This window comes from Streptomyces sp. NPDC008086 (genome assembly GCF_042957325.1).
Classification (GTDB): domain Bacteria; phylum Actinomycetota; class Actinomycetes; order Streptomycetales; family Streptomycetaceae; genus Streptomyces.
This window is the reverse complement of the sequence record NZ_JBIBIA010000006.1, coordinates 109,245-163,747: the sequence shown is the minus strand read 5'-3', so window position 1 is coordinate 163,747 and position 54,503 is coordinate 109,245. Positions and strand designations below refer to the sequence as shown.

The window sequence follows — 54,503 nt, the reverse complement described above, 5'->3', positions numbered from 1 at the left end:
CCTCCACGGCAACCCGACCGGCGCCGGCGACGCGGCGGTCGCGGGCCTGCTGTCGGGCCTGGTCGAAAACCTGCCATGGCCGGACCGGCTGGCCCGGGCAGCGGCGCTGAGCGCGGCGAGCGTGGTGGCACCAGTGGCGGGGGAGTTCGAGCGGAGGGCTTACGAGGAGTTGCTGGGGCGGGTGACGGTGACCGGGGAGGTCACCGCCGCCTGACGGCTACGACTTGACCCACCCCTTGACCAGCCACATCTGGTCGATCAGGGCATCGCACTGGTTGCCCTGCTCGCACGACACCTTGATCGTGTTCGTGCCCTTGTTGAGCTGGATCCAGTTGTACGTTTTCGTCCAGCCCTTCTCGTAGTCGCCCTCAGGACCCTTGGCGTAGTTCTTGAGGTTGACCGGCGAGGTGGACGGCGTGCCGTTGACCGTCAGGGTGGCGTTGCCGTCCTTGCCGGGAACACTGAAGCCGACGTAGACCGTGTACTTGCCGCTCTTCGGAATCCCGTTCACGGACCAGGTGACCGACGAGCCGACCTGGTTGAAGCCGGTGACATAGATTCCGCCGTCCGCCTGGGCGCCCTTGACGTCGGACGCGGTGGTGGCGCCGCCGGCGAGGGCGAGGGCCTTGGCGTCGATCGTCGGGAGGTCGTCCTCGGCCGCCTGGCTGTTGCTGTTGGACGGGCTGGGCGCGCTGCTCTGCTGGGACTGCGACGGCGTGGCCTGCGGGTCGTTGCCCGCGTTCTCCTTGTCGTCGCCGCCCAGCATGGCCACGCTGATGCCGATGACGACAGCCGCGACCACGGCGATGGCGCCGATCAGCAGGCCCTTGGTGTTGGGACCCCCGCCCCGGCCGCCGGAACCGCTGCCGCCGCTGTACGCCGGCTGCTGCTGGACCGTCTGCGCCCCGCCGGGATGCGTCTCCGGCGCCGCGTAGTGCGCGTTGGGCTGGCCGTAGGCGCCCTGCTGCTGCGGTATCTGGCCGTAGGCCGCCGTCGGCTGCTGCTGGCCGTACTGGCGCTGGCCGACCGCGCGCACCCGGTTGACCGAACCGGGGTAGCCGTAGCCACCGCCACCGGAGGGCGGCTGGGCGCCGTTGGCCTGCCCGTCGGCGTAGAGGTAGCCGAACGGGTCGTCGTCCTCGGGCGTAGTCGCGCCGTTGTTGCCGGACGTCATCCCTTGGGTACTCCTCACCAGGTGCGGGCGGATGCGATACGTGGGGTCAGACTGGCGAGCCTACCCGCTCCTGATGGCCCAAACGGGTGACTCGGATCGCATCAGCTCGCTGACCTGGCGGTTACCCGGCGCGTCTGTGCTGTTTGGGACGAGATCGTTTCTCTACGTACATCCGCTCGTCAGCGGACTTCAACACTTCGTCCGCTGTCATCCCGCAGTGTGCCCACCCGATGCCGAAGCTGGCGCCGACCCGGACGGCCCGCCCTTCGGCGCGGATCGGCTGGATGATCTCGTTGCGCAGCCGTACGGCGAGGTCCTGGGCGTCGGCGCGGCCGAGGCCGTCGGCGAGGATCACGAACTCGTCGCCGCCGAGCCGGGCGACGGTGTCGCCGTCGCGGACGCCGCGGGAGAGCCGGCGGGCGACCTCGATGAGGACCGCGTCACCCGCGTTGTGCCCGAAGCGGTCGTTGATCGACTTGAAGCCGTCGAGGTCGCAGAAGAGCACCGCGAGCCCCTTGGCGCCGTCGTCCCGCTCGCCCTCGACCGGGGCCACGGTGTGGACGTGGTGGTCGAAGGCGTCGAACGCCGCCGCACCGGGCCGGAAGTCGAAGCCGTGGCCGTTGGCGTCGTAGGCGGGGTGGCCGTAGGCGGCGTCGACCGGCTCCAGGGCGCCGAGCTGCGTCGCGCCGCGGGCGGAGTCGAGCGCCTGGGGGATGGTGGAGCGCTGGCAGAGCCGGGAGGACAGGCGGGCGCGCAGCTCGGCGGAGTTCGGCAGGCCGGTGAGCGAGTCGTGGGAGGCGCGGTGGGCGAGCTGGAGCTCGCGGCGCTTGCGCTCCTCGATGTCCTCGACGTGGGTGAGCAGGAAGCGGGGGCCGTCGGCTGCGTCGGCGACCACGCTGTTGCGCAGACTGACCCAGACGTACGTGCCGTCCCGGCGGCCGAGCCGAAGCTCCGCGCGGCCCCCTTCGGCGGACGTGCGCAGCAGGGTGCCGATGTCCTCGGGGTGGACGAGGTCGGAGAAGGCGTAGCGGCGCATCGCGGAGGCGGGGCGGCCCAGCAGGCGGCACAGGGCGTCGTTGGTGCGCAGGATCCGGCCGTGCTGGTCGCCGCCCATCTCGGCGATGGCCATGCCGGAGGGGGCGTACTCGAAGGCCTGCCTGAAGCTTTCCTCACTGGCGCGCAGGGCCTGCTGCTCGCGTTCGAGCCGGACCAGTGCCCGCTGCATATTCGCGCGTAGACGTGCGTTGCTGATGGCGATGGCGGCCTGGAACGCGTACATCTGGAGCGCCTCGCGCCCCCATGCGCCCGGCAGCCGGCCGTTGCGCGGCCGGTCCACGGAGAGGACCCCGATCAGCTCGCCGCACGCGCCGCCCTGCACGCCGGGCGTGTACATCGGCGCGAAGAGCCGGTCGCTCGGGTGCCACTCGTCCTCGAAGCGGGGGGCGGGGCCGTCGGTGTACCACTGCGGGACGTCGTCGTCGTCGAGGACCCAGCCCTCGGTGTGCGGGATGAAGACCAGGTCGCCCCAGTGCCGGCCCATGCTCAGCCGGCGCTCCCACGAGTCGCGCGAGCCGACGCGGCCGGTGATGAGGGCCTCCGCGGCGGGGTTGCCGGCGAAGGCGGCGACGACCAGATCGCCGTCGGGGCGTACGAGGTTCACGCAGGCGAGCTCATAGCCGAGGCCGGTGACGACGCCGTCGGCGACCGTCTGCAGCGTGTCCGCCAGGCTGCGGGCCGTGTTCATGTCAGCCATGACCTGGTGCAGTTGCCGCAGGGTCGCAAGACGGACATACGGCTCCGACTCGGTCTCCATGCTCGCCCTCCCCCCGAGACCTCGCAGCGAATCAAGGGTGCTCTTCGGCGTATCTTCCTTGCTCGGTTCACCGCCACTGAATCACAGCGCGCTGCCCACTCGGTACACAGGGTCAACAATTAATGGCCCTTGTGACTCAAGTCACAGGTAAACGTGAACAATTGAGCGGCGTTTCTGCGTTTTTCCTGTGCGTTTACTGAACGCAAACTCTGTGTGCGTGTGGAGATGGCACGAAACGGTTCTGAACGGCACCCGGGCCGCTGTCCGTCCGTAGTCCTAGGACCCTTCTCGGGCGAAGGCCCGATGTCGGGTGCGGGGGACCGACATTAGCGTTTTCGGCGTGCCGAACACTTCCCCGCTCCCGTCGCCCGCGCCGCCCGTGGCCCCCCTCCTCCCCGCCGCCCGCGGCGCCGCCCGGCATGCTGAGGGAGTGAGCAACGACGAGTTCCGTGCCGCCATGTCGCGGTTGGCCGCAGGTGTGGTCCTGGTGACCGCGCTGGAGCCACCGCTGGACCCGGACGACCCGCACGCCCCGGCCGGCGAGGACGTCGGCATGACCGCCACCGCGTTCATGTCGGTGTCCTTGGACCCGCCATTGGTGCTGGTCAGCCTGCGTGAGGGGTCCCGGATGGACGACCTGCTCGCCGAGCAGCCGCTGTGGGCGGTGTCGGTCCTCACCGAGAGCCAGCGCCATATCGCGGGCCGCTTCGCCATGAAGGGCCGCGTCAGCGACCGCCTGCTGTTCGCCGACATCCCGTACGTCCGCGGCCTGGAGACCGGTGCCCCGCTGGTCGGCGGCGCGCTGGCCACCCTGGAGTGCCGCACCGAACAACGCGTCACCGCCGGCGACCACACCCTGGTGATCGGCCGCGTCCTGTCGGCCTCGCTGCCGAGCGCGGACGGGGGGCCGTTGACGTATTTCCGTGGACGGTACCGGCAGTTGGGCTGAAGATCGCGGATCAGGCGCGGCGTAACGCGCGGACGAAAATCCGTGGCCGCCGATGATCACCCGTCATAGGTTCCCCGGATGACATCCACTCCGACGCCCCGGACGCCTCCCGCCCCGCGCCTCGAAAAGATCACACCCGGAAACTTCGAAGCGGCGACCGGCATACGCGTCCGCCCCGAGCAGGAATTCGCGGTCTCCCCCGTGATGCAGTCCCTCGCCGAGGCGTACGTCCATCCCGACGGCGTCGCCTGGCCCCGTCTGATCGTCGACGGCGACCGCCCCGTCGGGTTCCTGATGGCCTTCTTCGACATCGACTGGCGCGGCGACGGCACCCTGTTCCGCTCGGGCCTGTGGCGCCTGAACATCGCCGCCGGGGAACAGGGCCGCGGCTACGGCCGATTCGCGGTCGAGTCCGTGGCCACCGAGATCCGTCGCCGTGGCGGCCGCGAACTCCACGTCACCTGGCACCCCGGCCCGAACGGCCCCGAGGCCTTCTACCAGCGCCTCGGCTTCCTCCCCAACGGGGAGACGAGCGGCGGCGAGACGGTGGGGGTGCTGGAGCTGGCCGGGCCTACTCCGGCCTGACGTCGAGCCGGGACAGCCGGGCGGGGTCCGTCACGATGTCGATCACGGTGATCCGATCCCGTACGAACGCAAACTTCAGGGCCCGTTCCGGCCTGCCCCCGACCAGCACCAGGACGCCCGTGGCCCCGTCGACGAGCGCGGGGCGGGCGACTTCGGCGAGCGGTCCGAAGCTCGCCGCGCCCCGGGCCACCGCCGCCGCGCCCGTGGCCACCCCGGCCTCGCTGCGGGCGATGACGTCCGGGTCCAGGACGTCGAGGAGCCCGTCGAAGTCGCCGTCCCGGGCGGCCGCGAGAAACGCGTCGACCACCTGCCGCTGCCTGCGCTGCCGTGCCGGGCCGCTCTCCGGCACGTCGGCGCTCCGCACCCGGCGCCGGGCCCGGCTGGCGAGCTGCCGCGCGGCGGCCGGGGTGCGGTCCACGACGGCGCCGACCTCCTCGTACGGCACCCCGAACAGATCGTGCAGCACGAAGGCCAGCCGCTCGGCGGGGGTCAGGGTGTCCAGTACGACGAGCAGGGCGACGCCCACGGAGTCGGCGAGGAGGGCGTCCTGCTCGGGGTCGAAGGGAGCGGCGGTCGCGGGGGTGGGGGTGCCGGCGGCGACGGCTGTGGCGGTGGTGGTGGCCGTGGTGTCCAGGGGCTGCTCCGCGCGGGACTTGCGCGAACGGAGCATGTCCAGGCAGACCCGCCCGACCACGGTCGTCAGCCAGCCGCCGAGATTGTCGACCCGGGCGGTGTCGGCCCGGCTCACCCGGAACCAGGCCTCCTGCACCGCGTCCTCCGCCTCACCGCTCGACCCGAGCATGCGATGGGCCACGGCACGCAGACGGGCCCGGTGCGTCTCGAAGCGCTGGGCGAGGAAATCCGCCTCCGCGTCCCGGAAGCCACTGTCGTCGGCAGTCATCTGTCCCACCCTCTGTCCCACGCTCTGGTCGAGCTCCGCGATCCGTCGTCAGTGGCTTGACGGATGGGGCGACCAAGATGTGACAGCGGGAACGCGGACAGCGGCGGTCCCTACGTCCAGCCCTGCCCGGACCGGCCCCGCTTGGTGTCCGAACGCTGTTTCTTCTCCCTCAGGCGGCGCTCATTGATCCCGCGGGGGATACGGGTCGGCTTGCGCGGCTTCGGCGGCGGGGCGGTCGCCTCGGCGAGCAGCGCGGCGAGGCGTACGGCGGCGGTCTCGCGGTTGCGCCACTGGGAGCGGTGCTCGGAGGCGCGCACGGAGACGACGCCGTCGACCAGGCGGGACGCCAGCCGCTGCAGCGCCCGCTGCTTCCACACCTCGGGCAGCGCCTCCGTGGCCGCGAGGTCGAAACGCAGCTCGACCTGGGAGTCACTGGTGTTGACGTGCTGGCCGCCCGGGCCGCTCGACCGCGAGAAACGCCACATGAGCTCGGCCTCCGGGAGGGAGACGGAGCCACGGATGACGTAGGGACCAGACATGCCGTACATGTTCCCGCTTCTGTCCGGTCCACGTCACGCGAATATCCTCCCGGGGCCCCCTGAGAGTGCTCTTTGGCAAAGAAAGTAAAGACACCTGGAACTTGGGGTACCCCTCCTCGCGTTCATAGGGGTAGCTGTAGCTTCTAGCCGTACCGCAACGAGGGAAGGGACTCCCAACAATGGCTGTAAGCCTGTCCAAGGGTGGCAACGTCTCGCTCACCAAGGAGGCTCCGGGCCTGACCGCCGTCACCGTGGGCCTCGGCTGGGACGTCCGCACCACCACCGGCACGGACTTCGACCTCGACGCCTCCGCCATCGCGGTCAACCCCACGGGCAAGGTCTACTCGGACGCCCACTTCGTCTTCTTCAACAACAAGCAGACCCCGGACAGCACCATCGTCCACACCGGTGACAACCGCACCGGCGAGGGCGCAGGCGACGACGAGGCGATCAACGTCAACCTGGCCGGTCTCCCGGCCGACGTCGACAAGATCGTCTTCCCGGTCTCGATCTACGACGCGGAGAACCGCTCGCAGAACTTCGGCCAGGTGCGCAACGCCTACATCCGCATCGTCAACCAGGCCGGTGGCGCCGAGATCGCCCGCTACGACCTCTCCGAGGACGCGGCCACCGAGACCGCCATGGTCTTCGGCGAGCTCTACCGCAACGGCGCCGAGTGGAAGTTCCGCGCCGTCGGCCAGGGCTACGCCTCGGGCCTCGTCGGCATCGCCCAGGACTTCGGCGTGAACGTCTGACGGACGCTCTGCTGAACCGGAGCCCCCTGCCGCGGTCGCCGTGGCGGGGGGTTCCGACGTTCCGGGGAGCCGGAGTGTGGGGATTGCGGAGGAGCTCCCGGCGTTCCGGGGCGCCGGAGTTCCAGGCCCCCAGGACCATCACCCAAGGGCTTCGATTAGGTTGCGTCTCATGATCCTCGATCCCCTCCCCCTCACCCCCGACCACGACATCCCGGCCCCCCTCCTCACCGAACTCACCGCCCTCTACGCCTCCAACCGCGACTTCCACGCGCTGAGCGGCGACTTCCCGGACCCGGACGACATCCGGCCGGAGCAGGTGGCGGCCGCGCTGGCCGAGGAGTTGCGGGTGCCCGGGGCGGAGGTGCTGCTCGCGCGCAGCTCCGGGCGGCTGGTCGGGGTCGTGGTCACGCTGGCCCGGCACCCGGACCCGTCCGACCCGGACCCCTGGATCGGCCTGCTGATGGTGGACGCGGACGCGCAACGCCAGGGGCATGGCAGCCGGTTGGCCGCCCTCGTCGAGGACCGCTTCCGCACCGCCGACCGCACGGCCGTCCGCCTTGCCGTACTCGACAACAACCCCGCGGCCCTCGCCTTCTGGACGGCCCTCGGCTACGAGACCATCGGCTACGGACGCGACCGCCAACTCGACCGCCCCTGCACGGTCCTGCGCAAAGAGCTCGCCCCCTCCGCCGACGCCCACGCCGGCGCCGACGCCGACGAGGCCTGACCCGGCATGGACTGGACGCCCCTGGCCGGCACCGCCCTGGGCGCGCTCGTCGGCGTCGGCTCGACCCTGCTCGCGGACCGGGCCCGCTGGCGCCGCGACAAGGCCGACCGCACCCGGCAGGAGCGCCGGGACATCTATGTGACGGTCGTGACGAAGTACCGGCTGGCCTACGAGGCCATGCACGCGGCCGCCGTCACCGGACGCGACCAGCCCGACGCGGTGCGGGACGCGGCCGTGCGGGAGGCGTTCCGGGCGTCGGGCTGCGACGAGGCGCGGGAGACCGCTCTGATCTGCGCCCCGCAGGAGATGTCCGACCTGTTGGAGGACGTCTACGCGACCCTGCGGGACCTCCAGGAGGTGTTCGCCGCCGGTGATCCCCCGCTGGACTCACCGGAGCTGCAGGAGCGGCGGCTCAAGCACGCCGAGGCGATATGGGCGGCGCGTGCGGCGATGCGACGGGATCTCGACCGGTCGGCCTGAACGGCGAACCGCCGTCACGGGTGCTCGGGTCTGCCGTCCCCGTACAGCCAGTCCTCCCAGACCGAGGTGAAGTCCTCGTCCGGGGCCTGCTCCGCCACGTACGCGGTGAAGTCGTCGGTGTCCGCGTTGCCGTGCCGGTGGTCGGCCGTCCAGCCCTGGACGATGTCGTAGAAGGCGTCGTCGCCGACGGTCTGGCGGATCTTGTGGATGACCATCGCGCCGCGCTGGTACACGGGGTCGTCGGAGATGTGCGCGGCGCTCGTGGGCCTGGCGGGCGGGAAGTCCCAGAGGTTCTCGTAGTCGTCCTCGCCGTGGTCGTACAGGGCGTCGAAGGTCTCCTGCGCGCTGTCGCCGCCGTCGTCCTCCTCCCACAACCACTCCGCGTACGTCGCGAAGCCCTCGTTCAGCCACATGTCCCGCCAGCTCTTCGGTGTGACCGAGTTGCCGAACCACTGGTGGGCGAGCTCGTGGACGAGCAGTTCGGTGCCGGGGGCGCCGGGGAAGACGGGCCGGTTCTGGGTCTCCAGGGCGTAACCGGCGTCGCCCTCGTCGGCGACGATCGCGCCGGTGGAGGCGAAGGGGTAGGGGCCGAAGTTGGTCTCGGCCCACTCGACGATCTCGGGCAGCCGGCCGAGCACCTCACGGCTGGCCTCGTCCTGGGCGGGGGTCACCGCGGTGTAGACGGGCAGCTCGCTGTCGCCGGCGGCGGAGACGGTGGAGCGGCGGATGTCGTAGTCGCCGATGGCGAGGGCCGCGACATGGCTCGCCATGGGTTCGGCGGCGCGCCAGTGGAACGTCGTCCGGCCGTCGCCGCTGGTCCGTTCGGCCAGCTCGCCGTTGGAGACGACCTGGAGGTCGTCCGGGACGGTGACCGAGATGTCGTACGACGCCTTGTCGGACGGGTGGTGGTTGCCGGGGAACCACGCCATGGAACCGGTCGGCTCCCCGAGGGCGAGCGCGCCGTCGGCGGTGGGCAGCCAGCCCTCCTCGGAGCCGTCGGGGTCGGTGACGGTCTGCGGGGTGCCGGAGTAGCGGACGGTGAGGCGGAAGGTCTCGCCCTTGTCGAGGTCGTCGTGCGGGCGGACGACGAGTTCCTGGCCGTTACGGCTCCAGCGGGCCCGCTCGCCCTCCACGGTGACCCGCTCGACGTCCATGCCCTTGAGGTCGAGGTCGAAGGCGGAGAGGTCCTTGCCGGCGCGTGCGGTGATCTCGGCGGTGCCGCTGAGGCGGCGGTCGTCGGGATCGTAGGCGAGGTCGAGGGCGTAGTGGGTGACGTCGTAGCCGCCGTTGCCGGACTTGGGGAAGTACGGGTCGCGCACGCCGGAACCGCCGGGGGTGCCCTGGACGCCGCCTCCGCACGCGGTGAGGACGAGGAGGGCGGAGGTGACAGTCAGGGCAACGGGCGCGAAACGGGACACCCGGTGATCCTATGAGGTCGGCCGTGACACCATCACCTGCGTGCTCGACATCGGCTACGCCCTCTCCAACCGCTTCCCGGACCCCCCGCAGACGGACTACCGCCGCGCGGACGTCCGCGCCCTGCGGCACGACCTGTTCTGCGGTGACGTCTACCTCGCCGACACCAAGGCGGACCGGGAGTTGTCCACAGCCTGGGGATGGGTGCCGGTGCTCGACTTCGCCTGGGCCCTGTGCGACATCGCCGAGCGGCTGGACCGGGACCCGGCCGGCTCCCGCGCCTCCCGCCCCCAGCACGCGGAACTGGACTTCACCGAGTCCACGGACCGCATGCTCTTCGAGCGCCGCTTCGGCTGGGTGGACATCGAGGCGGACTGGATGCCCGCGGAGGAGGCCCCGCTGACCTTCTCGCACTCCGAACTGCGCCGCGAGGCCCGCGACTTCCTGCACGACCTGCTCGCCGACCTGGTCGACCTGCACGAGGACCTGGGCGAGAACCCGGCGATCTGGACGCTCCAGGCCCGCTTCCCCCAGGTGTCCTAGACCGGGCTGGACCGGGGGGCGGCCCCGCCGCACACAGCGAAGGAGCCCCGTCCCGCGAACGCGGGACGGGGCTCCAGATCTGAGCGCCGGGCAGGCCTTGCACCTGCATTTCCCCGCAGGAAGCGGGGCGTCTTTCCTTGGACCACCAACGCAGCACCGACCACCGGGAGTTCCGGCGAGCAGCTCAAGATCAATCATACCGGATCCATGCCAGTGCCCGCACCCCCGGACCGCCGTCCTCGCGCTAGGGGGTGCTTCGAAGGTCCTGTGCGGTGCCCGCGGTGTCCGGTGCGTGCCCTCGGCGTGCCGGACGAAGGCCCTCGTAGCGGAGCTACTTGGGCCTTTGGCCGGTGCGGCGAGGGTGCGTGCCGGGCGCCGTGGGTGCTGTGCAGGACCTTCGAAGCACCCCCTAGGCGCCGGCCTCCACCCTGATCCCCAGCTGCGCCGCCAGCACCGGAGCCAGATCCAGCAGTTGCCCCGAACTGATCACCGCCCCCGAAAGCCGGTCCACCCCGCGCGCGATGTCCAGCTCGGCCGCCTGGCGCAGGTCCACCTCGGCCAGCGTCACCCCGGTGAGGTCGACCCCCTTCAGCGCGCAGTCCACGAACTCCACCCGCTCCAGCCGGGCGCCCCCGAAGTCCGGCTCGACCAGGACGCAGCCCTCGAAGACGACGTCCTTGAGCCGGGCCTTGCGCAGGTTCAGATAGTCGATCTTGCCGCCCCGGATCACGACCCGCTCCAGCGCGGCCCCGTGCAGCTGCACCCCGCCCAGCCGGGCGTCGACCAGCTCCACGTCCCGCAGGGTCGCCTCGGCGAGATCGGTGCCGACACCCCGTAGCCCGGTGAGGACCGAGTCGAGGATCCGGGCGTGGTGGAGTCTCGTCCCGTCCAGCGCGCAGCCGGTCAGCGCGCAGTCCATGAAACGGGCGCCCGCCCCGTCCTGCCCGGTGAGGTCCTGCTCCCGGAACTCCAGCCCGTCGTAGTCCCCGTCCGGCTCCAACTCCCCTTCCCCGAACGGCTCCAACGGCGGCAACCGCAGCTCGGGCCGCCGCGCCCCCTTCACGCCGCCCCTGCCCGCACCGCCCGCACCACCCGCACCCGTCGCTCTCCTCGCCATGCCCCCCATGCTGCACCCCGCCACTGACAATTCCCCTGACCTGCGACGACACGGCCCTGGCAGCCCCTGCGACGCCCCGAACCCGCCCTGGTCGCCCACCCGGCCGCCGCCCCGATGTCACATTCCGGGTGCCCCGCGTCGTCGTAGTCACAGAGAAGGCCAGAAAGGCGACCCCGAGTACGAGGGAGACCCCCAGCCATGCACCGCATCACCGTCGTCGGCGGCGGCTTCGCCGGACTCACCGCCGCCATCACCGCCGCCGAGGCGGGCGCCAAGGTCACCGTGTACGAGGCCCACCACACGCTCGGCGGGCGGGCGCGGACCGCCGAGGGGCCGTACCGGACGAACGACGGGCCGCACGCCCTGTACAGCGGCGGCCCGCACTGGGCCTGGCTCAGGCAGCGCGACCTCATCGGGCCACTCGCGCCGATCCCGCCCCTGGAGGCCGCCCTGCTGCGGCTGCGTCATCGGGGCGTCCTGCGCCGCACCCCACCGTTCGCCCTGCTGAAGCTGCTGCGGCGGGGCCTGCCGCAGGCGCCCGTGGACGTCGACTTCCTCACCTGGGCCACCGGCATCGCGGGCGAGGAGGGCGCCCGCGCCGCCGCGCACTACTCGGCCGTCGCCCTGTTCCACCACGACCCCGGCGCCGTCTCCGCCGCGTTCGTGCAGGAGCGGCTGCGGCGGGCCACCAAGCTCCCGCCGGAGGCGCACTACCCGCGGGGCGGCTGGGCGACCGTGATCGACCGGATGGCGGCGCGGGCCTGGAACCTCGGGGTCCGGATGGAGACCCTGTCCCGCGTCGACAGCCTCGACGACCTCGACAGCCGGGCGGCCGGGGCGCCCGTCGTCGTCGCCACCTCCCTCGACGCGGCCCGCCGTCTCCTCAAGGACGACTCGCTGACCTGGACCAGCGGCCGTACGGCGCTCCTCGACCTCGCGGTGCGGACCCGGCGCGGGGACGCCTTCGTCGTCTCCGACCTCGACGCGACCGGCTGGCTGGAGCGGTTCACCGCACAGGACCGGTCCCTCGCGCCGGCCGGCGAGCAGCTGATCCAGGGCCAGATCCCGATCGCCCCGCACGAGACCAGGGCCGACGGCGTCGCCCGTGCCGAACAGCTCCTCGACCTCGGCTTCCCCGGCTGGCGCGAACGCGTCACCTGGCGGCGCGAGTCCACCGCGAACGGCCGTACCGGCGCCGTGGACCTGCCCGGCACCAGCTGGCGGGACCGCCCGGCCGTCGACCGCGGCGCCGGGGTCTATCTGGCGGGCGACCAGGTCGCCGCCCCCGGCGTCCTGTCCGAGGTCTCCTTCAACAGTGCCCTCACGGCCGTGTCCCTCGCCCTGGGCCGGCACGCCCTTGACCTCAAGAGAGCTTGAGGTTGCAGCATCGATCAGCCGCCCCGTGACGGGGCGGGCGCCCTGACACACCGAGTTCCGACGATGGGGGACCCCGATGCACGCCATCCGCCTGCACGCCTTCGGCCCGGCAGAGAACCTCACCTACGAGGAGACCGACGACCCCACCCCCGGCCCCGGCCAGGTCCGTATCGCCGTGGCGGCCGCCGGGGTCCACCTCCTCGACACGGCCCTGCGCGAGGGCATCCAGGGCCCGGCGCCGCAGCCGCCCACCCTGCCCACGATCCCCGGCCGCGAGGTCGCCGGCGTCGTCGAGTCCCTCGGCGAGGGCGTCGCGGAGCTGTGGCTCGGCAAGCGCGTCGTCGCCCACCTCGGATTCGCGCCGGGCGGCTACGCCGAACTCGCCGTCGCCGACGTCGACCGCGTCCATGAGATCCCGGCCAACCTCGACCCGGCCGAGGCCGTCGCCATGATCGGCACGGGCCGTACGACGATGGGGATCCTCCAGTTCGCCGAGCTCGGCCCGGACGCGGTGGCCGTGATCCCGGCGGCCGCGGGCGGCATCGGCACCCTCCTCGTGCAGTACGCCAAGAACACCGGCGCCGTCGTCATCGGCCTCGCGGGCGGCCCCGAGAAGGTCGCGCGCGTGCAGGAGAACGGCGCCGACCTGGCCGTCGACTACAAGGACCCGGTGTGGCCGGAGAAGGTCCGCGCGTTCCTCGGCGGGCGGCCCGCGAGCGTCGTCTTCGACGGCGTCGGCGGCGACGTGGCCCGCGAGGCGGTCGCGCTGCTCGGCCCCGGCGGCCGGCACCTGGTCTTCGGCTGGTCCGGCGCGGGCCTGCACGACGGCACGCCCTACTTCGTCGAAGGCGTCTCCCAGCAGGTCCTCGGCCCGCCGATGATGCGGCGGGCCGGCGGCCCCAACCCCGTACAGACCCTCGAACTGCGCGCTCTCGCCGAGGCCGCCGAGGGCCGTCTCACCCCGGCCGTGCAGCGCTTCCCGCTGGCCGAGGCGGCGGCCGCCCATCGCGCCCTCGAAACGCGCGGAACCACCGGAAAGGTGGTACTGGAGCCATGACCGACCGCAAGCCCTCGCGGGACCGCGTACCGCCGCAGTCCCGCGACGGGGGAGCGCACTCCAAGCACTCCTGCCCAGATGCGACACGCCCCGAACCATGGTCTTCTGGCCAGGTGAATGTCACCCGAACGGGTGAACCCGCCCAGGCCGCCGACCCCGACCCCCGCCGCTGGTGGGGCCTGGTGATCATCGCGCTCGCGCAGCTCATGGTCGTCCTCGACGCGACCATCGTGAACATCGCGCTGCCCTCCGCCCAGAGCGATCTCGGCATGACCGACGGCAACCGGCTGGGGGTCCCCCCACGCCTTTAAGGCAGTGGGGGAGGGTGATCACCGCCTACACGCTGGCCTTCGGCGGACTGCTGCTGCTCGGCGGCCGCATAGCCGACCTGGTGGGCCGCAAGCGCACCTTCGTCCTCGGCCTGGTCGGCTTCGCCGCCGCCTCCGCGCTGGGCGGCGCGGCCACCTCGTCCGGCATGCTCTTCCTGCTGGCGACGGTCGGCATGGTGCTCCTGACCCGGCTGACCGTGCACTCGTCCTACGCGGGCGACATCCTGCCCGCCCTGATCCTCATGGGCCTCGGCATGGGCCTGATCTTCATGCCGGTGTTCGCCACGGCGACGGCGGGCGTGGCCCCGCAGGACTTCGGAGTGACCTCCGCGACCATCAACACCTCGCAGCAGGTGGGCGGTTCGATCGGTACGGCCCTGCTGAACACCATCGCCACCACCAGCAGCGCCGCCTACATCACCGCCCATCTCACCGACCCGGCCCAGCGGGCCCTGGTCACCAAGGAGGGCGTGGTCCACGGCTACACGGTCGCCATCTGGTGGGCCGCCGCCATCATGCTCCTGGCCGGCCTGGTCGCCGCCCTGATGGTCACGGCGAAGCCCCCGAAACACGGCGCCCCGCAGGACACGCGGGTCCCGGAGTCGGTGGCCTGAGCGGCCGCCCCGACGACAGGGGGAGGGACCCCACCGGACCGCGGAGCCCCTCCCCCACCCCTTCACAACACCGGCGCTCAGCCGACGACCGCCTTCGTCGCCTTGCTCAGCGCCGACCCGTCCTTGTGCCCGGTCCGGCGCGCGGTCACCTTCACGGTGATCTTCTTGCCCTTCTGCGCCGCCTTCAGCACCAGCGACGACTTGGTCGCCCCGCTGATCGCCTTGCCGCCCGCGTACCACTGGTACGCGTACGACGTCGCCGCCGGACTCCAGGTCCCCCTGGACGTCTTCAGCGTCCTGCCGACCTTCACCGTCCCGCTGATCACCGGCAGCCTGGTCGCCTTCGGCGCGTCCCCCTTGGCCACGACCACCGCCGCCGAGGTCGCCGACCCGCTGCCCCAGCCCGACCTGACGGCCGTGACGGTCGCGGTGAGCTTCTTGCCGACGACCGAGGCCGCGACGGTGTACGAGGCCGAGGTCGCCCCGGCGATCACCTTGCCGTCGGCCTTCCACTGGTACGTGTACGAGGTCGGCGCCCCCGACCAGCTCCCCGGCGCCACCGTCACCTTGGCGCCCGTCTTGGCCGTGCCCGCCACCTTGGGGGCGGCCGTGTTCCTCAGCTGGGGCTGGGTGACGGTGAAGCTGCCGCGCGGGTACTCGCAGCAGTTGGTGAGCACGCTGACGTTCCAGCTGCCCGCGGCCACGCCGGTCAGGTCGAGGGTGGCGGTCAGCGTCCTGTTGTCCGCGGAGACCGACTGGGTCGTCGCGGTCAGGGTCCTGCCGCTCTGGGACAGCCGTACCGTCGCGTTCGCGGGCAGCGCGGTGCCGGTCACCGTGAGCGTGACCTTGCCGTCGGCGACCCCGGTGTCGGGGCTGACCGAGGTGACGCTCACCTTGTCCGTGCCGCACAGCCCCGACGCACAGGTCAGCGTGGCCCGGTAGGCGGTGCGGGCCGCCTTCTCCGGCAGCCCGAGCAGGAAGAGGCTCGGCGCGGCCGCCGTGGTCGCGCCGCCCACCGAGCACGAGAAACCGGAGGTCGACGCCGTACAGCCGTTGTTCCAGGCCTTGTTGTACAGCGCGGGCACCGCCGTGGCGGTCGCGCCGCCCGTGTCCGTGATCTCGACGCCGAACCGGTCGTACCCAGCCGTCGGCAGCACCGCGCACACCGCGCTGTGCTGCTCGTCGAGCGTGCCGGTGACCGGCCCGTAGCCGTACGACACCGACGGCACCCTGGTGCACTCCGGCGCCGGACCGTCGGCGGTCGCGACGCGCAGGGCGTCCAGGTGGTACTCGGGGGCGGCCTTGAGGTGGGCCGGGGTCTGCACCAGGACCTGGTGAGTGGTGGACCCGGTGACCGCGCAGGAACGGTTGCGGTAGGAGCACTCGCCGCTGCCGTCACCGCCGAACACGGCGATGTTGGCGGTGCCGAGCGCATCCCGTACGTCGACGTGCAGGACGTCGGTGGCCGCGTCGGTGGTGAGCTGGTGGCAGTTCAGGGTGCCGGGCGCGCCGTAGCCGCCGGTCACGGACGGGCCACCGACCTTCACCGCCGCGGACTTCACACAGCCCGCCGAGGCGGCGCTCGCGGTCATGTCACGCCGGGCCAGTGTGTACGTGGCGGGCAGGTCCCGGCCGGTGACCAGCACCGTATGGGCCTTGCCCGGGGTCAGCGCGCAAACCGACCAGCCGTCGAGGGAGGAGGCGCGCTCGCAGACCTTCCGGCCGTCGGCGTCCACGACGGCGAACTTCGCCGGTACGCCCCCGGACGTGCTGACCAGTTGGAGGACCTCCGCGTCCGTGTGCGCGTCGGCCGGGATGCTCAGGCACCGCGAGAAGATGCCGTCCCCGGTGGTGAGCGTGGCCGTCGTGCCGTCGGTGGCGAAGCTGCCGGCCGGGAGGACCGGACAGTCGTTCGCGGCGTCGGTGCGGTGGAAGGCGATGGCGTACGGACCGGTCGCGCCGTCGCCGACGCCGTCGGTGTGCACCAGCGCCCGGTAGGGGGCCGCACCGGTCAGCTCGCAGTCGGCGTCGGCCAGCTGCCACGCGTCGCACCGCGCGACGCCGTCCCGGTCGTAGACCGCGATCTCGGCGTCCACCCCGGACGCGGCGAGCGGGGTGAGCGCGGCGAGGTGGGCGCCCTGCGGGACGTCCAGCGCCAGACAGTCGTACTGGCCGACCGTGCTCAGCTCTCCCTTGTAGGCCCCGGTACTCGTGGCCACGCACCCGGCGTCGGAGGCCCGGTCCAGCAGGAGCAGGTCGTCCGGGTCGGACTCCGCGTGGGCGAAGGGGTACGCGCCGTCGAGGACCGCGGTGTAGGTGCCCGCGGCCGGCAGCCGGCACGGGTCGCTCTCCCGGCAGACGATCTTCCCGGCCGTGTCGTACACCCGGACCGCGCTCGCGGAGTAGTCGTCCACGGAGTGCACGAGGTACGGGCCCGCCTTGTCGACGGTGAAGGTGAAGCAGGGGTTGTCGGCGAAGTCCAGCCCCTCCAGCGGCCCGTACGGGCGCACCGAGGCGGTACGGCAGCCCCGCGGGTCGGACAACGACCGCACCTTGACCGCGTACTCGGCGGGGAATCCCCGCTCCGCGTACGTCACCTGGGACAGCACCCGGTAGGGGCCGTCACCGGGCAGGACGCAGCTGCGGGTGTCCTCGTCGTCCTCGGTGACGCGCGGGCAGATCCAGGCGCCGGTCGGGTCGGTGATCCAGGCGAGGCTCTCGCCGTAGTACCGCGTGCCGTAGGTGAGCCGGACGCGTTCGCCGGCCGTGCCCTCGAACTCCTGGCAGTCGACCCCCAGCTTCCCCACCGAGGTCCGGCTCACCGCCGGAAGGTCCCAGCCGGTGCCGACGGACTCGAAGCAGCCCGGGGTGTCGGCGCCGAGCGGGACCACGGTGAACGAGGCCTCGGCGGGCGCCAGGCCGTCGTTGACGACGTCGAGCTTGTAGGTGCCGGCGGCGGGCACCTGGCAGCGGCCGCTCTTGTAGATCTGCTCGTCGTAGCAGTCGACCTCGGTGCCGTCCTCGGCGGTCAGGCGCGTGTACAGGTTGTCCAGCGACACCAGGTACAGGCCGGCTGCCCCGGCCGTCAGCGTGTAGCAGGCGCTGCTCCGAGCCGGGACGGAGGCCTTGGTGACCGCGTCCCCCGGGTCGCCGAAGGACGCGAGCGTGAGCGGCGCGCACTCCGGGTCGACGGCGACGGCGGGGCTGGCCCCGGTCAGGGTCACCAGTGAGGCGAAGAGTGAGACAACAGCGGCGAAGGCGGTCGGCAGCAGCGCCGGCCGCCTCCGTCTCGCGGACGGACGGGCGTCCTCGGGCAACGGATCCCCCCTGGATCACGAGTAGTTGAGGGGATGGTCGCACACGGGTACGACAGCCCGCGCACGAGATCCCGGGCGCCGGGCGGCGGTCAGTCCCGCCCGGCCACCCTGTCCGCCACCCGAGCCAGCCGCGACGCCTGCGCCGCCCCGCTGCCCTGCTCCCTGCGGTCGGCGGCCCGGTAGGTGGCGTACAGCCCCTGCACGCCGAGCCAGCGGAAGGGCTCCGGCTCCCACTTGCGCACCTTGTGCCCGACCCAGGGCAGGTCCAGGAGTTCGGTGCGCCCGCCCTGTCCCGAGTCCTGCTGGACGAGGTCCCGCAGGGTGCGGGCGGCGAGGTTGGCGGTGGCCACGCCCGAGCCGACGTAGCCGCCCGCCCAGCCGATGCCCGTGGAGCGGTCCAGCGTGACGGTCGCGCACCAGTCGCGCGGCACGCCCAGCACACCCGACCAGGCGTGCTCGATCCGCACCCCGGCCAGCGCCGGGAAGAACCCGACGAGGATCTCCCGCAGCGCCTCGACGGTCGCCGGCTGTGTCCGGCCGTCGTTGTCCGTCCTCGACCCGAACCGGTACGGCACCCCGCGCCCGCCCAGCGCGATCCGCCCGTCGGCCGTGCGCTGCGCGTACATGTAGGCGTGCGCCATGTCGCCCAGCGTCTCGCGCCCGTCCCAGCCGACCGACGCCCACTGCTCCTCGGTGAGCGGCTCGGTGGCGATCATCGAGGAGTTCATGGGCAGCCAGGTCCGCTTCTGGCCCTTGAGGCTCGCCGTGAAGCCCTCGGTGCAGCGCAGGACGTAGGGTGCGCGGACGGTGCCGTACGGGGTCACCGCGTGCTTGGGCCGGATCTCCGTGACCGGCGTCAGCTCGTGGATCGTCACGCCCAGCGCCTCGACGGCCGCCGCGAGCCCCTTGACCAGCTTCACCGGGTGCAGCCGCGCGCCGTGCGGCGTCCAGCTCGCGCCGACCGCGTCCGCCACCCGGATCCGCTCGGCGGTCTCCCGGGCGCCGTACAGCTCGCGGTCCTTCTCGCCGTACGACAGCTCGTGCTCGTGAAAGGCCTTCAGCCGGGCCAACTGGGCGGGCGTACGGGCGACTTCGAGCACTCCGCCCTGGTGGACGTCGGCGTCGATACCCTCGGCCTCGGCGGCCCGGACGACCTCGTCGACGGTGTCGTTCATGGCCCGCTGGAGCCGTACGGCCGCCTCGTGGCCGTGCAGTTTCGCGTACCGGTCGCGGCCCGCGAGGCCGTTGTACAGCCAGCCGCCATTGCGTCCCGAGGCCCCGTAGCCGCAGAACTTCTGCTCCAGGACGGTGATCCGCAGGAAGGGGACGGCCTTCTTCAGGTAGTACGCGGTCCACAGTCCCGTGTAGCCGCCGCCCACGATCACCACGTCCGCGGAGGTGTCCCCCGCGAGCGGTTCGCGGACCGCGGGGAGGCCGTCGTCCGCGTACCAGAAGGAGATGGCGCCGTTCACGGCACCGCTGACCGAGCTGCTCATGGGAGGACGTTAATTCGCGCGAGTCGTTTCCGGGAGCCCAGTAGCCTGCGAAAGGTGATCGACATTCCGCAGAAGCTCGCCGCATCACAGCAGGAGTACAACGGGGCGGCGGGCCGCGCGTTCATCGCCGGACTCCCCGCCCTGACCGCCGAATTCCTCGACCGCTGGGAGCTGAAGGTCGACGGCCGCCCGATGCACGGGGTCAGCGCCCTGGTCCTCCCGGTCCTCCGCCGCGACGGCACCCCCGCCGTCCTGAAGCTGCAACTGCTCGACGAGGAGAGCGTGGGCGAACCGGTGGCCCTGCGCGCGTGGGACGGCGACGGGGCGGTCCGGCTCCTCGACCACGACGAGGCGACCGGCACCATGCTCCTCGAACGCCTCGACTCCTCGCGCATGCTCGCCCACCACCCGGACGTCCACGAGTCCGTCCTGGTCATCGCCCACCTGCTGGCCCACCTCACCTCCTGCCCCGCCCCGGCCGGCCTGCGCCACCTCGGCGACATCGCCCGGGACATGCTGGAGCAGACCCCCGAGGCCCTCAAGCTCGTCCCGGACCCGGAGACCCGGCGCATCGTCGCCGACTGCGCCGCCGCGGTACGCGAGGTCATCGACACCCCCGGCGACCGCCTCCTGCACTGGGACCTGCACGACGAGAACGTCCTCGCCTGCGAACGCGCCCCGTGGCTCGCCATCGACCCCAAGCCGCTGATCGGCGACCCCGGCTTCGAACTCTGGCCCGCCCTCGCCAACCGCTTCGACCCCACCGACATCCTCTGGCGCTTCGACGCCATGACCGAAGTCCTCGCCCTGGACCGAGCCCACGCCCGCGCCTGGACCTACGCCCGACTCCTCCAGAACAGCCTCTGGGACATCGAGGACGGCCGCCCCGTGGACGAGGAGCAACTGGAAATCGCGAGGCGGCTTCGCGACCGCGCCAGCTAGCCTGCGCCCATGATCCGACCCGCCACGCCCGCCGATGTCCCCGCCATCCACGCCCTCGTCCGAGAACTCGCCGAGTACGAGAAGGCGCTGGAGGAGGTGAAGGCGACCGAGGAGCAGCTCCGCACGGCCCTCTTCGGCGACCACCCGGCCGCCTACGCGCACATCGCGGCCGACGACACGACCGGCGAGACCGTCGGCTGTGCGATCTGGTTCCTGAACTTCTCCACCTGGCGCGGCGTCCACGGCATCTACCTGGAGGACCTCTACGTCCGCCCCACCGCCCGGGGGGCCGGCCACGGCAAGGCCCTCCTCACCGAGCTGGCCCGACTGTGCGTGGAGCGCGGCTACCAGCGGCTGGAGTGGTCCGTCCTGAACTGGAACACCCCGTCCATCGCCTTCTACGAGGCGCTCGGCGCCCGCCCCCAGGACGAGTGGACGGTGTACCGGCTGACGGACGAGGCGCTGGCGGAGCTGGGCGGCGGCCTTCCGCAGGCGTGACCGTCCCCAACCGGCAACAGCGTGAACGAAGTTCGCATGACCCCTCACCGAATGGGCACGGCTTGCTGGCATGAGCCCCACGAATATGCGCCCCCCGCACTCCCCCGCGCCCGAGCCCCCTTTCATCCCCGGCCTCGAACTCTCCCGCCGCTTCTACACCGACGCCGTACGCCCCCTGCTGGAGGAGGCGGCCCCGGGCGTCCCCCACTCCGCCGCCCGCATCGGCAGCGGATCCGAGGTCCTCGGCTACGACACCCCCCGCTCGGCCGACCACGAGTGGGGCCCGCGGCTCCAGGTCTTCCTGCACCGGCACGACGTGCCCCGGCACGCGGCCCGGATCAGACACGTACTCGCCGAGCACCTCCCGAAGACGTTCCTCGGCCACCCGACCAACTTCGCGTCCACCGGGGAGACCCGCGACATCCGCGTCATGCGGTGCACCGACGGCCCCGTCCACCACCGCGTCGAAGTGACCGGCACCTCCACCTGGTTCACCGACACCCTCGGCTTCGACCCGGCGCAGGGCATCACCCCGGCCGACTGGCTGGCCGTACCCGGTCAGCTGCTCGCCGAGGTCACCGCGGGCGCCGTGTTCCACGACGGGCTGCACACCCTGACCCCGTTACGCCGGGCGCTGCGCTGGTACCCCCACGACGTCTGGCTGTACGTCCTGGCCTGCCAGTGGCAGCGCATCGCGCAGGAGGAGGCCTTCGTGGGCCGCGCCGGCGAGGTCGGCGACGAGCTGGGCTCGGCCGTCACCGCCGCCCGCCTGGCCCGCGACCTGATGCGGCTGTGCCTGCTGATGGACCGCAGATACCCGCCGTACGGCAAATGGCTCGGCAGCGCCTTTGCCCGCACCGCCGCCGGGCCCCGTCTCACCCCGGTCCTCACGGCCGCGCTCGCCGCCACGGACTGGCACACCCGCGAACGTCACCTGGTCCACGCGTACGAGATCGTCGCCCACCAGCACAACCAGCTCCGCCTGACCGACCGCGTCGACCCCGCCACGCGCCCGTACCACTCCAGACCCTTCCAGGTCCTGCGCGCCGACCGCTTCGCCGCGGCCCTGACCGCCCGCATCACCGACCCCGCCCTCAAGGACCTGCCGCTCTTCGGCGCGGTGGACCAGTTCGTCGACAGTACGGACGTCCTGACCCGCCCGGAGTCGGCCCGCACCCTGAGCCACGACGTACGCAAGCCCTAACCGGTTCGCACGGCCGACACGTCGCAGGCCGCGAGCGCCGACAGCTCCCGGGCGACCGCCGCACCGATCAGCTCGGCGTCACCGGCTCGCGCGTGGCTGACCACCGTGAGCGTGTAGGCGTCGGCGCAGTGCACGAGGCAGAGGTTCGCCGTGCCGGGAGGCGACAGCTGCGGCAGGGGGACGACCCGGGCCAGGGGGCGGCCGTGCAGACGACTGGGGTGGTCCCGCCACTTGAAGGCGGTGCACAGGCTGGTGGTGAGTTCGGGCCGGGCCAGCCGCCGGGCCATCACCCCGGCCAGCCACGGCACGGCACGCGCGGCACCCTGCAGCGCGGGAAGGATCGCGCGGTGGGCGTCGCAGCGCAGGTCGAACCCCGCGACCTGGTCCTGGCAGGCCGCGAGCCGCGCCACGGGGGACTCCAGGTCGACGGGCAGCGGCATCCGCAGCACGGTGACGCCGTTGCCGAGCTGCTGCGCGCTGCGACGGGTCCGCAGGTCGACCGGGACCGTGGCGTAGAACGGGTGCGATCCCTTCGACCAGGCCCGCAGCGGCCCGTGGCACATCCGCAGGGCACCGGCGTACGTACTCAGCAGCAGTTCGTTGAGGGTCGCCCCCCGCCCGTCGGCCGGCTGCCGACGGGCCGTGCGCATCACCCGCGGGTCGAGCTCCACCACCGCCACCGACGGCCGCGCCTCGCCGGCGGCAGCCGTCGGCAGGGGCCGCCCGAGCGCCCCGATCCGGCGCAACTCCCTGCCCACGACCGCCGCGCTGACGGCCGGACGCCGCCGTACGGTCGCGGTCGGGTCCGCCGCGGCCGGCCCGCGCGGTGGCAGCGGCGGTACGGCGTCGTCCATCAGCAGCCGGAAGACCGTCTCCAGCGACCTGCCGTCCAGCAGCGCGTGATGCGCGAACAGCACGAGGGCGTCGCGCGCGACCAGCAGCCGCCACAGCGGCCGTTCGGCCGGCAGCAGGTGACTCACAGCATCGGCGAACAGGGACCGCAGATCCTGGTCCGTGCTGGTGATGTGCGCGCCGGCGTCGAACGGCCGGGCGCTCTCCCAGCGGTGGCCCGACAGCGCCCCCGACCCGGCGGGCGGCCGCAGGACCAGGCTCATCCGCTCCAGCCCGCCCCACCGTTCACGGACCCGGGCCCGCACCCGCTCCAGGTCGAACGGCTCGCCGGGGAACACCCCGGCGATACCGATCGTCCCCGGCAGCCCGTTGCGCAGATGCCCTTCGTCGATGGCCGTCAGCCTCATGTGCCACAGCCGTGGGGCGAGTCGAACACGACACAGGCGTTGTGGCCGCCGAAGGCGAAGCTGTTGCTGATCACCGGCCCGTCCGGGATCTTGCGCGGCTCCCCGACGACCATGTCGAGCTCGCACCGGGGATCCAGCCGCGTGAGATGCGCGGTCGGCGGCGCGAGCCCCTCCCGCACGGACATCGCGGTGATCACTGCCTCCAGCGCCCCGGCCAGCCCCAGCCCGTGCCCGGTCACGGCCTTGGGAGCGGTGACCGGCACCGCGCGCGGGCCGAACAGCGCGCTGATGGCCTGCGCTTCGGCGAGGTCGTTCAGCTCGGTGCCGGTGCCGTGCGCGTTGACATGGGTGACGGCGTCCGCGGTCGTACCGGCGTCGGCGAGCGCCTGCTCCATGCACGCCCGGGCCCCGGCTCCGTCCGGGTGCGGTGCCGTCAGGTGGAAGGCATCGGACGTACGCCCGTACCCGGTGAGCGTGGCGTGGACGCGGGCGCCCCTCGCGCGGGCGAGGTCCAGCCGCTCCAGCACCAGGAAGGCCGCCCCTTCGGCGAGGACGAACCCCTGCCGTGCGACGTCGAACGGCCGTGACGCGGACGCGGGATCCTCGCAGTCGGTGACCATGGCCCCGGCCCGCCCGAACGCCAACGCGGTCGTCGGAGTCAGCGGACTGTCATGGCCCCCGGCCACCACCACGTCCGCGCACCCGGCCCGGATCATCTGCATCGCCTCGCCCACGGCATGCGTGCCGGAGGCGCAGGCGGTGGAGACCGTCAGGCTGGGCCCGGTGATCCCGAGTCTGGCGCTGATCCAGTACGCGCCCGCGTTGTTCATCAGCCGGGGCGCGTAGAGCACGTCGGGCTGCCCGATGCCGTTCTCCTGGCTGGTCACCCCGCCGTACCCGGTACCGGTGACCACCGCCCGCCGGCCGGGACCGACGTGCAGCCCCCCGGCGTCCGCCACCGCGTCCACGGCGGCGCACACGGCCAGCTGCACCGAACGGTCCATCCGGCGCACCTCCTTGGGCGCCAGAGAGCCGGCCGGGTCGAACGCCGTCATCGCGGACGCCGGGTACACGACGGTGCCCTCGTCGTCGAAGGCGTGCAGCCTCGTCGCGGAACGGCACCGCACGAGACTCTCCCAGAGCTCCTCCGGACTCGCCCCGGCCGCGCAGCGGACCCCGAGGCCGGTGACGGCGACGGCGGGTCGGCCGGTCATCGGGCGAGGGTGCTGTGGGCGCCGGGGGTACGCAGCCGCACGATGAGGTTGGCGACATCACCCACGGTGGACACGCCGGCCTTGTCGGTCCCTCTCAGACTGACGCCGAACAACTCCTCCGAGGCCGCCTCCAGTTCGGTGATGTCCAGGCTGTCCGCGCCCAGGTCGGCGACCAGCCGAGCCTGCGGGACCACCGCCTCCGGCGGCACCGACATCACCCGCGCGCACAGCGGGCGCAGCGCTTCCCATACGTCGCCGTGTTCCGCTTCCATGCAACTGCCTCCATCTTCTGGTGCCGTCAGGGCACTGACGGCGTCGCCATCCCGGCCCATGTCTCGAACTCCGTGACGACCGCGTCGGCGAACCGCTCCGCGTCGTTCGGGCGCAGGTGGCACACCACGGTGAGCGTGAACGTGTCCCCTGCCTGCGCCAGGGCGAAGCTGACCGTGCCGGGGTGCTGCAGGGGCGGCAGCCCGACCGTGCGCACGAGCCGACGGCCCTGGAAGGTGCCGGCTCCGCCGGGCCACTTCATCGCGGTGGTCGCGGTGGCCGCGAAGCAGTTGTGCCGCCCGCGGTCGGCCAGCAGCCCGGTGACCCAGGGCCCCGTCCGGCGAACCGCTTCTGCGGCCGGGAACAGCACGGTGGCGTGCGCGGCGGCCCGCTCGGGCACACCGGCCATCGCGGCCTGGCCGGCCCGCAGTCGCGCCACGGGACCGTCCACGTCGACGGGCAACAAAACCCGTACGACCGTGAGGGTGTTCCCGAGTTCGCCCGTGGTCGCCCCGGTGCGCAGATCGCACGGTACGGCCGTGTAGACCGGTTCGTCGCGTTGCCGCCACCGCCGCACCGGCCCGTACCGGTCCCGCACCGCCCCGGCCACGGCGCCGACCAGCAGCTCGTTCAGCGTGGCGCCCCGGCCGTCGGCCGGCTGCCGACGGGCGGACCGGACCGTGTGCGCGGGCAGTTCACGCACGGCGACCGAGGAGCACGGCTCCCCGGGCGGCCGCATCGGAAGAGCCTGTCCCGCGGCCGCCAGCACCCTGAGTTCCCTGCCCGCCGCCCGCAGTCCGACCCGCGGCAGCGGTGCCGACCGCACCGACTCCCGCGCCGCGGGGCCGTCCATCAGCGCGCGCATCAACGTCGCCAGCGACCGCCCGTCCAGCAGCGCGTGCTGGGCCACCAGCGCCAGCGCGAAGTCACCGCCGTGCGCCACGTCCGGGACCACATGGAGCCGCCAGGGCGGCAGCCCGCCGGGCAGCGGCCGGTCCACGCTGCGCGTCCACAGGTCGTCCAACTTGGTCGGCGTCACGCCGACATGCGCGCCGGGATCGAACGGCCCCGGCACGGCCCACCGCATCCGTCCGCGCCGCCCGAACAGCCCTCGCCGCACCGCCGTACCGCCCCGGAGGCCGTCGAGGACGCAGTTCATCCGCTCCAGGCCCGCCCACCGCTCGGCGACGCGCGCCCGCACCTGCTCCACGTCGGGCTGCTCGCCGGAGAGGACCACCGCCAGGCCGATCACACCCGGACACCCGTTGAGCAGCAGCATCTCGTCGGCATAGGACAGTCTCATGCGGTCTCTCCGGCTCGCAGTCCAAACGCCCGCCCCGTGATGGAGCGGGCGTTGAACCGAACACTTCCTACGGTCTACTTGAGCGCTCCGCTGTTGCAGCCCATGTCCGAGCCGAGGTGGCTGGGCTGCGCACCCGGGGAGCCCTCACCGTTGAGCGCGTTGCCCAGGGCGCCGTTGACCAGGCCGAGGCTGCCGAGGATGTCGATGTTCATGTCGTGCGAACGGCACTCGATGCCCTGCGTGATGTCGACGTCGTGGGCCATCGCCTCACCGTGGGCGGCGGCGGTGCCGGCGCCGAACGAGCCGACGCTGCCGAGGACGGCGCCCACGAGGGCGACCTTCTGAAGCTTGCGCATTTCTTCTCCGTTGGTCGAGCAGATGGGGTGTGCGGGGGATCGAGCGAGGAGGCGGGACGCGGACGGCCCGCCGCGTCAGCCGAGTCGGGGCAGACCCAGCTGGCCCACGGGCGGCGCCGCGACCTGTCCCAGGCCGAGGCCGGGCACCTGCGGGGCGCTGGCCGGCGAGATCAGCGGGTTGATCAGCGGGTTCACCTCGGGGTTCACCTGCGGGTTCACCTGCGGGGCGACCCGCGGCGGGGGCTCCGGGTTGAAGACCTGCGGTGCGGAGACCTGCGGAGCGACCTGCGGCATCACCTGCGGCGCCGTCTGCGGGGTGACCTGCGGCACGACCTGCGGCGCGACGGGCTGGGGCGCGGCGGCCGGCGCCGAGTGCGGCGCACCGTTGGCCTGCGCGAAGCCGCCCGACGAGGCCGAGGCGGAGGCGTAACCGGTCTCCTGGCGCGGGGCGGGCGCCGGGGGCGCGTAGTGCGGCGCCGGCTGGGGCTGGGGCTGCGGCTGCGGTCGCGTGGCCTGCGCGGCACCCATGGACCGGGCCGACGCCGAGACCTGGGGCTGCGGCGGCGCGTACTGGGGAGCCGGGGCGTACTGCGGCGGCCCGTACTGGGGAGCCGGTGCGTACTGCGGTGCCGCGTACTGGGGAGGAGGCGCCGGAGCGTACTGGGGAGCCGCGTACTGGGGAGGAGGCGCCGGAGCGTACTGGGGAGCCGGATATTCGGGAGCGGGAGCCGGCGCGGCACCGCTGTACCCGACGGGATAGTCGGCGGCCTCGCTGACGCCGGCACCGATGGCGGTCAGACCGCCGGCCGCCGCTACGACGAGCGCGGCCTTGTGAAGCTTGCGCATGGAACCCTCGGCCCTTCATTACCTGTACAGGGAAATCCGTTGTATTCAGTCAGTCTTGCGTGCGCTCAGTCTGATATTCGTACTGCGCCCTTACAGGGGTAATGCCTGAGCTGTCATGTGGACTTCACGCCGGAGCAGGCAGCGGATCCCGTCGCCTCTCTCTGATTCCGGATCGCTGCCCTCTCTCAGCTGGCAACGACATTTCCCTGACCAGGTCACGGGATCCAAATTTCCGTCACTCAATTGCCATCCATCGGATAAAAGGTTCTGATGAACACCCTCTGGCGAATGAGTGACGACATCTCCGCGCACGTGACCGGTCCGGCGCTTCTCTCGTTCCCCCCAGGGTCAGAGCGATGGTGCATCGCAGCCGCATTTCCATATGTTCCATGCACAGGTCAATGAAGGGCCGGGGTTCCATGCGCAAGCTTCATCAGGTCGCGCTCGTCGTAGCAGCAGCCAGTGGTCTGTCGGCCATCGGCGCCGGACCCAGCGTCGCCGACGCGCCCGTCGGATACGGCGGTACCGCACCGGTCCCCGTCGGCCAGCCGGACGTCCAGGCCACCGGGTGGGGCAGTTCGCAGGCTTCCGCGCAGTCCTCCAACTCGCCGACCGCGCAGGGCCGGGCGGCCGCGGCGCCGCAGCGGGGCGCCGACGTCAGCCCGCAGGTCAGCCCCCAACTGAGCCCCAAGATCAGCCCGCAGGTCAACCCGCAGCCGGCCGCGGCGCCGTCGGGCCCGATCGAGCAGGCCAACCTGTTCCGCCCGTACCAGGAGTGCAGCCCGCAGTCGCTGGTCAACGCGGCTGTCCCGGTCGCCGTACTGGCCGCCTCCGAGACCCGCGGCATCGACTGCGACCAGGCCAACAGCCAGGCGAACTCCCTGGCCCACGCGCGCTAGACGCGCCGGCGACGACGCCCGCAGGAGATCCGAACCTCATCTCCTTCACATTGGCCCGATGCGGCTTTTGGGTGTTTTCTGCATGAAGTGCGAACTTCGGCGTGCCTCCCGGACATATCGGGATACTTCGTATTAATCTTCCGTAACTGTACGAAGTCGATCTTCTGCAGATCGCACCCATCTCACTCCACCGGAGAAGAACATGCACAAGGTTCGCAAGGCCGCCGTCATGGTCGTCGCCGTCGGCACCATCGGACTGCTGGGCGCCGGCACGGCCACCGCCGACGGCCACGGCGGCAAGGACGGGGGCAAGTTCAGCGTCCTCCAGAGCTCCAACTGCAAGTCGCACGACCTGAACCTCGACGTCCTCGGCCAGGTCGGCGTCCTCAACGGCCTGCTGGGCAGCGCGCTCAACGGCGAGGGCGACCCGGGCGCGCAGGACACCCACCTCGGCTCGTCGATGGGCTGCAACAACAGCGCCTTCTAGGCACTGACGGCCGCGCCATCGGCCGAAGCGGGAAACAGTCCCGGCACCGAGCCCCAGGCCCGGTGCCGGGACTCCTTTTTGCGGCACGCTTTCGTCGCGCGATTCTCGCAACGGAGTAATTTCCGGGCCATCGGCCAAGATGGTGAGAATTTCCCGAATTCGGCGCGCCGCCCATTGATCCGCATTACTTCCTATTAGCCTCCGTAACTGTTCGAAGTCGGTCCGAAATGGATCGCAACCCACTTCACTCCACCGGAGAAGAACATGCACAAGCTCCGCAAGGCCGCCGTCCTGGTCGCCGCTCTCGGGAGCGTCGGTCTCCTGACCTCCGGCGCCGCCCACGCCGACGGAGGCGGCTGGGGCCAGAAGGGCACGAACGTCGACGTCCTCCAGAGCAGCAACTGCCGGTCGCACGACGCCAACGTCGACGTCCTCGGCCAGGTCGGCGTCCTCAACGGCCTCGGCGGCAACCTGCTGAACGGCGAGGGCAGCCCGGGCGCGCAGGAGACCGGCCTCGGCTCGGAGATGGGCTGCAGCAACAGCGCCTTCGGCAAGTGACGTAAAACCGCTTCCCTTCCCGGTGCCCCGGCCTTCCGGCCGGGGCACCGGGCTTTTCGGGGCCCGCGTCCCGTCCCGGAAAGCGCCCTGCGGAGGCCGGGAACACGAATGCCGGACCAGGATCACTCCCGGTCCGGCATCGGCCCCCGACCCGCCTCAGAAGTGGAACTTGGGGATCTTGATGCCCTTGGGCAGCTTCGCCGTGTTGTTGCACTCCACAGTCGGCCCGGACTGCACGGACCCGCCGTTCAGCATCTGGTCCCGGGGGCCGACGACGCGCGGCCGCTCGACCGTCGAGCAGTCCTGGCTCTGCTTGAGGACGTACCCGTTGCGCTTGTCCTTGTGGACGACCTCGCTCTTCTTGACGCAGACGATGTCTCCCTGGGCGGTGAACGAGCAGGCGCCCTTGGGGTCGTCGGCGTACGCCGGCGCGGCACCGCTGTAGATCACGGCGAGAGCTCCGAGGAGCCCCGAGACGGTTGCGATCTTCTGTCGACCGTTCATGTACGGCGTTCCTTTGCAAAGGTCGAGTACGACGGAACTGCGGCAGCCCGGCCGCGCACCCTCACGGGGCTGCTGCGCGGCCGGGCTGCATTTGCTAAGGGTGTTGTCCAGCACACCGTTGAAAACAGCTCGGTCCGATCCAGGAGCTGGCGTTCAGACCGCGCGATATGCATAACGGTGTTCCGACGGATATCGATGCGCCTGTCGTGACGCTTCGCGGCAATGGCCTAGCGGGCCGGCGTTGGCGTGGAGTTGACGGCCACCCGCCCCGCGGCGGTCACGACGAAATCACAGTGCCCTGAAACCCGCGCATCGGACCCTCGGCGTCTTCGGTTCTTACTGAGCGGTGTACGACGGGGTGGAGTACGACGGAGCGCTGTACTCGCCGTACGCGTACTCCGGCGCGGCGGCCTTGGGAGCGGCCTCCGGCGCGGCCTGCGGAGCTGCGACGGGAGCCGCCTCCGGAGCCGCGTGCGCCTTGTCGGTCGGCACACCCCAGTTGGCCACGGCGTTCGCCGTCGAGGTGGACACCGCGGAGACGACCTGACCGTCGAAGTCGCCCTCGTGGGCGAAGGCGGCGCCAGCACCGGCACCGAAGGCGGACAGCCCTGCGACGGCCGCGGCTACGACCGCAACGCGCTGAAACCTGCGCATAATCTGACCCTTTCTTCCCGGGCATGAAGCCCTGGTTGACTACTTAGTGTGAGCATATACACGTAATCCGTAGCAATTTGGGATCTTTGACCCTTATCCATGTCGTGTCGGCTCGTCCGTCGGTCGCCGTTCGGGCGCGAAACAGCGGATGGCCGCACCGGTCAACCCGGTGCGGCCATCCGCTGTTTGAGGGGTTCAGCCCAGGAGACGCGCCAGCAACGGGCTCTCGTCGCTCGTGTCGTTGTTGTCGGCCGCGGCCGCGGGCGTCAGGTCGGAGCAGGTGATGTGCGGGCCGATCCGCGTCTGCCCGTTGGCCAGCAGGCCGGGGGTGGGCAGCGTCAAGGGCTTCGTCGGCTGGCAGTTCATCGACCGGCGGACCCTGAACCCGTCACCCTCGGGCGTCTGCCCCTGGAGCTGCTGGGTGCAGACGATGTTGCCCTGGGCGTCGAGCGCGCAGACGCCCGGGCCGGCGGCGGCGTGCGCCTGGCCGGCGCCGAGACAGGTCAGGGCAAGGCCGCCGAGAAGCCCGGTGACAGCCGCGATCTTCTTTCCGTTGAACATGTGTTGCGTCTCCTTTTGCGGGGGGTTGCCCGGGCGCAATACACCGCGAACCGGCCGCGCCGGGCCCTGGGGGTGTCGGAGAGACAGGCCCAAGCGCCCGGTCCATGTCCGGGGCATCGGGGGCCTTTTCGCTTACGAAGTGAAGGACCGACCTGAGGTGACTGATCCGTGAGGGACCAACCGCTCATCGGCGCGCCGGAGTTCAGGAGCGCAGCGAACGCATACGGGCCCCGGGAGCGGCCTTGCGCTCCGGGCAGCCGCACATGAACGGGCCCCCTCGGGGGTGACCCCGAAGGGGCCCGCGGAAGGCGTCGCGCACGACCAAGCCGCCGACCTCAGCCGGTGAAGGCGTTGTTGAACTGGCCGCAGGTGGTGTCGAAGGTCTCGGAGAGGCCGAGCACGGCGATCGGGATGTCGGCCTCGCCGACCGTCTGCGGGCTGCACTCCTGGTACGGGCGGTACAGGTCGGACACGGTAGGCCCGCTCCCGTACGCGACACCGGTACCGGCACCGATGGCGGACAGGCTGCCGGCCGCCGCCGCGACGATCATGACCTGGTGAAGCTTGCGCATGGAACCCTCGGATTTCATTACATGTACATTGAGGCTGATTGCCTACTGTGACTGAACAGACACTAGCAGTAGCGACGCTATTCCATACCGGCACATGTCCCGTGTCCCCACGGGGACATGGAGGTGCGGGCGAATGAAAAGAAGGAATGAAAAACGAAGCGCGGGGCGGTTGTCGTCGACAACCGCCCCGCCTGTTTCGGAGCCCCCTGTCGGATTCGAACCGACGACCTGCTGTTTACAAGACAGCCGCTCTGGACCAGCTGAGCTAAGGAGGCCTGCACGCGCTGTCACGCACGCGCCCGTGCAGTGTACCCAGGTTCGGAGGGGGCCCCGTCGAAAATTTCCGCGAAGTTCACATGCCTCCAGGTACTGACATACAGGCGAACGCCAGGTACCGTCCAGATCCAGTCCGCACATGTGGACTAAACCAACCACCTTCCTACAACGGATCGTCCGGCACGTTCCTGCCGGTAGAAGGGGGCCCATTCACCATGGCCACTGTCTCGTTCGACAAGGCGACCCGGATCTACCCGGGTTCCGAGAAGCCCGCTGTTGACGCGCTCGACATCGAGATCGAGGACGGCGAGTTCCTCGTTCTGGTCGGCCCGTCCGGCTGCGGCAAGTCCACCTCGCTCCGCATGCTCGCGGGGCTCGAGGACGTGAACGCCGGCGCCATCCGCATCGGTGACCGCGACGTCACGCACCTGCCGCCGAAGGACCGGGACATCGCCATGGTGTTCCAGAACTACGCGCTGTACCCGCACATGACCGTCGCCGACAACATGGGCTTCGCGCTCAAGATCGCCGGCGTGCCGAAGGCCGAGATCAAGCAGAAGGTCGAGGACGCGGCGAAGATCCTCGACCTCACCGACTACCTCGGCCGCAAGCCGAAGGCCCTCTCCGGTGGTCAGCGCCAGCGTGTCGCCATGGGTCGCGCCATCGTGCGTGAGCCGCAGGTCTTCCTCATGGACGAGCCGCTGTCCAACCTGGACGCCAAGCTCCGTGTCTCGACCCGTACGCAGATCGCGTCGCTGCAGCGCCGTCTCGGCATCACCACCGTCTACGTCACCCACGACCAGGTCGAGGCCATGACGATGGGCGACCGCGTGGCGGTCCTCAAGGACGGTCTGCTTCAGCAGGTCGACACCCCGCGCAACATGTACGACCGCCCGGCCAACCTCTTCGTCGCCGGCTTCATCGGCTCCCCCGCCATGAACCTGGTCGAGGTGCCGATCACCGACGGCGGCGTGAAGTTCGGCAACGCGGTCGTCCCGGTCGACCGTGACGCGCTCTCCGCCGCCACCGACAAGACCGTCACCGTGGGTGTCCGCCCCGAGCACTTCGACGTGGCCGGCTCCGACTCGGGCCAGGGCCTCGCGGTCACCGTCAACGTGGTCGAGGAGCTCGGTGCCGACGCGTACGTCTACGGCACCGCCAAGGTCGGCGGCGACGACGCCAAGGACCTCGTCGTCCGCGTCAGCGGCCGTGACGTGCCGGAGAAGGGCAGCACGCTGTACATCGTCCCGCGTTCGGGCGAGACCCACGTGTTCTCGACCTCCACGGGTGCGCGGCTGTCCGACTGAGGCAGCACAACCCCGGGTAATTCACCCAGGTTGACGAAGAGGGCCCCGCAGACGGCTGCGGGGCCCTTCTCGTTGTCGATAAATACCCCGGCATACCGGTCATTTCGAGTGCTGTGCGTCAACGCTATACCCAAAAACGAGGGCCTCTTCATCCCCCGAACCGGTGACTAAATGTCGCCATATCAGCACCGAACGCTACCCTCACTCGCGTGAAGCACTCCACCACCACCCAACAGACACGACGCGGCCACCGGGGCCCCGCCCGCCAGCTCGGCCGCACACTCGCCCTCGTCCTGCCCGTCTTCCTGGTGCTCTCCGGGACGCTCGCGGTCACCCGGGTCAACTGGTCGGGGGACCCCTCGGACTCGGTACTGACCGCGACCGACGTCTCCGCGGGCAAGGGGAAGAACGCCGCCCCGCGCGCACCGCAGGACGTGCTGCGCGACCAGCTCCTGACCGAGTTGCAGGAGAAGAACCCCGGCGTCGCCCTCACCCATCTCCAGCAGGCCGTCGACGAGCGACCGTCGCTGGCGCGGCACTGCGCCTCGATCGCCCGCGCGCTGGGCCGCGCGGCGGTCCGTGTGTACGGTCCGACGCGCGCGCAGTCGTACGCCCGGCCCGTCTGTGACACCGCGTTCGCCTCCGGCGTGGCCGCGGCGCACAGCTAGCGGATGGTTACCGGCGGGCTCCCGCAGAACGGTTGTCGGCCCGATGCCGCGAGCGGGGCGCCGCGTACAGTTCGGTCATGACTGATCCGAACGCCGCGTCCCGCCCCGTTCAAGCCGTCGTCCTGGCCGGGGGCCAGGGGTCCCGACTCCGCCCGTACACCGACGACCGGCCCAAGCCGATGGTCGAGATCCCCGGCACGGGGACGCCGATCATCGGCCACCAGCTCGCCTGGCTGGCCGAGGAGGGTGTGACGGACGTCGTGGTCAGCTGCGGGCATCTCGCCGAGGTGCTGCAGGACTGGCTGAAGTCGGCCGAGCTGCCGGTCCGCGTGACGACGGTCGTCGAGGCGGAGCCGCTCGGGCGGGGCGGTGGTCTGAAGTACGCGGCCGCGCATCTGCCGCATCCGGATCAGCCCTGGTACGCCACCAACGGGGACATCTGGACCCGTTTCTCGCTGCGCGACATGGCGGACTTCCACGCGGAGCGCGACGCGGTCGCCACGCTCGCGCTTGCGCGGCCGCGGATTCCGTGGGGCGCGGTGAAGACCGACGGCTTCGGGCACATCACCGACTTCATCGAGGCGCCGCCGTCGACGTTCGAGATCAACGCCGGCGTCTACGTCTTCTCGTCCGCCTTCGCCGACCTGCTCCCGGCCCGCGGCGACCACGAACGCACCACGTTCCCCCACCTGGCCCGCGAACGCCGCCTGGCCGGGTTCCCCATCCCGCAGGGTGCCTACTGGCGAGCCATCGACACGGCGAAGGACCTCACGGAGGCGGCGAAGGAACTGGCGGCGCTGGGTCGCTGAGCGGGGGATGCCTGCGGCGGCCTGTTGGTGTCCGGTGGGGGTGCGTGTAGCGCGGTTCGGTGGGTGGTCGGGTCGGGGCCGTGCCGGGGGGTGTCCGTCCTCGGTCCGGTGGTGAGAGTTGCGCGAGAGGTGCCGTGTCTTGACACCGGACTCTGCGGGCGGACACCCCCCGACACGTCCCCTTGCCGCCGTAGGCGACCGCGGGTCCGTGGGGGCACGCCGACCCAGGCACCCCTCGCGTCCCCCGCAGGGGCCCACGCGGCCCCGGCCCCTTCCAGCCCGTCCGACCGACGTTCGAGGACAAGACCGTCCCCACCCGCAGGGGGTACAGCCCCAGGCACCCCCCTCAAGCCCGTCCGACCTTCGAGGACAAGACCGTCCCCACCCGCAGGGGGTACGGCCCCAGGCACCCCCCTCAAGCCGGTCCGACCTTCGAGGACAAGGCCGTCCACCCTCAGGGGGCTACGCGCTCCAGGCACCCCCCTCCAGCCCGTCCGACGTTCGAGGGCAAGACCGTCCCTATCCCCCACCCACCCGCAGGGCGCTACGCCGGCCCAGGCCTTTTCAGCCCGTCCGGCGTTTGAGGACGAGGCCCGGAGGGCCGACAGCGGGGGGCTGGGGGCGGCAGCCCCCAGGGATGGGACGGGTAGGGGCGGCGGGGGCGAGGAAAGGTGGGGGTATGGCGATGGGCCCCGGAGGGGTTCCGGGGCCCATCGAGGGGGACGTCAGCCGAGTAGGCCGCCTACGAGGCCAGGTTCGTCGGGGGACGAACCGCCCGTTGAGTTGCCGCCGCCCGAGGACGGCCCCCCGGAGGTCGGACCGGTGCTGGTGCTGGGCACCTCGTCGGCCGGCGTCGACTGCTGCGGCGGAGCCTGCCCGGCAGTCCCCTGCGTCTGGCTGGGCGTACCGACACCCCCGGCACCAGCCTCACGCGTCGCCCCCGGCGTCGTAGCGGCCCCCGACGGCGTGGCAGCCCCCGACGTGGCCCCCTGCGTGGGCGAGTTGGAGGCAGACGGCGTCTTCCGGTGCCGCTGACCGGGCTCCTGCGGCAGCGGCGAGCCGGGCAGCTCGTTGCGCGGAGCCTCCCCAGGTCCGGGAACGACCACACGGTCGGCGTCCCGGACCGCACCGCCGAGAAGCGAACCGATCAGCAGGGTCAGCCCGATCACGATCGCCGAGACCAGGGCGCCACGGCGCAGGACGTACTGGCGCAGCTCCCAGATGTCGGAGCGGGGACCGAGCCGGCGCCAGGCCATGCCCGCCAGGCGCCCGTCGATCGAGTAGACGGGCGCGCCGGCGATGATCAGCGGGGACCAGGCGGCGAGGTAGATGATGTCGGGGGCGTCGTAGACCGGGACGCTCTTCCAGCTGACGGTGACCAGGAGCGCGGCGGAGAGCAGGGCACCGACCACCGCGGCCACCCGCTGCCAGCAGCCCAGGACCGTCAGCACACCGACGATGACCTGGAAGAACGCGATGACCAGACCGGAGCCGACCGGGTGTTCGAGGGCGAACTGGCGGAGGGGCTCGGCCACTTCCCAGGGGTGCAGCGTGTTCAGCCACTTCACCATCGAGCCACGCTTGCCGCCGTCGAAGTAGACGGGGTCGCACAGCTTGCCCATGCCGGCGTAGATGGAGATGAAGCCGAGGAAGACCCGGAGGGGGAGGAGCACGACGCCGAGGTTCATACGGCGGCCGGGGTAGTAGGCGTGCCGCGCCGGGTCGTCGCCGGATCGCCTGAGCGGGGTGTCGGGCTCGTCCGGGCCATGGGTCTCGTCCGCGAAACCCTCGTCGTCGTAGGCGAGTTCCTCGTCGTACGCACTCTCGACCGTGCGCATGTTCGGCAGCAGCCGCGCCTCGAGCGACTCGTGCGTGCGCTGCGCGCCCACGATCGGCGTCTCGACGGTCTGCTCCAACACGTCGTCGTAGCCGCCGTCGTAGCCGCCGCCGACGTCGACTCGCGGGATGACCTGGGTGCCCCCGCCACCGGGGAGCGGTTCGTCGCCGTGGCGGACGCTGCCGTCCCGCACGGCCTGGAGCAGCCGGTGGGCGCCGGTGTCGTCCGGCGCGGACGTGCCGTTCCAGACGGCGACCCGGCGGCGGGTGCCGGTGGCCGCTCCCGCTCTGCCGGCCGCGTTGGCGGCGGGGATACGGGCGGTGTCCTGGGTGGCGCTCAAGTGCCGTGTGATCCGCGGGGATTTGCCACGCCCGGTCGACGCGCCCAACAACACGCGGAAACTCGCGTGATTGACGATGATCTGCGCCGGATCGCTCGGCACCTTCACCATGCTCAGCGCGGGAGCGTCGTCGTATCCCGACGAGCGGTCCCCCGTGGGTGTGCGGGGTGTTCTGGTGTCCACACTCAACTAACCGAGTGACGTGTGCTTTGGACACTGCCTTGACCCGTCCGATCTGTCCGGACCCCGTCAAGGATGCGCAGGTCGCACCACTGCCACCAGAATTAACCCGCACGGGTGACGCCGCGGATGTCTGTTCAGACGGCTGATCAGACGCGTCGGCGGGCCGCCTCGTAGAGGACGATCCCTGCCGCCACGCCGGCGTTGAGCGACTCCGCGCCGCCCGGCATCGGGATGCGTACGCGGAAGTCGCACGTCTCGCCGACCAGGCGGGACAGGCCCTTGCCCTCGCTGCCGACCACGATGACCACCGGACCCTCCAGGGCCTGAAGATCACCGAGTTCGGCCTCGCCGTCGGCGGCCAGGCCGACGACCACCAGGCCCGCCTTCTTGTACGACTCCAGCGCCCGCGTCAGGTTCGTCGCGCGGGCCACCGGGGTGCGGGCCGCCGTGCCGGCGGACGTCTTCCAGGCGCCGGCGGTCATGCCGGCCGCGCGGCGCTCCGGTACGACGACGCCGTGGCCGCCGAAGGCGGAGACGGAGCGGACGACGGCACCGAGGTTGCGCGGGTCGGTCACACCGTCCAGGGCGACGATCAGCGGGTCGGCGCCCTCGTCGTAAGCGGCGGCGGCGAGGTCCTCGGGGTGGGCGTACTCGTACGGCGGGACCTGGAGGACCAGGCCCTGGTGGTTCAGGCCGTTGGTCATACGGTCCAGCTCGGGGCGCGGGGCCTCCATGAGGTTGATGCCGCCGCGGTCGGCGGCGAGCTGGAGGGCCTCGCGGACGCGCTCGTCGTTGTCGATGAACTGCTGGACGTAGAGGGTCGACGCCGGGACGCCCTCGCGCAGGGCCTCGACCACCGGGTTACGGCCGACGACCATCTCGGACGTGCCCTTGCCGCCGCGGCCGCGCGGCGCGGGACGGCGCGCGGCCTGCTTCGCCTTGGCGGTCGCGATGCGGTTCTTCTTGTGCTTCTTGCGCATCTCGGCGGGCGGCGTCGGGCCCTTGCCTTCGAGACCCTTGCGTCGCTGGCCGCCACTGCCGACCTGCGCGCCCTTCTTGCCGGACATGCGGCGGTTGTTCGCGGCCATGACCTACCTGTCTGTCGTGAGCGTTCGAATGTACGTCTATGCAGTGTGCCGCCCGGAGGGCCGGGCGGCACAATCGATCTTCCGCGGGACCGGCTCGGTCAGCGGGGGCCGAGGGTCCAGCGCGGGCCCTGCGGACTGTCCTCGATGACGAGGCCGGACTGACCCAGTTGGTCGCGGATGGCGTCCGCGGTGGCCCAGTCCTTGCGGGAGCGGGCCGCCTCGCGCTGGTCGAGGACCATGCGCACGAGGGTGTCGACCACGCCGTGCAGATCGTCGCCGCGGTCGGTCTCGCCGGCCCAGTGCGGGTCGAGCGGGTCCAGGCCGAGGACGCCGAGCATGGCGCGCACCTCGGCGAGGCGGGCCACGGCGGCTTCCTTGTCGTCGGCGGCCAGGGCGGAGTTGCCCTGCCGGACCGTGGTGTGGACGATCGCGAGAGCCTGCGGGACGCCCAGGTCGTCGTCCATCGCCTCGGCGAAGGCCAACGGCACCTCGGCGGACGGCTCGACGACGCCCGCCTTCTCCACCACGCGCTGCACGAAGCCCTCGATGCGCGCGAACGCCGACTCGGCCTCGCGCAGGGCGTCCTCGCTGTACTCGATGGTGGAGCGGTAGTGCGGGGTGCCCAGGTAGTAGCGCAGGACGATCGGGCGCCACTGCTTGACCATCTCGGACACGAGCACGCTGTTGCCGAGCGACTTCGACATCTTCTCGCCGCTCATGGTGACCCACGCGTTGTGCACCCAGTAGCGGGCGAACTCGTCGCCGTAGGCCTTGGCCTGGGCGATCTCGTTCTCGTGGTGCGGGAAGATCAGGTCGAGGCCGCCGCCGTGGATGTCGAAGGCGGAGCCCAGGTACTTGTGCGCCATCGCCGAGCACTCCAGGTGCCAGCCGGGGCGCCCGCGTCCCCACGGCGTCTCCCAGTCGGGCTCGCCCGGCTTCGCGGCCTTCCACATCGCGAAGTCGCGCGGATCCCGCTTGCCGGAGATGCCCTCCTCGGCGGGCTGCCGCATCTCGTCGAGGTCCTGCCGGGACAGCTCCAGGTAGGAGGGCCAGGAACGGACGTCGAAGTAGACGCTGCCGTCCGCCTCGTAGGCGTGTCCGCGCTCGATGAGGCCGCGCATCATCTCGACCATCTCGGTGACATGGCCGGTGGCGCGGGGCTCGTACGTCGGCGGGAGGCAGCCGAGGGCGGTGTAGCCGTCGGTGAAGGCGCGCTCGTTCTCGTAGCCGATCGACCACCAGGGGCGGTTCTGGTCGGCGGACTTGGCGATGATCTTGTCGTCGATGTCCGTGACGTTCCTGATGAACGTCACGTCGTAGCCGCGGTAGGCGAACCAGCGGCGCATGATGTCGAAGTTCAGCCCCGAGCGGATGTGCCCGATGTGCGGCGCGGCCTGCACGGTGGCGCCACAGAGGTAGATCGAGACACAGCCCGGCGTGAGCGGGGTGAAGTCACGGATCTGCCGGGCGCTGGTGTCGTACAGGCGAATCGTCACGACACATAGGGTAGTAGGCCGAGGGGGGTGCGTGGAGCAGTGCCCTGTTTGTCGGGTGCAGGCCGGTGCGGGCTGGTCGCGCCCACGCGGCGGAGCCGCACATTGACACAGCCCCGCGCCCCGGGTTGGCACACTCGCCTCAGTCGATACGCACGACCAGCGCTGTCGCCACCGCCATCAAGCCCTCGTCCCGGCCCGGGAAGCCCAAGCCATCCGTTGTCGCGCCCGACACCGACACCGGTGCTCCCGCCGCCTCCGACAGGATCTTCTGGGCCTCGTCCCTGCGCTTGCCGATCTTCGGGCGCGGGCCCACGACCTGTACGGCGATGTTGCCGATCCGGAAGCCGGCCTCGCGGACGATCCGCGCCGCCTCTGTCAGGAGTACGACGCCCGAGGCACCCGACCACTCGGGGCGTCCCGTGCCGAAGTGCTGGCCCAGGTCGCCGAGGGCGGCGGCCGAGAAGAGCGCGTTGCAGGCGGCGTGGGCGACGACGTCCGCGTCGGAGTGGCCCGCGAGGCCGGGGCCCTCGCCTTCCCACTTCAGGCCCGCGCACCACAGCTCGCGGCCCTCCTCGAAGGCGTGGATGTCGGTGCCGATGCCGACCTGGGGCAGCACCGGAAGCCGCTCAGAAGCCATCGTTCAGCCTCCGGCGCGCCAGGACCGCCTCGGCCAGGACCAGGTCCAGCGGGCGGGTGACCTTGAAGGCCTCCTCGTGGCCGGGCACGACCACGACCGTCAGGCCGAGCTGCTCGACCATGCTCGCGTCGTCGGTGACGTCGCCGGTCACCGTCTCGTGGGCGCGGATCAGCGTGGCCCGGTCGAAACCCTGGGGGGTCTGTACGGCGCGGAGGCGGGCGCGGCTCGGCGTGGCGACCACCGGTTCGGGCTCGCCCGTGACGGTGGCCGGCTCGACCTCCTTGACGGTGTCGGCGAGCGGCAGCGCGGGCACCACTGCGGGTGCTCCGTCCCGTACGGCCTCGATCACCGCGTCCACGGTGTCCACCGGGACCAGGGGGCGCGCCGCGTCGTGCACGAGCACGATGTCGTGGTCCGGCGGCAGCGCGTCCAGGCCGAGCTTCACGGACTCCTGGCGGGTCTCGCCGCCGGGGACGACCAGGAAGTCGGTGCGCTCGGGCAACGCGTGCGCGTCGAGCAGGCTCTTGACCTCGGCGGCGCCGTCGGGCGGGGCCACGACGACCACGAGGGAGACGGCGCGGGAGGCGGCCATCGCGCGGACGGCGTGGATGAGCATGGGCGTGCCGTTCAGCGCGCGGAGCGCTTTCGGGGCGCCGGGACCGAGGCGTACGCCCCGTCCGGCGGCCGGGATCACGACGGCGGTACGGGCCCCGCTACGACCTTCGGAGGGGACACCCGTGGGCGAAGGACGCGAAACGTCAGACATCGGTTCCTGTCAGGTTTGTGTGCTCTGCCTACGTGGGTATGGCCTCAGCGTGCCGGGTGGGACGGCTTGACCGAACCCTTCCGTGACAACGGTCGAGCCAGCTGCCCGGACCCGGCACATCAAGTATCGGGGGCGCCCCCGAGATGGACGCACCGCGTAGTCAAACGAACATGCCGCAGCGCCCGGCGACAGCAATAACGTCATCGGGCACCGCGGCACTTTTTAAAGCAACACAACAGCGTGTGCTGAACTGAGGCGGACGGACCGCGTCAGGACGCGAGAACCTCGTCGAGCAGGGCCTCGGCCTTGTCCTCGTTCGTGTTCTCCGCGAGGGCGAGCTCGCTCACCAGAATCTGGCGGGCCTTGGCGAGCATGCGCTTCTCACCGGCGGAGAGTCCACGCTCGCGCTCACGACGCCACAGGTCACGCACGACTTCCGCGACCTTGATGACATCGCCGGAGGCGAGCTTCTCCAGATTTGCCTTGTAACGACGCGACCAGTTCGTGGGCTCCTCGGCGTACGGCGCGCGCAGCACCTCGAAGACCCGGTCCAGCCCGTCCTGACCGACCACATCACGCACGCCGACGAACTCCGCATTGTCCGCTGGCACACGTACCGTCAGGTCACCCTGGGCGACCTTCAGCACCAAGTAGGTCTTGTCCACGCCTTTGATCTGGCGAGTTTCGATGGCCTCGATCAGCGCGGCCCCGTGATGGGGATAGACCACGGTGTCGCCAACCTTGAACGTCATGTGACAGGTACCCCTTCCGTGGCTATCCAGGGTAACACGGAAACGGCGGGTTCTGAATGGCGTTTTCGCAGGTCAGGGCATATCTCGGGGCTTGACAAGTCCAACAGGAACGTGCTGCGCGGGCCGAGTGGAAGAAGGTATTCGCAGGTCGGAGCGGCTCTGCGGGTGAGGTGAAACGCGTACGCTACACGCATCCGGAGGCACCTTCGAGTGGCCGAACGTACACATATGTCCGGTTCCAAGTGTGCGACTTTCGCTACTCCGTTCGGCGTCCCGGAGTCGGGTCCCGGACGAATCCGGAATTGATCACAGCCAGGTCGGAGGCACAGTCGGTGATCAATTTCGGGAAGGTCGCGCATTCCTTCACGGAAATTTTGCGGGGGGACTTGCGAGGGGCCTTATGTGAATGGCGGACGAGCCTCGGGCAATGTGACTCCCGGGCCACCTGCGGGTGAAGGGGCGGGTGGTGGAAGAGGTACATCGACGGCACTTGGGCGCCCAGGGGAGGGTCGGGTGCGGTGGCGCGGGAACGGCTCGGTAACCTAAGGCCGCTGACAGACACTTAGGGCGGCTTTATGCAGCCCGCCCCGTTCGAGTCAAGGAGTTGCCGCCGCCGTGAGCAGCAGCCTTCGACGCGGCGCCCTCGCCGCGGCCGCCATCGCGTTCTCGATCACGTCGCTCGGTGCGTGCGCCGCCGGCAACAACAGCCAGACGCTGGAGATCAAGCCGGACAACGCGGCGACCTCCGTGGGCGACATCAAGATCCAGAACGCCATCGTCATCACCCAGCCCGACCTGGAGTCGACCGGCCCCGCCGCGGTCTCCGCGACCCTGTTCAACTCCGGCCGCACCGCGCAGACGCTGGACTCGATCAAGGTGGACGGCACCGGCAAGAGCGCCGAGCTCAAGCCCGCCAAGGGCGGCAGCCTGACCATCCCGGCCGGCGGTTCGCTGATCATCGGCGGCAAGGACAACGCCTCCGCGACGCTGCCCAGCAGCCGTGAGGCGATCCAGGACGGCAACGCCCAGAAGATCACCTTCACCTTCAGCAAGACCGGCGACGTGAGCCTGCGCGCCTTCGTCGTCCCGGCCGAGCACTACTTCGAGAGCTGGGGCCCGAGCGAGGTCCCGGCGGCGCCGGGCACGTCGGCCTCCCCGAGCGGTTCGCCGACCGGCACCCCGGCCGGCGGCACCGAGGCCACCCCGACCGGTTCGGCCTCCGCGGGCGAGACGCCGGGCGCCGGCACCGAGGCCGGTACCGGCGCGGGCGCGGGCGCGGCGACGCCGTCCGACAGCGCCTCGCAGACGGCTGCCGGTCACTGAGCTGGCCGTACGGCTCCTGTAGAGCCGTAGAGAAGGGCGCGGCGCCCCGGTAAGAGCCGTACAAAAGGGCGGGGCCCCGGAGGAGATCCGGGGCCCCGCCCTTTGTCGTACGTACTGCCTCCGGCGGCCGCAGGCGGTTTACGGCTCGAACTTGTAGCCCAGACCGCGCACCGTCACCAGGTATCTGGGCGCGCCCGGGTCCGGCTCGATCTTGGCGCGCAGGCGCTTGACGTGGACGTCGAGGGTCTTGGTGTCGCCCACGTAGTCGGCGCCCCAGACACGGTCGATGAGCTGCATGCGGGTCAGGACGCGGCCGGCGTTGCGCAGGAGCATCTCCAGGAGGTCGAACTCCTTGAGGGGGAGGTCGACCTTGGAGCCGGAGACCGTGACCACGTGACGGTCGACGTCCATCCGGACCGGGCCCGCCTCCAGGGCGGCCGGGGTCACCTCCTCGGGCTCGCCGCGGCGGCGCAGGACGGCCCGGATACGGGCGACCAGCTCGCGCGAGGAGAACGGCTTGGTGACGTAGTCGTCGGCTCCTATTTCCAGGCCGACCACCTTGTCGATCTCGCTGTCCTTGGCGGTGACCATGATCACCGGAACGTTGGAGCGGCCGCGCAGCTGGCGGCAGACCTCGGTACCCGGCAGGCCGGGCAGCATCAGGTCGAGGAGGACGAGGTCGGCGCCGTTGCGCTCGAACTCGTCGAGTCCGTCGGGCCCGGTGGTCGCGACGGCGACCTCGAAGCCCTCCTTGCGGAGCATGTACGACAGGGCGTCGGAGAAGGACTCCTCGTCCTCGACGACGAGCACACGGGTCACGGAAGGACCTCCGGGGCGGAAAGCGTTTCGTACGCGGTTGGCTCTGGGGGTGAATCAGTGGATCTGCGGGGCTTCGATCCGGCGGAGTGCCCGGCCTCGTCGTCGAGATCGGGATGCTGCTGCGCACGGTCGCGGGCCGCACCCGCCTCCGGCAGCCGCAGGGTGAACGTGGAGCCCTGTCCCTCGGAGCTCCACACCGTGACCTCCCCGCTGTGCGAGGCGGCCACGTGCTTGACGATCGCGAGACCGAGGCCGGTGCCACCGGTGGCACGGGAACGGGCCGGGTCGACGCGGTAGAAGCGCTCGAAGATGCGCTCCTTGTCCTTGTCCGAGATGCCGATGCCCTGATCGGTCACGGCGATCTCGATGAGGTCTCCGCCCGGGGCGCTGACCCGGCGGGCGGCGATGCCGACGCGGGTGCGGGCGGGCGAGTAGTTGACGGCGTTCTCGACGAGGTTGCCGAGCGCGGCGGCGAGCTGGCCGCGGTTGCCCCAGATGCTGAGGTCGTCGCTGGTGCTCCCCGCTGCCATGGTGATCTGCTTCGTGCCGGCGGCGTGTCGGCAGCGGTCCATGGCCTCGGCGACGAGTTCGTCCACGCGGACGGGCTCGGCGTCCTCCAGCGGGTCGTCGTTCTGCACCCGGGAGAGGTCGATGAGCTCCTGCACCAGGCTGGTCAGCCGGGTCGCCTCGATCTGCATCCGCCCGGCGAAGCGCTGCACGGCCTCCGGGTCGTCGGAGGCGTCCATGACGGCTTCGGACAGCAGGGAGAGCGCGCCGACCGGCGTCTTCAGCTCATGGCTGACGTTGGCGACGAAGTCACGCCGCACCGCCTCTATGCGCCGGGCCTCGGTGAGGTCCTCGACGAGGAGGAGGACGAGGCGGGAGCCGAGGGGCGCGACGCGCGCGGACACGGCGAGGGCATCGCCGCGTCCGGTACCGCGCCGGGGCAGATCCAGCTCGACCTGCCTTATCTCGCCGTCCCGTCTGGTGTCCCGGGCCATCTGGAGCATGGGCTCCACGGAGAGCTTGCCGCCGCGCACCAGACCGAGGGCGTACGCCGCCGAGCTGGCCTTGACGACGGCGTCCCCCTCGTCGAGCACGACGGCCGAGGAGCGCAGCACCGACAGGACCGTGTCCACGCCGGGTGGCAGGACGGGGTCGGTGTGCAGGGAGGTTCGGGTGGGTCGCTTCAGGTCGCGTTCGCTCCAGCGGAACGCCAGCATGGCGATGACGCCGGTGAGCACCCCGGCTATCGCTGCCGCTGCGGCGACCGCCGCGTTCACGTCCATGCCCCCAGGTTAGGCATGGCGCAGGCAGTGGCCACAGCCGTCGGAGTGCGAGCTCGAACACTCGTCGCCCAGAGTTCACCTTGGAGCCAGTGGTGGTTCATTTGGGGTGGCGGAAACGGACGCGTAGAGCCCGAATAGTCGCCGTGTGGGGTTCGCACAGGTGGTTTGGCGTGGGATCACACTGGCGGTTTCACGACAGTCCTACTGTCGTTTTCACGACGGTCTTACTGTCGGAGGTCCGGACGGTAAGACTTTCCCGAGGCAGACGTAAGAGAGGGACCCTGATGCGGGACGCGTACCACGAGGAACTGGACTCGATCGGCGACGGTCTGGTGGAGATGGCCCGGCTGGTCGGGTCGGCGATCGGGCGCGCCACGACGGCGATCCTCGACTCCGACCTGAAGCTGGCCGAAAGCGTGATCGAGGCCGACCAGAAGGTCGACGACCTCCAGCACGACCTGGAGGCCAGGGCCATAGCCCTGCTGGCGCGGCAGCAGCCGGTGGCGACGGACCTCCGTATCGTCGTCACGTCGCTGCGTATGTCGGCGGACCTGGAGCGCTCGGGCGACCTGGCCCAGCACGTGGCCAAGCTCACCCGGCTGCGCTACCCGGAGCGGGCCATCCCCCAGGACCTGCACGCCACCATCCTGGAGATGGGCCAGCTCGCGCAGCGTCTGATGGCGAAGGCGGCCGAGGTGATCGTCACCAAGGACGTCGACCTCGCGCTCCAGCTGGAGCAGGACGACGACGCGATGGACCTCCTGCACCGCACCCTCTTCCAGCACCTGCTGGACGAGCGCTGGAAGCACGGCATCGAGACGGCGGTCGACGTGACGCTGCTCGGCCGCTACTACGAGCGGTACGCCGACCACGCGGTGGCCGTGGCCAAGCGTGTGGTGTTCCTGGTGACGGGCGAGCACGCGGACGAGCTGCAGACGGACATCCAGCCGGAGATCCAGCCGGCGGCGGGGGTGGACGGGGCGTAGGCCTGAGCGGGGCCGGGGGGCGGAGCCTAAGCGCGGGGCCGGGGCGGGGCGGGGCTTGTTCGGGCTGGCTCGGGGCTTGTCCGGGTCCGACTCGGGGCTAGTCCAGGGGCGGGTCGGATTCGGCTCGGGGCCAGTCCAGGGGCAGTCCGGGTCCGGCTCGGGGCCAGTCCAGGTCGGTCCGGGTCCGACTCGGGCCAGTCCAGGTCGGTCCAGGTCGGTCCGGGTCCGACTCGGGGATAGTCCAGGGGCGGCTCGGGTCCGACTAGGGGCCAGTCCAGGGGCGGCTCGGGGCGTGCGCGAGCCTCTGTGCGCCGTTGATGCGCCCAGGGGGGCGGGCATGGAATGGGCACAGGCTCCAGCCTCGAGGAGGATCCATGGCCGAATCCCCCAGCACCCCCGGCACCGCCCCCGACCCCACCCAGGAACGCCCGTCCGAGCAGCCCGCCGACATCAGGAGCCTCCCGCTCTTCGGCGCCTGCGGCTGCGGCTCGGGGTGCGGGTGCGGGTGCCAGTCGGGGAATCCCTGCCAGTGCGGGTGAGGACTCACGTACGACGGTGAGGGCTCGACGCCGAGGGCTCCGGTGCGGTGGACGCGCCGGGGCCCTCTGCCGTATGCGCCGGCGCCCTTCGCCTGCTCGGGAACGCCGTATCGGACGAGCCGGAAGCAGTCCCCAGGACACGCCCCTCGACAGGCGATCTACGGCAAACGGACTTACGGTCGAGCGGTGGACGCTGCGCCGGGTGAGGCGCCCCACGGTGTCCCCGCCCGTCGACTGCCCTCGACTCGCGTCCCCTCAAGTCGACTTCCTTCACGTCGACTTGACGTCACCGCCCGCACTGACCTCCTCCACATCGGCTTCCCTCACGACCTCACAGGAGACGAGCTGCCATGGCAACAGCATCTGAAACCCCGGTACTGGACACCCTCGCCGCCATGACGGTCGACTCGGTCGAACGGTGCGGGCTGGTCCCGGAGACCTTCATGCTCACCCGCATCGCGGCCCTCGCCGCTTCGGACGCCCCGCCGATCTCGTACGTCGCCCACATCGATCCCGCCATCCAGGCCGGGCTGACCGCCGAGCAGGTGCAGGACGTGCTGGTCGCCATCGCGCCGGTGGTGGGCACGGCACGTGTCATGACGGCCGCCGGGAACATCGCCAAGGCGCTCGGCATCACGATCGCGGTCGCGGAGGGGGAGGCTCAGGGGCAGGGCTAGAGAACAGGGACAGGCCCAGAGGGCGGGGGCAGGCCCAGAGGGTGGGGCCGCGCGCGTCTGGCGGCGCGGTACTCCCGCAAGATCACACCCGTCACGTCCGTCACCCCGTCACCCCTGTCACGCCCGTGCCCCGCCCCCCGGCTGGCCTACTTGGCGGCCCAGTAACCCAAGTCGTTCCGGTTCCCCTCCGCCGCCCGGCGCGGCGCGTCCGGCGATCCCAGCAGACCGTACGGCAGATACCCGGACCGGACCCCGAGCTCCCACCCATGGACCTGCACGGCGAGACAGGCCAGGGCGAGGGTGCCGAGAGGGAGGAGGGACCGGGGCGCGGGATCACCGGCATCGGCCTCGACGCTCTCCCGGTACGCGACCAGCCGGGCGACGAGGGCGTCCTCGAAGGCGTGCTGGTCGTCGTCGAGGAGGACGCGGAGCAGTCGCTGGTCCGCGCTCAGCGCGTCGCCGACCTCGTCGAGCCGCCGGGCGGCCTCCGCGCGCTCCCCGGCATCCGGCTTGCGCAGCGGAACCGTCGGCCGGTCGCGGGGCAGATGGCCGGTCGCCTCGGTGAGATAGAGGCACAGGGCGTCCATGGCGGCGAGGTCGGCGGGGTCGGAGACGGAGGTGTACCGGTTGTAGGGCACGCCGTCACGGATGGCGGGCGCGTAGTCGCCGCGCAGCAGCAGCCCGGTGACCCGCTCCCGGTCCCACACCTGCCCGCTGACGACACATATCTCGAACATGTCGAGCCAGGTCCGCGCGGTGGGCGCCTCCTGGACGACGTCCCGGAAGGTGATGGGCCCGTCCCCGAACTCGTCGTCATACGGGTCCGTGCTGATCCGCTCCCCGACCAGGGGGAAGAGGAGTACCTGGTCCCCGTCCGGGAAGCACATGATGCTGAGCACTCCGTGCACACACTCCGCGGCGGTGACGGCGACCGTGCCGGCCGCGGCGTCGAGGCCCGGCTCCGCCACCGTTCGCGCGGCGACATGGTCGAGCAGTTCGTCCGCCATGTCCCGGATCAGCTTCGGCGAGATGCTGCCGTACCGCAGCGAGTGCCACCGCGTGTAGGCCCGCCCGTCGATGTCGTCGAGCGCCTCGGCCAACCGCTGCTCGCCGACCTGATGGCATGTCACATCCCGCACGTATCTTGCCCCTTCATGAACTCCACGACTGGACGAAGCACGTTAGCAACGGGCACTGACAGCGCTGGGGTCCGACGAGGTCCCACGGCATGAAAACGCCCCTGAGTCGCGCTGTCTGCGCAGCTCAGGGGCATGATCGTGAAGGCTACTTCTTCTTGCCCTGGGTCTTGCCGGGGATCTCGGTGACCTGCGTTTTCCCTGCTCATGGGCGGTGCGCCCGTGCGCCTGGTTGTCGTCGTTGGTCGTCATTGGCCACTGTCGAGCGACCTCGGACGGCCCAGGGACGGCCCAGCCCTGCCGCACTCGACTGACGGCCGGCACCCTCGATGCGCCCAGTCTGAACCTCAACCGACGACAGTGAGCTACGACGGCGGGCGCGTCGACCGACCACGCACGCGTATGCCTCGCTGCACCCCCACCGGCCTCAACCACGCCGCCGATGCCGTCAACCCGAGCAAGCCACGACGGCCGACCCGTGACGACGGCGCTTGGAGCCATCAGCTTGGGAAGCTGCGGGCGTTTGCGGCTCATTGAGGCATTGATCTGGGCGAACGTTGGCGGTGTGGCTTCCCTCGGCTGCGTCGCTTTACCCGTGGTTCCCCGCTGTTCCCCTCCTGATCTGGTGCGCTTGTGGTGCAGGGCGAACGACAGCTCATCGTCACGGGTCTGCCCGACCTGCTCTGAATTCACCGAAGGAACGGCAGACGACGACGATCGGCACCAGTAGCCCGGCTACGCAGGTCCGCGTAGCGGGTGACTGATGCCTGGCTCGCGGTTCGGACCCAGACAGGAGCCCCAACCAGAATTCGCTGTGCCCCGCTCATGCTGCCTCTGAGGCGCCAGCGACCCTCGGTCAGCACAACGTCTGTGTAGATCTGGGCGAACCACTCGCTGTCATCGGCATGCCCGAGCGTGTACCCACGCGTCCAGGGTTGGCGGTCCTGCTCTCCTTGATCATCGGAGCTCCCCTGGTACAGCGCTACCTTCAGGGCCTCGACGGACAGCGACTCTGGATCGTCCCACTGCGAGGTGTTCTCTCTGCCTCGACTCTCCAGCAACTCAGCGATGGCGTACCAGGCGGACGAGAACCAACCTGTCTCGGGCGCATCTTCTGGACGAAGTACTCGGCCAAGGAAGTTGTCCATGCTGCCGAACAGCACGAGATCGACCTGCTGGCCTCTGACACTGGCCGTCCTGATGTGAAAAAGTGCTCCCTTGTCGCGCTCGGGTCCCGCCGTGAACCTGGCCATGTGGACCTGTCCGACTCCTCTTGCGAAGCGGGCACGTGGCGGAGTGTCGAAGCCAACGACGGCATGAGCACCGAGGGCTTTCTCGATCTTGCGTGCAGTTTCGAAGCGGGATAGGTCTCCACGGTCCTTGTTGCTGACCTCTGCTCCAACGCCCTGGGGGGCGGCCTTGACCGCCCAGTTGAATCGACCTTTGAAGTTGATGCCGTTGTCGGATGCAATCGCAGCCACACGGCGATCTGACCAGTACAAGTAGCTGCCTACACCGTCTCCGCGCACCACTAACTCTCCCTGCGTCACGTTCACGTCCACCGGGCTGGCTGGGACAACTACGTACTATCCCAGTGAGGGGCTGGAGTTGCGGCGTCCTTGGTCAAAGGGGCTCTCTGACTGGCATGGTCAACACCGCTTTAGGAGAGAGGCTGGGGTGTCGTGCCGGTGACCTGGGGCTTCGATGACTGGTGAGATGCCCAGCAACTCGACCGCCAGATCCCCTCGTTGACCGTGGCTGACCGCTGCATCTGGCACGACAGTGGCACGAACCTCAGCCGACGACAGTCAGCCACGACGGCGGGTGCGCCAACCAATCAGGCGCGCGTGTGCCTCGCTGCACCCCCCACCGGCCTCAGCCACGCTACTGGCTTACTCCGTCGACCAGAGCACCCCGCGACGGCCGGCCCCGTGACGACAGAGCGCGAGCTATCAGCTTGGGAACTGCGGTCATTTGCGGCTGGTCTATGCGCTGACCGGGGCGAACGGCTTGGCTGGCGTCTCGTCGAGCGGGCTGACTTCACGGTGATTCCCCGCTCGATCTGGTGCGCTTGTGGTGCGGGCTCGGGCAGGACTGCGCTCAACTGCCTCCCACGGCAGGGGGCCGGGGCCCCGCTCATTACCGATCTCCGGCGTGGACGAGGATGAGGGCAATGGGATCGATGCAGCCGGACATAACGTGGCCGTTCCCCAACGGGGTCTTCCCCTCCGGGCTACTGGCTGTGGTGCAACGAACGGTAGTGAAGGGAGACTTTCCGGCCCTGGTGGTGCTCCACGACCACGAGGACGATTGGCTACTCTGCGACGGCCTGCACGACCCGAACGCCGACGGTGCCTCGATCGTGGCCCACGTGGATCACCTCCTTACCCTAGACCCGTCACTCGTCGAGCTGGCCAGCATGCCATTGGGGCACGTCGCGGAGCGGTCGAGTAGTGGGACCCCATGGGAGATTCGGCCGTGGACTTACTCGGATGATGAAGAGACCTGATCTTCCGCCGCACACGCTTTCCAACTGTGTTGGTGGGGTCGGAGGCTTCGTTCGGGGGCGTTCACCTGGGTTCATCGGCGTCTGGCTGTTGGTGTGGGGACGGCTCGGGGTCGCCCTTGAACGGCCGTGAACGGGGCTGAATGAGAGGGGAACTGAGACGAGACGTGGACGCGTACCGGTGCGCGGTCGGCACGTGACTAGGCACCGCCGGCTGGGAGGGCCTCAGTCAATCGCGACCCCGTTGAACCTTGCGTGGTCGAATGGAACGTTCCCCTCCGGCTCCGGCGCCTAGCTATCTATTCTCGAATCGAAAAACTTTACATTCGGCAGGTGAGAGGCTATGAAGCTGCGAAGATGGACATTTTGATCCACGCCATGGAAGACATAGGCGCGTTCCGGGAGGAGCTTGACCAATTTTTTTGCCAGGTCGGCGGCGTGGCTGAATGAAAAGATACCTCGATCCCCTAGGTAGATGTGAACCTCCTCGCACCCCCGAACTCTAGACGTAGACTCTGTGAGATCAAAGTTCCTACCCAGTCGAACTCCGCATGGATGATGATGATTCAGCCCTCGACTGAAGTCGATAATGGCCCACTCGTTGGAACCCCCATCTGACCTGTAGATCAGTTCAAGAGACCCTGAACATTGCTCTTTAAACGCCCTCAAAGCGGCTTGTCCTCCCTGTCCATCCACTTGCAGGAGGTCTTCGGGGCCAAACTTTTCTCCCGGATGGAATATGTGCAAGCAACCTTTCTTGGTCGTTATCCTGACTTGATCAACTGATCCATGTTGAAAGGCGTTCAAGGTCAGTTCGTACGCGAGAAGGATGGTGGCGTTATAGCGTTTCTGACCCCATGCGGCAAGCGCCCCGCAGTCATCAAGAAACGATTTTAGAATTTCTTCCATTCCGCGCTCAAAGTCCGTACGAGTGATGCAAATTTCGTGATCTATCAGTAGAGCGGGCAAGAGTGACCTGAGAGCGCCCCCGATCTCTTTTCCTGCAATTCGTTCGGCACTTTTCTTCCATTTTTTCAGAATTTCAACAGTGAACCTCTTCTCGTCGTCGTCGATCATTTTTGCGTGCGTGCTGCATAGCCAAATTCCGTTATCGATGGATGACCTCTCTTCGGCTGTAAGGCCGGGCTTGTAGCGCGGCCCGCCAGGGGCGGCGGCGGTTATGTGGGCGCCGACTCCAACCATCGTTACGCCGCTTTGCCTGGATTCAGAGGGTCCAATCGTCGGTGCCCTGCAGAAGGGGGCGGAGCACCGGTACGCGACCCTCTTGGCAAGCTCATCCCATGTCTTCCGGCTGAAATTATCCCGACTGGCCATTAAGTCCCCTCGATCGGCTTTCCGTCATCACGTAGTCAACGTGGCAGGCTAGAAGCCCCGGAGAATCTGATACAGGTCGTCGTAGGCGTCGGGTTGTATCAGATGTCAAGCGGGCGCGTCCGTGGGGGGAGGAGTGGCTTCGAGTTTCTCAACGTCACCAATTAGGTCGCGCACGCTCTGGTATCGATGGGCAACATCATGGGCCGTGCATTTTCGCACAATCTGGCTCGGAGCATCCTTCTGGGCCATCAATGCCTCCTTTCCAGTGAAGATATAGGAAAGCACCCAACCGATGGAATAAATCTCATTGCAGACGCCGTACTCCTTAAAGTTGGCCAGCAAGGGATCCCGAATTGTTCCACGCATCTCCGTCTTTGTTCGCGTGTATGCGGAATTCTTATCCTTGGCGAGTCCGAAGTCCGAGAGCTTTACAAGGACGGCGCCACCATTGAATGTCTTGACCAGTACGTTCTGAAGGCTGACGTCGCGATGGAGGAGGCCTTCGCTATGGATGTAATTGATGCCGTACAAGAACTGCAACGCAATTCTCTTCCGCGACGAAAATGGCAACGTATTGTTGCGCTTCTTGATATAATTGCGAAGCGTGGACTCGCAGAACTCCATTAGATATTCGCGGCGGTCGCTGTCATACTGAAACACCTCAACAATGTACGGGAATCTCAAACGCTTGAGGATGTCGAACTCTTGCTGGAATCGATACAGATCCCGTTCGCTCAAGTCCTTATTGGCGCGCTTGAGTGCAAATTTGACCCCGTAGTCAGGGTCAACGAATGAGAAGACCTTCGCGTACGAACCCTCGCCGATAAGTCGCAACTGGGTGCGTTGTCCAGACTTCTTCAGCTTGATCTCAGTATCTGGACGCGAGAAGACTGGCTCATACCTGATGATTTCAATCTGTTTAAAGTCATCTGGAACGGTGCTGCCTCCGCTCCGCGTCAGCCATGACTGGCAGCTCTCTATCGCAGCTGCGTAGGCTTCCACGAGGTGAACCTGAACGCCTGCATGCTTGAGGGACTGAAGCAGATTTTTCGCTTCCTTGGCAAGTGCGAGCATTTCTCTGCTCGATTCGGCCCAGTAGTGGCGGGTCGTCTCCGCCCTGTCATTGATAGATTCGAAATGTCCATTCAGTCGTTCATGGAGGCTGGCGAAAGCGCGGCCGAAGCGGCCATCACTCTCATATAGGCGCAGGAATGCATTCGAAACGTTAATTTCTGCATATGACTGCGAGAGGTCGGCCAGCATCAGCTCGGTAGGGTTGGTCATTTCTTTATCCTCCAGGCGATTGCTTGCCGCATGCCTTCCCCTCTTGATGTGCAGCCAGGTTAAGGTCTGTTTGGGGCCGCCGGGATGAGAATCAAAGAAAAGGCGATGGCGAGTGACCCTCCAACACTCACCCAGTTCCCATCCCGTCCGCCGTCGACGCACACACCGTGGAGCGGGCCTGGTTCGTGGCGTCCAGGTGGAGCGCGCCACTGTACGAACGACCTGGACGCCATGGGCCGCGTCTGCTCGCCTCTGCCTGGGGCGATGGTGGACGGGATGGGAGCCCTCAACGCTCGCCACAATGTGCCCGCAGTCGGGAACGGTGCCCCTCCATCCCGGTGTTGGCCGATCCCCCACCCCGCCGGAGGCAGTGTTCTTGACGTGAGTCCGCGTACGTCGGGTGCTCGACTCATGGCCTCCGGCCTCATCCATGTGTGGGCGGGCGTCGGCGCAGCCGGGGCGGAGCGGGCCGAAGGCAGGAGCGGCGCCCCGAGCGGAGCCGGGAGCCCGCCCGGCGGAGCGGAGCGGAGCCGGGGCTTGAACCAGTAGAGAAGGTTGTAACTCAGTTGGGCTGCTGGGGCTGTCCGGCCTCGGTCGATGCTTGACCGGCCGGCTTCACTTCACTTGGTGGGCGTCGTGGCCTGCGGCGCGGAACTCATCCAGAAGCTGGAAGAACAACTCCATGGCAGGCACGTCGGTCTGCTCTGCCCTGCGCTCGATCTCGACCGCCCAACCCAGCGAGCTGGGGTAGGCCATCCCTAGGCGCTTCCACAGCCACTGGGCGAATGGCCCTTGGCTCCCGGCGCGAAGGTTGCCGTCTTCGCTGATGCCATGGACACCAAGGGCCGCTGTGTAACCGATCAGCATGGACTCCAGGTGCAGAAGCGACCGGCCTCGCACCCACATGCCCGGACGTAGCCGGACTTCGTCCAGGAAGTCGTACAGATCTGTCAGCTCGTTCAGCTGTCTGGGCCTCCGTGCGGCCTTCCCCGTGTCTGTCATGGGGCCACGCTAATGGAGGGCGTCACTGCTGATGGCTGTCGTGGCGCGGCTTGAAATCGTACGCACAGGAAGGGAGTTGGGTGCCCTGTCGGTGTGCGAGGGGCAGGAAGATCACCGGCCGGATCGTCCAGG

At 70.1% G+C, this 54,503-nt stretch carries 55 protein-coding genes, 1 tRNA gene and 1 pseudogene (2 of these 57 cut by a window edge); 24 read left to right on the top strand and 33 right to left on the bottom strand.

The genetic code is table 11. The features are described 5' to 3' along the window. Positions 1–214, top strand: the 3' end of a protein-coding gene (locus tag ACFZBP_RS22130; protein ID WP_391415402.1) for a hexose kinase. 716 nt of this gene lie to the left of the window's left edge; 214 of the gene's 930 nt are visible here — the last part of the coding sequence; its start codon lies beyond the left edge, outside the window; the stop codon is at positions 212–214. Positions 215–217: 3 nt separating this feature from the next. On the opposite strand, the gene ACFZBP_RS22125 is transcribed toward ACFZBP_RS22130, so the two are convergent. Together ACFZBP_RS22125 and cdgB are read right to left on the bottom strand one after the other, a co-directional pair. Beyond that, on the bottom strand, positions 218–1,174 hold the full coding sequence (locus tag ACFZBP_RS22125; protein ID WP_391415400.1) for a CBM35 domain-containing protein: 957 nt from the start codon (positions 1,172–1,174) through the stop codon (positions 218–220). Between the two features lie 121 nt (positions 1,175–1,295). Continuing rightward, positions 1,296–2,987 (bottom strand): diguanylate cyclase CdgB, encoded by a 1,692-nt coding sequence (gene cdgB, locus ACFZBP_RS22120; protein WP_383457621.1) that lies wholly within the window; start codon positions 2,985–2,987, stop codon positions 1,296–1,298. Between the two features lie 340 nt (positions 2,988–3,327). On the opposite strand from cdgB, the gene ACFZBP_RS22115 reads away from it, so the two are divergent. Then, the gene (locus ACFZBP_RS22115; RefSeq protein ID WP_383457615.1) at positions 3,328–3,936 is read left to right on the top strand and encodes a flavin reductase family protein; all 609 of its coding nucleotides are present in this window, start codon (positions 3,328–3,330) and stop codon (positions 3,934–3,936) included. 78 nt (positions 3,937–4,014) lie between these two features. Continuing rightward, positions 4,015–4,521 carry a GNAT family N-acetyltransferase gene (locus ACFZBP_RS22110; protein ID WP_391415397.1) on the top strand — a complete coding sequence of 169 codons (507 nt, stop codon included), beginning with the start codon at positions 4,015–4,017 and terminating at the stop codon, positions 4,519–4,521. Here ACFZBP_RS22110 and ACFZBP_RS22105 read toward each other — a convergent pair. After that, a complete protein-coding gene (locus ACFZBP_RS22105) occupies positions 4,508–5,422 on the bottom strand; it encodes a sigma-70 family RNA polymerase sigma factor (RefSeq protein WP_391415395.1) in 915 nt (304 codons plus the stop codon). The genes ACFZBP_RS22110 and ACFZBP_RS22105 overlap by 14 nt on opposite strands. A 110-nt stretch (positions 5,423–5,532) precedes the next feature. Further along, entirely contained in the window at positions 5,533–5,970 is a 438-nt protein-coding gene (gene arfB / locus ACFZBP_RS22100; RefSeq protein ID WP_383457606.1) for an alternative ribosome rescue aminoacyl-tRNA hydrolase ArfB, read from the bottom strand. A 170-nt stretch (positions 5,971–6,140) separates the two neighbouring features. On the opposite strand from arfB, the gene ACFZBP_RS22095 reads away from it, so the two are divergent. The 3 genes from ACFZBP_RS22095 (at position 6,141) to ACFZBP_RS22085 (ending at position 7,923) form a co-directional block, all read left to right on the top strand. Next, positions 6,141–6,716 carry a TerD family protein gene (locus tag ACFZBP_RS22095; RefSeq protein ID WP_030050335.1) on the top strand — a complete coding sequence of 192 codons (576 nt, stop codon included), beginning with the start codon at positions 6,141–6,143 and terminating at the stop codon, positions 6,714–6,716. A gap of 169 nt (positions 6,717–6,885) precedes the next feature. After that, positions 6,886–7,443 carry a GNAT family N-acetyltransferase gene (locus ACFZBP_RS22090; protein WP_391415392.1) on the top strand — a complete coding sequence of 186 codons (558 nt, stop codon included), beginning with the start codon at positions 6,886–6,888 and terminating at the stop codon, positions 7,441–7,443. Positions 7,444–7,449: 6 nt separating this feature from the next. Further along, complete coding sequence (locus ACFZBP_RS22085; RefSeq protein ID WP_383457598.1) at positions 7,450–7,923, top strand: hypothetical protein; 474 nt, start codon at positions 7,450–7,452, stop codon at positions 7,921–7,923. A 14-nt stretch (positions 7,924–7,937) separates the two neighbouring features. On the opposite strand, the gene ACFZBP_RS22080 is transcribed toward ACFZBP_RS22085, so the two are convergent. Continuing rightward, entirely contained in the window at positions 7,938–9,341 is a 1,404-nt protein-coding gene (locus ACFZBP_RS22080) for a M1 family metallopeptidase (RefSeq protein WP_383457595.1), read from the bottom strand. A gap of 40 nt (positions 9,342–9,381) precedes the next feature. On the opposite strand from ACFZBP_RS22080, the gene ACFZBP_RS22075 reads away from it, so the two are divergent. Further along, complete coding sequence (locus ACFZBP_RS22075) at positions 9,382–9,882, top strand: hypothetical protein (protein WP_391415389.1); 501 nt, start codon at positions 9,382–9,384, stop codon at positions 9,880–9,882. A gap of 409 nt (positions 9,883–10,291) precedes the next feature. Here ACFZBP_RS22075 and ACFZBP_RS22070 read toward each other — a convergent pair whose 3' ends face one another. Further along, positions 10,292–10,999, bottom strand: coding sequence for a pentapeptide repeat-containing protein (locus ACFZBP_RS22070; protein ID WP_391415387.1), 708 nt, complete (start codon positions 10,997–10,999; stop codon positions 10,292–10,294). 198 nt (positions 11,000–11,197) lie between these two features. Here ACFZBP_RS22070 and ACFZBP_RS22065 point away from each other — a divergent pair, with 198 nt between their 5' ends. The 3 genes and pseudogenes from ACFZBP_RS22065 (at position 11,198) to ACFZBP_RS22055 (ending at position 14,376) form a co-directional block, all read left to right on the top strand. Continuing rightward, positions 11,198–12,376, top strand: coding sequence for an FAD-dependent oxidoreductase (locus ACFZBP_RS22065; RefSeq protein WP_391415385.1), 1,179 nt, complete (start codon positions 11,198–11,200; stop codon positions 12,374–12,376). Between the two features lie 76 nt (positions 12,377–12,452). Next, on the top strand, positions 12,453–13,433 hold the full coding sequence (locus tag ACFZBP_RS22060; protein WP_391415383.1) for a zinc-binding dehydrogenase: 981 nt from the start codon (positions 12,453–12,455) through the stop codon (positions 13,431–13,433). Between the two features lie 182 nt (positions 13,434–13,615). After that, a pseudogene (locus ACFZBP_RS22055) lies at positions 13,616–14,376 on the top strand (MFS transporter). Between the two features lie 77 nt (positions 14,377–14,453). Here ACFZBP_RS22055 and ACFZBP_RS22050 read toward each other — a convergent pair. Together ACFZBP_RS22050 and ACFZBP_RS22045 are read right to left on the bottom strand one after the other, a co-directional pair. Then, positions 14,454–17,600: a Tat pathway signal protein gene (locus ACFZBP_RS22050; RefSeq protein ID WP_391415381.1), complete on the bottom strand. Its 3,147-nt coding sequence runs from the start codon at positions 17,598–17,600 to the stop codon at positions 14,454–14,456. 182 nt (positions 17,601–17,782) lie between these two features. Beyond that, a complete protein-coding gene (locus tag ACFZBP_RS22045; protein ID WP_391415379.1) occupies positions 17,783–19,189 on the bottom strand; it encodes an FAD-dependent oxidoreductase in 1,407 nt (468 codons plus the stop codon). A gap of 45 nt (positions 19,190–19,234) precedes the next feature. Here ACFZBP_RS22045 and ACFZBP_RS22040 point away from each other — a divergent pair, with 45 nt between their 5' ends. From ACFZBP_RS22040 to ACFZBP_RS22030, 3 genes are all read left to right on the top strand, one after another. Continuing rightward, positions 19,235–20,131 (top strand): aminoglycoside phosphotransferase family protein, encoded by an 897-nt coding sequence (locus ACFZBP_RS22040; RefSeq protein ID WP_391416075.1) that lies wholly within the window; start codon positions 19,235–19,237, stop codon positions 20,129–20,131. A 9-nt stretch (positions 20,132–20,140) separates the two neighbouring features. Beyond that, the gene (locus ACFZBP_RS22035) at positions 20,141–20,629 is read left to right on the top strand and encodes a GNAT family N-acetyltransferase (protein WP_383457578.1); all 489 of its coding nucleotides are present in this window, start codon (positions 20,141–20,143) and stop codon (positions 20,627–20,629) included. A gap of 70 nt (positions 20,630–20,699) precedes the next feature. After that, entirely contained in the window at positions 20,700–21,833 is a 1,134-nt protein-coding gene (locus ACFZBP_RS22030) for a DUF4037 domain-containing protein (protein WP_391415377.1), read from the top strand. Here ACFZBP_RS22030 and ACFZBP_RS22025 read toward each other — a convergent pair. The 6 genes from ACFZBP_RS22025 to ACFZBP_RS22000 form a co-directional block, all read right to left on the bottom strand. Next, on the bottom strand, positions 21,830–23,092 hold the full coding sequence (locus ACFZBP_RS22025) for a wax ester/triacylglycerol synthase domain-containing protein (RefSeq protein ID WP_391415375.1): 1,263 nt from the start codon (positions 23,090–23,092) through the stop codon (positions 21,830–21,832). The two genes, ACFZBP_RS22030 and ACFZBP_RS22025, sit on opposite strands and share 4 nt — an antisense overlap. Next, complete coding sequence (locus ACFZBP_RS22020) at positions 23,089–24,306, bottom strand: beta-ketoacyl-[acyl-carrier-protein] synthase family protein (protein WP_383457572.1); 1,218 nt, start codon at positions 24,304–24,306, stop codon at positions 23,089–23,091. Before ACFZBP_RS22020 ends, ACFZBP_RS22025 begins: the two co-directional genes overlap by 4 nt. Further along, positions 24,303–24,578, bottom strand: a complete 276-nt coding sequence (locus tag ACFZBP_RS22015; RefSeq protein WP_391415372.1) for a phosphopantetheine-binding protein — start codon at positions 24,576–24,578, stop codon at positions 24,303–24,305. The genes ACFZBP_RS22020 and ACFZBP_RS22015 overlap by 4 nt, the downstream gene beginning before the upstream one ends. A gap of 26 nt (positions 24,579–24,604) precedes the next feature. After that, positions 24,605–25,879, bottom strand: a complete 1,275-nt coding sequence (locus ACFZBP_RS22010) for a wax ester/triacylglycerol synthase domain-containing protein (protein WP_391415370.1) — start codon at positions 25,877–25,879, stop codon at positions 24,605–24,607. 74 nt (positions 25,880–25,953) lie between these two features. Next, entirely contained in the window at positions 25,954–26,235 is a 282-nt protein-coding gene (locus ACFZBP_RS22005) for a hypothetical protein (RefSeq protein ID WP_383457566.1), read from the bottom strand. Positions 26,236–26,310: 75 nt separating this feature from the next. Continuing rightward, on the bottom strand, positions 26,311–27,081 hold the full coding sequence (locus ACFZBP_RS22000; protein WP_391415367.1) for a hypothetical protein: 771 nt from the start codon (positions 27,079–27,081) through the stop codon (positions 26,311–26,313). A 419-nt stretch (positions 27,082–27,500) separates the two neighbouring features. Here ACFZBP_RS22000 and ACFZBP_RS21995 point away from each other — a divergent pair, with 419 nt between their 5' ends. The 3 genes from ACFZBP_RS21995 to ACFZBP_RS21985 all read left to right on the top strand — a co-directional run bounded on the left by ACFZBP_RS21995 (position 27,501) and on the right by ACFZBP_RS21985 (position 29,025). Then, positions 27,501–27,980, top strand: a complete 480-nt coding sequence (locus ACFZBP_RS21995) for a hypothetical protein (RefSeq protein WP_391415365.1) — start codon at positions 27,501–27,503, stop codon at positions 27,978–27,980. A 202-nt stretch (positions 27,981–28,182) separates the two neighbouring features. After that, complete coding sequence (locus ACFZBP_RS21990; protein WP_391415363.1) at positions 28,183–28,467, top strand: hypothetical protein; 285 nt, start codon at positions 28,183–28,185, stop codon at positions 28,465–28,467. A 264-nt stretch (positions 28,468–28,731) separates the two neighbouring features. Further along, the gene (locus ACFZBP_RS21985) at positions 28,732–29,025 is read left to right on the top strand and encodes a hypothetical protein (RefSeq protein ID WP_383457555.1); all 294 of its coding nucleotides are present in this window, start codon (positions 28,732–28,734) and stop codon (positions 29,023–29,025) included. A 156-nt stretch (positions 29,026–29,181) separates the two neighbouring features. Here ACFZBP_RS21985 and ACFZBP_RS21980 read toward each other — a convergent pair whose 3' ends face one another. The 5 genes from ACFZBP_RS21980 to ACFZBP_RS21960 all read right to left on the bottom strand — a co-directional run bounded on the left by ACFZBP_RS21980 (position 29,182) and on the right by ACFZBP_RS21960 (position 31,591). Further along, positions 29,182–29,529, bottom strand: a complete 348-nt coding sequence (locus tag ACFZBP_RS21980) for a hypothetical protein (protein ID WP_391415361.1) — start codon at positions 29,527–29,529, stop codon at positions 29,182–29,184. Positions 29,530–29,865: 336 nt separating this feature from the next. After that, a complete protein-coding gene (locus tag ACFZBP_RS21975; RefSeq protein WP_391415359.1) occupies positions 29,866–30,183 on the bottom strand; it encodes a hypothetical protein in 318 nt (105 codons plus the stop codon). 195 nt (positions 30,184–30,378) lie between these two features. Continuing rightward, the gene (locus tag ACFZBP_RS21970) at positions 30,379–30,744 is read right to left on the bottom strand and encodes a hypothetical protein (RefSeq protein ID WP_383457547.1); all 366 of its coding nucleotides are present in this window, start codon (positions 30,742–30,744) and stop codon (positions 30,379–30,381) included. Positions 30,745–31,079: 335 nt separating this feature from the next. Next, a complete protein-coding gene (locus ACFZBP_RS21965) occupies positions 31,080–31,316 on the bottom strand; it encodes a hypothetical protein (protein ID WP_062723761.1) in 237 nt (78 codons plus the stop codon). Positions 31,317–31,516: 200 nt separating this feature from the next. Next, a tRNA-Thr gene (locus ACFZBP_RS21960) sits at positions 31,517–31,591 on the bottom strand. A 216-nt stretch (positions 31,592–31,807) separates the two neighbouring features. On the opposite strand from ACFZBP_RS21960, the gene ACFZBP_RS21955 reads away from it, so the two are divergent. The 3 genes from ACFZBP_RS21955 (at position 31,808) to ACFZBP_RS21945 (ending at position 34,376) form a co-directional block, all read left to right on the top strand. Then, on the top strand, positions 31,808–32,899 hold the full coding sequence (locus ACFZBP_RS21955; RefSeq protein ID WP_383457541.1) for an ABC transporter ATP-binding protein: 1,092 nt from the start codon (positions 31,808–31,810) through the stop codon (positions 32,897–32,899). Between the two features lie 209 nt (positions 32,900–33,108). Continuing rightward, a complete protein-coding gene (locus tag ACFZBP_RS21950) occupies positions 33,109–33,567 on the top strand; it encodes a hypothetical protein (protein ID WP_383457536.1) in 459 nt (152 codons plus the stop codon). A 77-nt stretch (positions 33,568–33,644) separates the two neighbouring features. Continuing rightward, positions 33,645–34,376, top strand: coding sequence for an NDP-sugar synthase (locus ACFZBP_RS21945; protein WP_383457532.1), 732 nt, complete (start codon positions 33,645–33,647; stop codon positions 34,374–34,376). Positions 34,377–35,101: 725 nt separating this feature from the next. On the opposite strand, the gene ACFZBP_RS21940 is transcribed toward ACFZBP_RS21945, so the two are convergent. The 6 genes from ACFZBP_RS21940 to ACFZBP_RS21915 all read right to left on the bottom strand — a co-directional run bounded on the left by ACFZBP_RS21940 (position 35,102) and on the right by ACFZBP_RS21915 (position 41,475). Continuing rightward, positions 35,102–36,736: a DoxX family membrane protein gene (locus ACFZBP_RS21940; RefSeq protein WP_391415354.1), complete on the bottom strand. Its 1,635-nt coding sequence runs from the start codon at positions 36,734–36,736 to the stop codon at positions 35,102–35,104. A gap of 146 nt (positions 36,737–36,882) precedes the next feature. Then, the gene (gene rlmB / locus ACFZBP_RS21935; protein ID WP_383457526.1) at positions 36,883–37,824 is read right to left on the bottom strand and encodes a 23S rRNA (guanosine(2251)-2'-O)-methyltransferase RlmB; all 942 of its coding nucleotides are present in this window, start codon (positions 37,822–37,824) and stop codon (positions 36,883–36,885) included. A 98-nt stretch (positions 37,825–37,922) separates the two neighbouring features. Continuing rightward, entirely contained in the window at positions 37,923–39,320 is a 1,398-nt protein-coding gene (cysS, locus tag ACFZBP_RS21930) for a cysteine--tRNA ligase (protein WP_391415351.1), read from the bottom strand. A gap of 139 nt (positions 39,321–39,459) precedes the next feature. After that, on the bottom strand, positions 39,460–39,957 hold the full coding sequence (ispF, locus tag ACFZBP_RS21925; protein WP_383457521.1) for a 2-C-methyl-D-erythritol 2,4-cyclodiphosphate synthase: 498 nt from the start codon (positions 39,955–39,957) through the stop codon (positions 39,460–39,462). Continuing rightward, positions 39,947–40,723, bottom strand: coding sequence for a 2-C-methyl-D-erythritol 4-phosphate cytidylyltransferase (ispD, locus tag ACFZBP_RS21920; RefSeq protein ID WP_391415349.1), 777 nt, complete (start codon positions 40,721–40,723; stop codon positions 39,947–39,949). The genes ispF and ispD overlap by 11 nt, the downstream gene beginning before the upstream one ends. 269 nt (positions 40,724–40,992) lie before the next feature. Continuing rightward, on the bottom strand, positions 40,993–41,475 hold the full coding sequence (locus ACFZBP_RS21915) for a CarD family transcriptional regulator (protein ID WP_003953493.1): 483 nt from the start codon (positions 41,473–41,475) through the stop codon (positions 40,993–40,995). A gap of 615 nt (positions 41,476–42,090) precedes the next feature. Between ACFZBP_RS21915 and ACFZBP_RS21910 the strand changes: the two genes are divergently transcribed. Continuing rightward, a complete protein-coding gene (locus tag ACFZBP_RS21910) occupies positions 42,091–42,798 on the top strand; it encodes a DUF461 domain-containing protein (RefSeq protein WP_391415347.1) in 708 nt (235 codons plus the stop codon). 138 nt (positions 42,799–42,936) lie between these two features. On the opposite strand, the gene ACFZBP_RS21905 is transcribed toward ACFZBP_RS21910, so the two are convergent. Both ACFZBP_RS21905 and ACFZBP_RS21900 read right to left on the bottom strand, forming a co-directional pair. Further along, a complete protein-coding gene (locus ACFZBP_RS21905; protein ID WP_015659563.1) occupies positions 42,937–43,617 on the bottom strand; it encodes a response regulator transcription factor in 681 nt (226 codons plus the stop codon). Continuing rightward, on the bottom strand, positions 43,614–44,906 hold the full coding sequence (locus ACFZBP_RS21900; protein WP_383457511.1) for a sensor histidine kinase: 1,293 nt from the start codon (positions 44,904–44,906) through the stop codon (positions 43,614–43,616). The genes ACFZBP_RS21905 and ACFZBP_RS21900 overlap by 4 nt, the downstream gene beginning before the upstream one ends. A gap of 284 nt (positions 44,907–45,190) precedes the next feature. On the opposite strand from ACFZBP_RS21900, the gene phoU reads away from it, so the two are divergent. From phoU to ACFZBP_RS21885, 3 genes are all read left to right on the top strand, one after another. Then, on the top strand, positions 45,191–45,892 hold the full coding sequence (phoU, locus tag ACFZBP_RS21895; RefSeq protein WP_383457508.1) for a phosphate signaling complex protein PhoU: 702 nt from the start codon (positions 45,191–45,193) through the stop codon (positions 45,890–45,892). Between the two features lie 374 nt (positions 45,893–46,266). Next, complete coding sequence (locus ACFZBP_RS21890) at positions 46,267–46,431, top strand: hypothetical protein (RefSeq protein ID WP_383457506.1); 165 nt, start codon at positions 46,267–46,269, stop codon at positions 46,429–46,431. 350 nt (positions 46,432–46,781) lie between these two features. After that, positions 46,782–47,108, top strand: a complete 327-nt coding sequence (locus ACFZBP_RS21885; protein WP_383457503.1) for a carboxymuconolactone decarboxylase family protein — start codon at positions 46,782–46,784, stop codon at positions 47,106–47,108. A gap of 146 nt (positions 47,109–47,254) precedes the next feature. Here the strand turns inward: ACFZBP_RS21885 and ACFZBP_RS21880 are convergent, their stop codons facing one another. Both ACFZBP_RS21880 and ACFZBP_RS21875 read right to left on the bottom strand, forming a co-directional pair. Then, a complete protein-coding gene (locus tag ACFZBP_RS21880) occupies positions 47,255–48,247 on the bottom strand; it encodes an Imm49 family immunity protein (RefSeq protein WP_391415343.1) in 993 nt (330 codons plus the stop codon). A 686-nt stretch (positions 48,248–48,933) separates the two neighbouring features. Next, a complete protein-coding gene (locus tag ACFZBP_RS21875) occupies positions 48,934–49,800 on the bottom strand; it encodes a DUF7019 family protein (RefSeq protein ID WP_391415341.1) in 867 nt (288 codons plus the stop codon). Between the two features lie 617 nt (positions 49,801–50,417). On the opposite strand from ACFZBP_RS21875, the gene ACFZBP_RS21870 reads away from it, so the two are divergent. Beyond that, entirely contained in the window at positions 50,418–50,753 is a 336-nt protein-coding gene (locus ACFZBP_RS21870; protein WP_391415339.1) for a hypothetical protein, read from the top strand. A 288-nt stretch (positions 50,754–51,041) separates the two neighbouring features. On the opposite strand, the gene ACFZBP_RS21865 is transcribed toward ACFZBP_RS21870, so the two are convergent. From ACFZBP_RS21865 to ACFZBP_RS21850, 4 genes are all read right to left on the bottom strand, one after another. Continuing rightward, complete coding sequence (locus tag ACFZBP_RS21865) at positions 51,042–51,827, bottom strand: hypothetical protein (RefSeq protein ID WP_391415337.1); 786 nt, start codon at positions 51,825–51,827, stop codon at positions 51,042–51,044. A gap of 363 nt (positions 51,828–52,190) precedes the next feature. After that, positions 52,191–53,369: a protein kinase gene (locus ACFZBP_RS21860; protein WP_391415335.1), complete on the bottom strand. Its 1,179-nt coding sequence runs from the start codon at positions 53,367–53,369 to the stop codon at positions 52,191–52,193. Positions 53,370–53,984: 615 nt separating this feature from the next. Continuing rightward, complete coding sequence (locus tag ACFZBP_RS21855) at positions 53,985–54,371, bottom strand: hypothetical protein (RefSeq protein ID WP_391415333.1); 387 nt, start codon at positions 54,369–54,371, stop codon at positions 53,985–53,987. Between the two features lie 22 nt (positions 54,372–54,393). Next, positions 54,394–54,503, bottom strand: partial view of a hypothetical protein gene (locus ACFZBP_RS21850; RefSeq protein WP_391415331.1) — the 3' end only. 283 nt of this gene lie beyond the right edge of the window; only the last 110 of its 393 coding nucleotides appear in the window; its start codon lies beyond the right edge, outside the window; it ends in the stop codon at positions 54,394–54,396.

Excerpts from the sequence above, each read along its gene's own strand:
- ACFZBP_RS22125 (WP_391415400.1), bottom strand. The coding sequence starts at position 1,174 with ATGACGTCCGGCAACAACGGCGCGACTACGCCCGAGGACGACGACCCG.
- cdgB (WP_383457621.1), bottom strand. The coding sequence starts at position 2,987 with ATGGAGACCGAGTCGGAGCCGTATGTCCGTCTTGCGACCCTGCGGCAA.
- ACFZBP_RS22110 (WP_391415397.1), top strand. The coding sequence starts at position 4,015 with ATGACATCCACTCCGACGCCCCGGACGCCTCCCGCCCCGCGCCTCGAA.
- ACFZBP_RS22105 (WP_391415395.1), bottom strand. The coding sequence starts at position 5,422 with ATGACTGCCGACGACAGTGGCTTCCGGGACGCGGAGGCGGATTTCCTC.
- arfB (WP_383457606.1), bottom strand. The coding sequence starts at position 5,970 with ATGTACGGCATGTCTGGTCCCTACGTCATCCGTGGCTCCGTCTCCCTC.
- ACFZBP_RS22095 (WP_030050335.1), top strand. The coding sequence starts at position 6,141 with ATGGCTGTAAGCCTGTCCAAGGGTGGCAACGTCTCGCTCACCAAGGAG.
- ACFZBP_RS22090 (WP_391415392.1), top strand. The coding sequence starts at position 6,886 with ATGATCCTCGATCCCCTCCCCCTCACCCCCGACCACGACATCCCGGCC.
- ACFZBP_RS22085 (WP_383457598.1), top strand. The coding sequence starts at position 7,450 with ATGGACTGGACGCCCCTGGCCGGCACCGCCCTGGGCGCGCTCGTCGGC.
- ACFZBP_RS22070 (WP_391415387.1), bottom strand. The coding sequence starts at position 10,999 with ATGGCGAGGAGAGCGACGGGTGCGGGTGGTGCGGGCGGTGCGGGCAGG.
- ACFZBP_RS22065 (WP_391415385.1), top strand. The coding sequence starts at position 11,198 with ATGCACCGCATCACCGTCGTCGGCGGCGGCTTCGCCGGACTCACCGCC.
- ACFZBP_RS22060 (WP_391415383.1), top strand. The coding sequence starts at position 12,453 with ATGCACGCCATCCGCCTGCACGCCTTCGGCCCGGCAGAGAACCTCACC.
- ACFZBP_RS22045 (WP_391415379.1), bottom strand. The coding sequence starts at position 19,189 with ATGAGCAGCTCGGTCAGCGGTGCCGTGAACGGCGCCATCTCCTTCTGG.
- ACFZBP_RS22035 (WP_383457578.1), top strand. The coding sequence starts at position 20,141 with ATGATCCGACCCGCCACGCCCGCCGATGTCCCCGCCATCCACGCCCTC.
- ACFZBP_RS22030 (WP_391415377.1), top strand. The coding sequence starts at position 20,700 with ATGAGCCCCACGAATATGCGCCCCCCGCACTCCCCCGCGCCCGAGCCC.
- ACFZBP_RS22025 (WP_391415375.1), bottom strand. The coding sequence starts at position 23,092 with ATGAGGCTGACGGCCATCGACGAAGGGCATCTGCGCAACGGGCTGCCG.
- ACFZBP_RS22020 (WP_383457572.1), bottom strand. The coding sequence starts at position 24,306 with ATGACCGGCCGACCCGCCGTCGCCGTCACCGGCCTCGGGGTCCGCTGC.
- ACFZBP_RS22015 (WP_391415372.1), bottom strand. The coding sequence starts at position 24,578 with ATGGAAGCGGAACACGGCGACGTATGGGAAGCGCTGCGCCCGCTGTGC.
- ACFZBP_RS22010 (WP_391415370.1), bottom strand. The coding sequence starts at position 25,879 with ATGAGACTGTCCTATGCCGACGAGATGCTGCTGCTCAACGGGTGTCCG.
- ACFZBP_RS22005 (WP_383457566.1), bottom strand. The coding sequence starts at position 26,235 with ATGCGCAAGCTTCAGAAGGTCGCCCTCGTGGGCGCCGTCCTCGGCAGC.
- ACFZBP_RS22000 (WP_391415367.1), bottom strand. The coding sequence starts at position 27,081 with ATGCGCAAGCTTCACAAGGCCGCGCTCGTCGTAGCGGCGGCCGGCGGT.
- ACFZBP_RS21995 (WP_391415365.1), top strand. The coding sequence starts at position 27,501 with ATGCGCAAGCTTCATCAGGTCGCGCTCGTCGTAGCAGCAGCCAGTGGT.
- ACFZBP_RS21990 (WP_391415363.1), top strand. The coding sequence starts at position 28,183 with ATGCACAAGGTTCGCAAGGCCGCCGTCATGGTCGTCGCCGTCGGCACC.
- ACFZBP_RS21985 (WP_383457555.1), top strand. The coding sequence starts at position 28,732 with ATGCACAAGCTCCGCAAGGCCGCCGTCCTGGTCGCCGCTCTCGGGAGC.
- ACFZBP_RS21980 (WP_391415361.1), bottom strand. The coding sequence starts at position 29,529 with ATGAACGGTCGACAGAAGATCGCAACCGTCTCGGGGCTCCTCGGAGCT.
- ACFZBP_RS21975 (WP_391415359.1), bottom strand. The coding sequence starts at position 30,183 with ATGCGCAGGTTTCAGCGCGTTGCGGTCGTAGCCGCGGCCGTCGCAGGG.
- ACFZBP_RS21970 (WP_383457547.1), bottom strand. The coding sequence starts at position 30,744 with ATGTTCAACGGAAAGAAGATCGCGGCTGTCACCGGGCTTCTCGGCGGC.
- ACFZBP_RS21965 (WP_062723761.1), bottom strand. The coding sequence starts at position 31,316 with ATGCGCAAGCTTCACCAGGTCATGATCGTCGCGGCGGCGGCCGGCAGC.
- ACFZBP_RS21955 (WP_383457541.1), top strand. The coding sequence starts at position 31,808 with ATGGCCACTGTCTCGTTCGACAAGGCGACCCGGATCTACCCGGGTTCC.
- ACFZBP_RS21945 (WP_383457532.1), top strand. The coding sequence starts at position 33,645 with ATGACTGATCCGAACGCCGCGTCCCGCCCCGTTCAAGCCGTCGTCCTG.
- rlmB (WP_383457526.1), bottom strand. The coding sequence starts at position 37,824 with ATGGCCGCGAACAACCGCCGCATGTCCGGCAAGAAGGGCGCGCAGGTC.
- ispF (WP_383457521.1), bottom strand. The coding sequence starts at position 39,957 with ATGGCTTCTGAGCGGCTTCCGGTGCTGCCCCAGGTCGGCATCGGCACC.
- ispD (WP_391415349.1), bottom strand. The coding sequence starts at position 40,723 with ATGTCTGACGTTTCGCGTCCTTCGCCCACGGGTGTCCCCTCCGAAGGT.
- ACFZBP_RS21915 (WP_003953493.1), bottom strand. The coding sequence starts at position 41,475 with ATGACGTTCAAGGTTGGCGACACCGTGGTCTATCCCCATCACGGGGCC.
- ACFZBP_RS21900 (WP_383457511.1), bottom strand. The coding sequence starts at position 44,906 with ATGGACGTGAACGCGGCGGTCGCCGCAGCGGCAGCGATAGCCGGGGTG.
- phoU (WP_383457508.1), top strand. The coding sequence starts at position 45,191 with ATGCGGGACGCGTACCACGAGGAACTGGACTCGATCGGCGACGGTCTG.
- ACFZBP_RS21890 (WP_383457506.1), top strand. The coding sequence starts at position 46,267 with ATGGCCGAATCCCCCAGCACCCCCGGCACCGCCCCCGACCCCACCCAG.
- ACFZBP_RS21885 (WP_383457503.1), top strand. The coding sequence starts at position 46,782 with ATGGCAACAGCATCTGAAACCCCGGTACTGGACACCCTCGCCGCCATG.
- ACFZBP_RS21870 (WP_391415339.1), top strand. The coding sequence starts at position 50,418 with ATGGGATCGATGCAGCCGGACATAACGTGGCCGTTCCCCAACGGGGTC.
- ACFZBP_RS21865 (WP_391415337.1), bottom strand. The coding sequence starts at position 51,827 with ATGATCGACGACGACGAGAAGAGGTTCACTGTTGAAATTCTGAAAAAA.
- ACFZBP_RS21860 (WP_391415335.1), bottom strand. The coding sequence starts at position 53,369 with ATGACCAACCCTACCGAGCTGATGCTGGCCGACCTCTCGCAGTCATAT.
- ACFZBP_RS21855 (WP_391415333.1), bottom strand. The coding sequence starts at position 54,371 with ATGACAGACACGGGGAAGGCCGCACGGAGGCCCAGACAGCTGAACGAG.